This is a genomic window from Clostridium sp. AF02-29, assembly GCF_934835585.1.
Lineage (GTDB): Bacteria > Bacillota > Clostridia > Lachnospirales > Lachnospiraceae > Otoolea > Otoolea fessa.
The window spans coordinates 1-57671 of record NZ_CAKVZK010000007.1 but is presented as its reverse complement, the minus strand read 5'-3'; the positions used below and the strand labels follow the sequence as shown (position 1 = coordinate 57671).

Here is a 57671-nt window from a genome sequence, read left to right as displayed (position 1 = left end):
GCTCCCCGCACCATCTCCGCGCATCCGCCATCTGCCGTTTCGTCCTATACTGCCTTAACATTCTGTCATGAAACTCATTATATCCGATTCGAACCACGTTGTCTACTTACAGACCCAGAATATTGCAGAATTTGCCGGACGCATGGCGCGGTTTCTGCCACAGCAGCCGCCTAAACAAAAAAAATTATCAAAAAAGCGAAAAAAGTGGTTGACGAATCTGTTTCCTTACAGTATAATACAAATCGTTCAATTCATTGGGCTATCGCCAAATGGTAAGGCAACGGACTCTGACTCCGTCATTTTCAAGGTTCGAATCCTTGTAGCCCAGCTAAAAAGCATTTGTTTGCCAAAGACGGCATGACAAGTGCTTTTTTGTATTATGGAAACTCCCTCTGAAATGTTCCATAATACAACATTTTTCAACTCAATAAACCTCCATATGTTTGCGAGAAAACAAGAAAAGAACCCCCGCTCCGGTCATCCCTCACAGCCGGCGGCAGGGGTTCTTTTCTATTTCCAAATATTCTTAATAAATGTATAGATCAGCCAAATCAGAAGAATCGGTCCCGCCAGATGAATCAGGATGGTGAAAATACCTCCGACCAGTGCAAACAGCACAAATAAGATCGCGATAACCACCACGCTGAGAATTACCTTCCAGTACCATTTGTTCAAATCGATGTAATGGAAGTTCGGCGGCAGACCGCTGTCGTCCCGCTCCGAAAAACCGCCGTTGTAGGAGGACGCTGTGCGCCCGCTCCCGGCAGCGTCTCCCGAAGTGTACGAACCGCCCTGGCCGGTCTCCCCGGCGCCCTCGCTGCTGTCGATAATGGTTTTCGCAATCAGGCGTGGGCTGCCGATCTCCTCGATCACTTCTTCCTCCCTGCGCCCTTTCGCCGCCTCCTGGCGGATATACTGATCGTAATAGCTTATGTTGCTCTGGATGACTGAAGCCGAAACCTCGCCGTCCAGTGCCTCCCGAAGCTCCTGTAAAAACTCTGTCTTTCTCATCTTGTCTCCTTATTCTTCAAACCGTCCCGTTTCTCCCGTTTCACCCAGCCGAAAGAAACAAGCTTCCAGTTCCCGTCCCTTTCAACTGCCTCAGCGCACGCGCTCTTTCAAAAGTCCGCTCCGGTACGCTTTCAAGAGCTCTTTCAGATCCTCGATGCGGCCCGCCAGCTCCTTGCCCTCGTCGGTATCCGCCACTGTGATGCGCTTCTGCATTTTCTCCACAATATATACCTTCGGCGTCCGCTCGCGCTCCGGGTCAAATGGCTTGTGTTCCGCAAGCGCGAGATGGTGCGAATTGAAAATCAACGTATATCCGGCGATTCCCGTCCGCTCCTGGTAGGCTTTCGACAGCCCGCCGTCAATGATAAAGAGCTTGCCGCCAGCCCGGATCGGTGTCTCTCCACTCTTAATCTTCACCGGCATATGCCCGTTGATGATATGCGATCCCTTCGTCGGAAGTCCAAATTCCTTCAAAATCATATCGCAGGTCTCTTCTTCCTCACTGAGCTGGTAATACGGGTTCATCGTCTCTCTCATCACTTCTGGATCCTCGATGAAATAATGCTCAAAGCTGCGGTTTTTGTCCTTTCCAAATACCGGCGATTTCGCACCATTCCACAGATACCACATAAAATCGCGGCACGCCTCCTTCTCCGGCGCGTCCTCTGGAAGAAAATAGGCATTTTTAACCTGTGTGTCAATAAAATCCATCAATTCCTTGCCGCGGTACATCCTGCCACCCACCATCAGACCGTCAAATTCCCGATTCTCCGTCATCGGGATACAGCCGTGATAGAGCAGGTTGGAATTGCAGCATTTATACATGCTTCCGTTGGAATATAGGAAACGGACATGCTCATGCAGCCGCGCATTGTGGCGGAACGACAGCTCCAGCGTGTGAAGCAGCTCTTCCTCTTCGTCCGTCAGCCGCAGCGGATCCGCCGGATCCACCGTCGGGAAATTCATGTCGCGCATCGGATACTCTTTTCCATCGATCGTGACCGTGCCGCGGTCATAACGAATCGCTGACAGAAGTATCCGCTCTTCCATCCCGTACTCCGGATGGCGCTTGATGATCTGCCCCTCTTCCTTATACTGTAACACCGCGATCGCCTTGTGCATCTTCGCCGCCAGCTTCGGATCCACTGCGTCGTAAATATTTTTGTCAAGAATCTGCGGCAGAAAACAGGTACACGGATCGTCCCGGTACACGCGCTCCGCAAACATCGACAGCGGGCGCAGGTTAATTCCGTAGCCGTCCTCCAATACATCAAATCCATTGTAACCGAGCGCCATACGCAAAACATTGCAGATACACGCCCGGTTGCCCGTCGCCGCGCCCATCCACGAAATATCATGATTGCCCCACTGGATATCCACATCATGGAAATGCATCAGTTCCTCCAGAATGATATCCGGTCTCGGACCACGGTCAAATATATCGCCCAGGATATGAAGATTATCGATCGTCAGACTCCGAATCAGGCTGCAGATCACGACAATAAAGCTGTCCGCCACCCGGACGTCAATCAGGGTATTGATGAGTTCGCTGTAATACTCCGTCTTATTGTCATCGGTATTATCGACATATAAAAGCTCATCGATCACACCCGAAAATTCCTTCGGCATCTTTTTTCTCACCTTGGAACGGGTGTATTTCGACGAAACCTCCCGGCAGATCTGCACCAGACGGTACACCGCCGTCTTCTGCCAGTCCTCCGTGTATTCGTTCGCCTGTTTGATCTGATTGATCATTTTTTCCGGATAATAGATAAGGTTCGCCAGCCGTACCTCGTCCTCCTCCGAAATAATATGTCCAAATGTCTCGCGGATCTTCTCCCGGATAATACCCGACGAACTGCGGAGCAGATAAATAAACGCCTCATGCTCACCGTGCAGGTCACTGAAAAAATATTCCGTGCCCTTCGGAAGTCCACAGATTGCCTGTAAATTAATAATATCACTCGCCGCCGCCCGGATATTCGGATACTCCCGCGAAAGCAGCTTCAAATATGCTAAATCCCTCATGTTATCAGCTCCCAAACTGCGCTGTCTGCCCGGATATTGTCGTGACTCGTTATCGTCGCGCTCGCTTTGGGTAAACGGCACATTATCTACATTGCATTTGCCTTTTTGATAGATTTATAGTAGCATAGATTCAGATCAGGGTCAAAATATATTTTTACCCGTTTGTTCATGCAATCTGCTCATTTCTATTATTTGCATAATACATGAATAGCCGTTTAATTTACATAATATTTTATACAGCAGTGTAGTTTACATAACTCAATCACTGTAATTACATTCTTTTACAATATACATAAACACAGGAGGAATACTCATGACGCAACCACACACTCTCTACGTGTTTGGCACCGGAAACGCCACGATGACACGTTATTATAATACCTGCTTCGCCATCCGCTCCGGCGAGGAATATTTCATGACAGACGCCGGCGGCGGCAATGGCATCCTGCGGATTCTGGAAGAAATGCAGGTTCCATTAAACCGCATCCATCATCTCTTCGTGACACACGAACACACCGACCACATTCTCGGCGTGATCTGGATGATCCGGATGATTGGCACTGCCATCAAAAAGGGAAATTATGAGGGAATTTTTCATATTTACTGCCACGACGGGCTGATCGATACGATTCAGACCTTCTGCCGCCTGACACTCCAGAAGAAATTCTGCGACCTGATCGGCGATCCGATCCAGCTCATCCCGGTTTCTGACCGCGAAACCCGGCAGATTCTCGATATGAAAGTCACCTTCTTTGACATTCATTCGACCAAGGCGCGCCAGTTCGGCTTCCGCGCCGTGCTGCCGGACGGCAAGATCGTCTGCTGCCCGGGCGACGAACCGCTGAACCCGCTCTGCGAAGAATTTGCCAGTGGCGCCGACTGGCTCTTCCACGAAGCCTTCTGCCTCTACCGCGACCGGGAAATCTTCTCCCCTTATGAAAAACACCACAGCACCGTCAAAGATGCCTGCGAACTCGCCGAACGCCTCGGTGCGCGGCATTTGATTCTGTGGCACACTGAAGATAAGACTTATCCGGAACGCGCTGCTTTGTACCGCGCTGAAGGGGAAGCCTATTATCATGGGGATTTGCTGGTACCGGAGGATGGGAGTGTGATAGAGCTGTAGCTTCTGAATTTATATAGAAAGAACCGGCATTTCACATACTTTTTGTATGCAAAACACCGGTTCTAATTATTCATTTTTCTGTGCAAGCATCGCCACAATGTTCATAGCTGGAAGAACAATCGGCGTCATACCTGGCTGTGTAGTTAATGTTGAAACATAGCTGCGAAAATATGGAAACATGATTGCAATGGTATTACGTTCGATCAACATTTTATTTTCTTGTTCTGTTTCAAACACTGCCATACCTTTTACAAACACAGATAATTTTCCCTCTGGATCTGCTACACTTAATTCCAATGTGATTTTATATTCCACTTCGGAAAGCTGTTCAATATTATGTGCGACATTTACCCTCAGTTCTACGTTTTCTAATGAATCCTCGGTCCGTTTAAAGATTCCATCCGTAATCATAATATTTTTTAACACTAAGGGACTTTCATAATTTGTTGTAATCCTCATTGTTGTCTGACTCCTCCCCGTCCTATTACGCAATCATAAGTTCCTGAGGTACATACATACAACTTGTTTCAATCTTATAAGTATTTCCATCATTCCTATAAGAAACAGTACCCTGATACTGAGGAAGAAGGTCTCTCACATCCTGCTCTACGAGTTCTCTTATACCATCATCCGTTTTTAACATAGGTTTATCATATTTGTCACTCAGTTCCACACCGTATTGGTTACACAAAGCGTAAAACAGTTCTTTGTCAAACATTTAAATCACCTCATCTTCTCCATTATACAGTACTTCTATGTTTTTTATACATTCTTTCTTGGATACACAAATCTGTTTTTCATGATATGCAAGTCCCAATGCCCTTTGCAATTCTATCTGTCGTGCTAAATCAGAGCCTTTACGAAACGTACCATATGTTGCACACTCTTTGCTAAATGTATAGATAATCACTGAAATCTGATATTTTGCTTTGTAATAATCAAAATACACCGCTCTCTGTTTTTCTCGGTCAAAAATAGGGACTTTTCCCTCATCATTACTCTCAATCTCATTTTGCATCTTTAAAATTCGATCTATAAACCGATTATACTCCTTATGATTATCCAAATTTAAAATTTTTTCTTTGGATGTTCGAATCTGCGTTTGATAAACAATCGGAAAATTTCCAGCATTATATAGCTTTCCTGCCATGGTATCTGCCCACCATCTTGCAAGATCAAAATCTTCGAAAAGATAAACACCTTGACCTAACCAATGATCTGGTCTTTTATGTGTCTTATCCGGATCTAATCCATATTTTGCAATGCTATCTGCATATTTTGATATGGTTCCATGATAGCCCGTCATTTCTACATATTTTACATCCATATTAATTATCCTGTTGTATAATCTATTATTTACTATTCAAATCATAGCATAATTTATGATATGCTACAAGTTTTTCTTCTACCTCTTCCTCAAATGATAATACGTCATCGTTGCCGATGCCAGCAGCGTCTCCTTATCATCATAAATCTTGCATTCGCACACCGAAAATGCATAACCATTCTGTATTTCCTGCGCCCGGGCGATGATTTTGGATGTGTTTTTTCCAGCTTTCAGATAATGGATCGTGCCATCCACGGTCGGGACTGCGTAGTCGCGCCCGGTCATCGCTGCGGTGCCACCCACGGTATCCGCCAGTGAATACAGGACGCCGCCGTGCACGATACCTAAGATATTCATATGCCACGGTTTCAATACAATCTCTCCAACTGCATAGCCCGGGCGTGCCTCGGTGATCTCCATCTCGATTTTCTTCCGGAAATCATTGGCTGCATCCGTCTCCTGTCCGCGCTTGTCCCAGACTTCTGAGAATGAGCCGGACGGCTTTTTCTTTTCTTCCTTCTTTTCCATTTCATGTACCTCCTTGTGCATATGATTTACTCTCTTTTTTATCTCTCTGCGAATCATCTATTGTTTTCTTCTATTTTTTCTATCACTTTTCGCTCTTATATAATCTGTTTGTATAATCTGTTTGCCTAAATCAGCCCATCCTTTTTCCTCGCCTCAAACGCTTTTTCTCATATTTTTCCAAAGATGGACTCATACTTTCTCCCATCCTCTCATACAATCTTATCAGATTGCAAAAATGTTATTGTTCACGCATACGTGCCCAGTAACGGAATTTGCCGTGGCTTCGCATTTAAATACTATCGCACAGGAGGGATCTGTCTTGAAACGAAGTTCTGTTATCATTGCACTGGAAATCTGCGCCATTGCGGCGCTCTTTGTCAGCTGGTCCTTCCAGCGTCCGAACAGCCGTCAGGTCACGGTCGGGAATGCGTCGGAACATTTTATCCGCTGGGTGGATTTCGATGTAACCGCCGACGCCATGACACAGGCGTTCCGCTATGATGTTGATACCTGCCAGCAGGATCTCCACCTGAACTGGGTCGATCTGCTCGCCTACCTGGGGGCGCGCTACGGGGGCGATTTTTCACATTATCAGGCGTCCGATATGACGGAAGCTGCCGAACAGCTCCAAAATGGCGTTACAGTGGAAGAATTGACAAAAAATATGACCTCTTTTGCCTATTATCGTGAGGCTTACGGCGCGGTTCTGGATGGAATGGTCGGACTGTATGAAATTGAGATTCCGAAATCGGAAGCACCGGCTTTTGCACTGGCGGACGCGCAGATACAGGAAGGGGATCCGGCTGCCAATACTTCCTACGCAACGACACCACCAACAACAGCAGCAACAACTGGTACAGACACAATCGACTCAGCCAGTCAAGCTTCACCAGAAACTTCAGCCTCATCCAACACACAAACTTCTCTCAAACCCCCAGCCCCCACTCTCTCCGATCCCGACGCTGTCCCCTTGACTCCCTCCGGTGAGGAAAAAGTCTGGGTTACCAAATATGGTCTGAAAGCGTTTCTCCCACTGGCGAAAAACTTTCCCTACAGCCACTATGACGATTTCGGTGTCTCCCGCAGCTACGGTTACCGGAGACGGCATCTCGGGCATGATATGATGGGGCAGACGGGAACGCCTGTGATTGCTGTGGAATCCGGGCGCGTCGAGGCGCTCGGCTGGAACCAGTACGGCGGCTGGCGCATCGGCATCCGCAGCTTTGACGGGAAACGATACTACTATTATGCACATTTACGCAAAGACTACCCCTACCAGTCAAACCTGAAAGAGGGCAGCCTCGTCACCGCCGGAGACGTGATCGGTTATCTCGGACACACCGGCTACAGCAGCACTGAAAACACCAACAACATCGCTGAACCGCATCTGCATTTCGGATTGCAGCTCATTTTTGACGAATCCCAGAAAGAAGGAAACAACGAAATCTGGATTGACTGCTATGAACTGATCCGTTTTCTGGCGATAAACCGCTCCGAAACTGTCAAAAAAGATGGCACTAAGGAGTGGACGCGTGTTTATGAAATGAAAGACTCCAGTCTTGAGCAATTTTCCACCCAATGACAAAAACAGCCGAAAAAGGTGCGCCAAAACCACACTTTCTCCGGCTGTTTTCAGCAGAACTACCTTATACGATATAATCCGCCATTTTTATGTTCACTTATTATTTGATCACGCGCACGCGCATCATACCCTGAATAGCTTTCAGCTTCTCAATCGTCGCCGCGTCTGCCTTGGTCTCCAGATCAACCAGCGTATAAGCGTATTTATCACGGCTCTTGTTCGTCATGTTTGCGATGTTCATGTCAGTCGATGCCAGGATCGAGGAAATCTGTCCGATCATGTTCGGCACGTTCTTATGAAGAAGTGCAAGACGACCTACGGTTGTGCACACGCCCATATCGCAATTCGGGAAGTTGACGGAATTCTTGATATTACCATTGTCCAGGTAATCCATCAGCTCTTTGACTGCCATCACGGCACAGTTATCCTCGGATTCTTCTGTGGATGCGCCCAGATGTGGGGTTGCGATGATGTTCGGCATCTGCATTACTTTTGCATTCGGGAAATCGGTGATATAGCGTTTTACACGACCGGAAGCCAGCGCCTCTGCCATATCGTCGTCATTTACCAGAAGGTCACGCGCAAAGTTTAAGATAACCACGCCGTCCTTCATCTGTCCCAGGCTGTCTTTGTTGATCATCTGGCGGGTGCTGTCAAGCAGCGGTACATGAACGGTGATGTAATCGCATTCCTGATAGATCGTATCAACAGATGTGATGTGCTTTACGTCTCTGGAAAGCATCCACGCTGCCTTGACAGAAATGAACGGGTCATAGCCGTATACTTCCATGCCAAGCGCTGCAGCTGCGTTTGCAACCTCTGCGCCGATGGCGCCCAGTCCGATAACACCAAGCTTTTTGCCGCGGATCTCATGACCGGCAAATTTCTTTTTCGCCTTCTCCATATCTTTGGAGATATTTTCATTATCCTTCTGCTCTTTGCACCAGTCGATGCCGCCGACTACGTCTCTGGCTCCCAGCAGCATGCCAGCCAGCACCAGCTCTTTGACACCGTTTGCATTGGCGCCCGGTGTATTGAATACGACAACACCAGCCTCCGCACACTTGTCAAGCGGAATGTTGTTGACGCCCGCTCCGGCACGTGCAACGGCACGCAGTCCCTTCGGAAGTTCCAGATCATGCATGGCAGCACTGCGGACCAGAATGCCCTCTGCCTCCGCCAGGTTGTCAGTCATCTCATAATTTTCGGTCAGTAAACCGGTTCCCAGCTTGGAAATCGGATTCAGGCAATGGATTTTTCTCATTTTTTAACTCTCTTTTCTTTCAAAATTTCAAATCTTCCCATACGCGGGCTGTTTTTGTTTTAAAAAGTCCACTGCTGCAGCAGAAAGGAACGGATTCCCCCTCCCTTTCGCCGCAGCAATGGCATAAATTTTAAAATTGACTAATTTGTATGTTTTTTCTCAAATTCACGCATGAAAGCAACTAATTTCTCAACGCCCTCGATCGGCATTGCATTGTAGATGCTGGCACGCATACCACCGACGGTACGGTGACCTTTTAAGTTCACAAAACCTGCCTCTTTGGCTTCCTTGACAAACAGGGCATCCAGATCTGCATCGCCGGTGACGAACGGTACGTTCATCAGGGAACGATCCTTTTTCTCAACGGTACCCTTGAAGAGCTTGCTCTCATCGAGGAAATCGTAAAGGATCTTCGCCTTCTTCTCGTTGCGCTCCTTCATGGCACTTAAACCGCCCATTTTCTTGAGCCATTTAAATACCTTGCCGCACATATAGATGGTGTATGTAGGCGGTGTGTTGTACAGAGAGTCATTGTCTGCGTATGTTTTGTAGCGCAGCATGGTTGGTGTTCCCGGAAGAACATCCTCGGTGATCAGATCCTCGCGGATGATGACGATCGCCATACCAGCCGGACCTACGTTCTTCTGGACACCGCCCCAGAGAATACCAAACTTACTCACATCGATCGGCTCTGACAGGAAACAGGAGGAGATGTCTGCTACCAGTGTCTTGCCCTTGGTGTTCGGAAGCTCATGGTATACGGTTCCGTAAATAGTGTTATTTAAGCAGATATACACGTAATCTGCGTTCTCATCCACCGGAAGGTCCGAACAATCCGGGATGTAGGAAAAGTTCTTGTCAGCGCTGGATGCAATCGCGTTGGCAGTACCAAACATCTTTGCCTCCTGATATGCTTTCTTTGCCCACTGTCCGGTGATGATGTAATCCCCCACCTTATTTTTGAACAGGTTCATCGGAACCATGGCGAACTGCATATTGCCGCCGCCCTGTACGAATAATACTTTGTAATTGTCCGGAATCTGCATCAGTTCGCGCAGATCCTTCTCTGCCTCATCAATGATGGCCTGGAAATCCTTGGAGCGGTGGCTCATCTCCATGACGGACATACCGCTGCCCTGGTAATCCAGCATCTCTGCCGCTGCCTCTCTCAGTACCTCCTCCGGAAGCACTGCCGGACCTGCCGAAAAGTTATAGACTCTGCTCATAATAAATCTCCTCCTGTCTTACACAAAAATGTGATAATTGCCCCCATTTTACAACTATTCGATGCGTAAGTCAATCTCATCAAACGCTTCCTCGATCGGTTTTCCAGCCGGAACCATCGGGAATACCTTGTCATCGCTGCCGATCTGGCACTCGATCATAACCGGGATATTTAAGCTGATCGCCTCGCGCAGCACCGGCTCCACATCCTCTTTCTTCGTGATACGGTATGCTTTCGCGCCCATGCCCTCTGCCACCTTGACGAAATCCATCTGATCGTAAAGCTCCGTCTGGGAATAGCGTTTTCCATAGAACAGGGTCTGCCACTGGCGCACCATACCCAGAACATGGTTGTTAAATACAACCTCGATAACCGGAATGTTGTAGCGGGTTGCCGTCGCAATCTCGTTCATGTTCATACGGAAACAGCCGTCTCCGGCAATATTGATAACCGTCTTATCCTTGCAGCCCATCTTCGCACCAATCGCTGCGCCCAGACCGTAGCCCATCGTGCCCAGACCGCCGGAGGTCAGAAGCTGTCTCGGACGTTTGTATTTATAATACTGTGCCGCCCACATCTGATGCTGTCCGACATCGGTACAGATGATCGCATCGCCGCCGGTTACCTTGTAGATCTCTTCCATGATATACGGACCGGTCAGAACTTCCTTGTTGTAGCGGAGCGGGTACATATCTTTCAGACGCTCAATGTGGCTCAGCCACTCGTCATGGTTCATCGGATCCAGACGCGCGTTTAGCTTACGCAGAATAATCTTGACATCACCAATAATGCTCGCATCGGCCTGGATGTTTTTGTTGATCTCCGCCGGATCGATATCTATGTGTAAAATCTTTGCATTGGTTGCAAAATGGTTCGGATCGCCCACAACACGGTCACTGAAACGCGCGCCTACAACGATCAGCAGATCGCACTCTGCCACACCGAGGTTGGATGTCTTGGTTCCGTGCATACCGATCATACCGGTATAAAGGACATCGGTTCCGTCAAATGCACCTTTACCCATCAGGCTGTCTCCCACCGGCGCCTGAACTTTATGTGCAAATGCACTTAATTCATTGGCAGCATCTGACGCCACTGCACCGCCGCCGACGAAAATAAACGGTTTTCTCGCCGCCTTGATCATCTCGATCGCCTTTTCCATGTCTTCCTCACGGATCAGCTCTGTCTCGCGCTCGATCGGCTGCGGTTCCTTCGGCTCGTACTCGCAGGCCGCTGCCGTCACATCCTTGGTGATATCCACCAGAACCGGACCCGGACGGCCACTCTTAGCAATCACGAACGCACGACGGATCACATCTGCCAGCTTCGTGACATCCTTTACGATAAAATTATATTTCGTGATCGGCATGGTAACACCCAGAATGTCGATCTCCTGGAAGCTGTCTTTTCCAAGAAGCCCTGTCGTTACATTACAGGTGATGGCTACCATCGGAATGGAATCCAGGTTAGCCGTTGCAATACCCGTAACCAGGTTTGTAGCTCCCGGACCGGATGTCGCCATACACACACCGACCTTACCGGTTGCTCTCGCGTAGCCGTCTGCCGCGTGGGACGCTCCCTGTTCATGAGAGGTCAAAATATGGGTGATTTCATCCTTGTGTTTATAAAGTGCATCATAAATGTTGAGGATCGCGCCGCCCGGATAACCGAACACCGTGTCTACCCCCTGCTCTTTCAAGCATTCAATGACAATCTCTGCTCCTGTCAATGTCTTCATCTGTCTAACCTGCTTTCCTTCCTTAAACCATTTTAAATGCATATACTCCCGGGCTTTCATCAACCGCAAAAGCGGGGCTGAAAACTCCGAGAGTACATATCCCCGCAAAGCTTCCGAAAGCGTCTGTCGCGCTGTCAAGCTCTCCGTAGGGGCAGCCTGATAAATCGTCCCATCCACTGCCTTTTGGCATCAAGCAGTACTTTCCGTCTCAAAAGCACCTGTCTGAAGCCCGCAATGATTACTTCTGTGTCTTCGGAATCTCCAGGACTGCGCCCCGGTTTCCGCTCGTTACAAGCGCTGCGTAACGTGCCAGGTATCCGGTCGTAACCTTCGGTTCTCTCGGCTGCCATTTCTTTCTTCTCTCTGCCAGCTCCTCGTCGGATACGAGTACGTTCAGGGAGTTATTATTGATATCGATGGAAATAATATCGCCTTCCTCAACCAGCGCGATCGGTCCGCCGACTGCCGCCTCCGGAGAAACGTGTCCGATGGATGCACCTCTGGATGCGCCGGAGAAACGTCCATCTGTGATCAGAGCTACGCTGGAACCAAGTCCCATACCTGCGATGGCAGATGTCGGGTTCAGCATCTCACGCATGCCCGGACCGCCCTTCGGTCCCTCGTAACGGATGACAACAACATCGCCAGCCACGATCTTGCCGCCCTTGATCGCTGCAATCGCGTCTTCCTCACAGTCAAACACACGCGCCGGTCCCTGATGTACCAGCATCTCCGGTGCAACGGCAGAACGTTTTACAACGCCTGTATCCGGTGCCAGGTTTCCTTTCAGGATCGCGATACCGCCAGTCTGGCTGTACGGATTGTCGATCGGTCGGATAACCTCCGGATTCTTGTTGACACAGCCCTTGATATTCTCGCCAACGGTCTTGCCGGTTGCGGTCATGCAGTCCAGATTCAGAAGGTTCTTCTTGGACAGCTCATTCATAACCGCATACACGCCGCCTGCCTCGTTCAGATCCTCCATGTAGGTCGGACCTGCCGGCGCCAGATGGCACAGGTTCGGGGTGCGCTTGCTCATCTCATTGACCAGCTCCATGTTCAGGTCTACGCCTGCCTCATGTGCAATCGCCGGAAGATGCAGCATACTGTTGGTAGAACATCCGAGTGCCATATCCACGGTCAGTGCATTTAAAAATGCCTTTTCTGTCATAATATCTCTCGGACGGATGTTTTTCTCATACATCTCCATAACCTTCATACCAGCGTGTTTTGCCAGTTTGATTCGCTCGGAGTAAACTGCCGGGATCGTACCGTTGCCCTGAAGACCCATGCCGAGTACCTCTGTTAAGCAGTTCATGCTGTTAGCGGTGTACATACCGGAACAGGAACCGCAGGTCGGGCAGACCTTACATTCGAATTCTTTCACATCTTCTTCCGTCATGGTGCCTGCTGCGTAGGAACCAACTGCCTCGAACATGCTGGAAAGACTTCTCTTTTGTCCCTTTACATGACCGGCTAACATCGGACCGCCGCTGACAAATACAGTCGGTACATTGACGCGGGCTGCTGCCATCAGAAGTCCCGGTACGTTTTTATCACAGTTTGGAACCATAACCAGCGCATCGAACTGATGTGCCAGCGCCATACATTCGGTGGAATCTGCGATCAGATCACGGGTAACCAGGGAATATTTCATGCCGACATGACCCATAGCGATACCATCACAGACTGCGATCGCCGGAAATACAACCGGTGTTCCGCCAGCCATCGCTACACCCAGCTTCACGGCATTTACAATCTTGTCCAGGTTCATGTGTCCCGGAACAATCTCATTATAAGAACTTACGATACCGACGAGAGGTTTGTTCATCTCCTCTTCCGTCATACCGAGTGCATTAAACAAAGAACGGTGAGGTGCCTGCTGCATCCCTTTTCTTACTGCATCACTTTTCATCTTTTCGTCTCCTTCTATCTCTTTCGACGACCTCCGCCCCTGGTGACAGGGGCGGTTTTTACGTTTATCTTTGATTTTATCGCATTTATGGAATTTTTGCAATCTTTCTATCTAATTCTCTCACAGATCAGCCTGCCCATCTCAACGGTTCCAACCTGCTTGCAGCCATCCGCCATGATATCCACGGTACGGTAGCCCTCGGTCAGTACCTGCTGTACGGCATCCTCGATGGCTTTTGCTTCCTTATCCAGATCGAAAGAATAGCGGAGCATCATCGCTGCAGAAAGAATAGTTGCAATCGGGTTTGCGATGTCCTTGCCCGCGATGTCCGGTGCGGAACCGTGGCTCGGCTCGTAGAGACCAAATTTGCCCTCGTTTAAGCTGGCTGAAGACAGCATACCGATGGAGCCGGTAATCATGCTTGCCTCGTCAGAAAGGATATCGCCAAACATGTTCTCAGTCAGGATCACGTCGAACTGTCCCGGATTCATGACAAGCTGCATCGCGCAGTTATCAACCAGCATATGGGTCAGGGTAACTTCCGGATAATCTTTAGCAACTTCCTCGACTACCTTTCTCCACAGGCGGGAGGAATCCAGTACGTTTGCCTTATCGACACTAATAACGCTCTTGCGGCGCTTCATCGCGATATCGAATGCCTTGATTGCGATCCGGCGGATCTCATTTTCATTGTAGGTCAGGGTATCTACCGCGGTCGTCACGCCATCAATCTCCTTCGTGTAACGGTCGCCGAAGTACAGACCGCCGGTCAGCTCACGCATGATAACCATATCGAAGCCGTCGCCGATGATCTCTTTCTTTAACGGGCAGGCATCTGCCAGCTCTTTGTAGAGGTATGCCGGGCGGATATTCGCGAACAGTCCCAGACCTTTACGGATGGCAAGAAGACCGGCCTCCGGACGCAGGTTCGGAGCTACATCGTACCAGCGGGAATTTCCCACGTTGCCGCCGACTGCACCGAGCAGGACGGAATCACTCTTTTTCGCGGTCTCCAGTGCCTCATCGGTCAGCGGTACGCCGTACTCGTCGATGGAACAGCCGCCCATCAGGATTTTTGTATAATTAAATGTATGACTGTAGACAGCGCCCACCTTGTCCAGCACGCCGCATGCCTCTCTCACAATCTCCGGTCCGATTCCGTCACCCGGAATCACAGTAATATTGCAATTCATAATAAAATACCTCCCTTGTTTCAAACGGTTACTTTTTATCATATCGGATTCCGTCCTATTTTGCAATCTTCTGACGAAGAAAAACCGGTATTCCCCGTATAGTAATTTGGAATTTATTCTATAACCTGAGGTTATCTGCAAAACAAAGAATGTACCTTTTTGTGTCATAGGGAATTCCAAGGAATTTCCTGTTACACAAAAAAAGGACCGCCGCCCCCATCGGGAGCTGCGATCCTCTCACTCTCTTACCGTTCTTTTTTACACTTCCGGTTTCTCAACCTGAACGATTGCATCCTTACGCATCGGGATGCGGCAGTTCTTGTTGCTTCCGAACTCTACGATTACAGTGTCATCGGTCATATCGATAATCACGCCGTAGAAGCCGCTGGATGTCAGAACGCTGTCGCCTACTGCTACGGTTGCCATCAGTTCTGCCTGTTTTTTCTTTTCCTTGGACTGTGGACGGATTGCCATAAAATAGAAGATGGCAATGATAAATACAAGGTAAACGATCATTCCGCTTGTGCTGCTCATGTGGTATATTTCCTCCTTTAGTTCGATTCCCCCATCATGCCTGCAAGTTTCTTTGCTTTATACTCAGCATAACAGTGATGTTCGATCGCGTCGCGAATCTCTTCCATCATTTTATTATAAAAATACAAATTATGCAAGACGCATAATCTCATCCCCAGCATTTCCTTCGCCTTAAACAGGTGGCGGATATATGCGCGAGAGTAAGAACGGCATGCCGGGCAGCCGCAGCCTTCCTCGATCGGGCGCGGATCCAGCTCATATTTGCTGTTCAGGAGATTTAATTTGCCATGGTTCGTGTATACATGGCTGTGGCGTCCATTCCGGGACGGGTACACACAGTCAAAGAAATCAACGCCCCGGTCTACCGCTTCCAGGATGTTTGCCGGTGTGCCGACGCCCATAAGATAAGTTGGCTTGTCCTCCGGCAAGTGCGGAACGACTGCATCCAGAATCCGGTACATTTCCTCATGGCTCTCGCCAACTGCCAGACCGCCGACCGCATAGCCGTCGAGGTTCATTTTGCTGATTTCCTTCGCGTGTTCGATACGGATATCCTCATAAACCGCGCCCTGATTGATACCAAACAGGAGCTGTTCCCGGTTGACCGTATCCGGCAGTGCATTGAGGCGTGCCATCTCATCCTTGCAGCGCGCCAGCCAGCGCGTCGTGCGCTCCACTGATTTCTGTACATAGTCCCGATCGGCAAGACTCGGCGGGCACTCATCAAATGCCATCGCGATCGTCGAACCTAAGTTGGACTGAATCTGCATACTTTCCTCCGGTCCCATGAAAATCTTGTGACCATCGATGTGGGAGTTAAAATAAACGCCCTCTTCTTTAATCTTCCGCAGTCCCGCCAGGGAAAACACCTGAAATCCGCCGGAATCCGTGAGGATCGGGCGATCCCAGTTCATAAATTTGTGCAGACCGCCAAACTGTCGGATCAGCTTGTCGCCGGTACGGACATGGAGGTGGTAGGTATTGGAAAGTTCCACCTGCGTGCCGATCGTGCGGAGATCATCGGTCGAAACCGCGCCCTTGATCGCCGCCACCGTGCCGACATTCATGAAAACAGGCGTCTGGATGGTTCCGTGGACCGTTTTCATTTCCGCGCGTTTTGCGCGGCCATCTTTGTATAAAATCTTGTATTCCATCTTTTTTCCTATACTTTTTACTTCTCTGCCTTTGCCTTCTTGCCAGCCGGTTTGGCATTCTTCTCCATGCGCTTTTTATTCAGCACATACCAGACAGAGCCGGACAGGCATACGGACGAATACGTACCGCAGATCAGACCTACCATCAGCGGAAGAGCAAACTCACGGATGGAAGATACACCCAGGATGTAAAGAATCAGGACCATGACGAAGGTCGTCAGCGTCGTGTTGATGCTTCGCGTCAGGGTCTGGCTGATACTGGTGTTGACGATCGTCTCAGCGGACTCTTTATTGCCCAGAAGCTTCATATTCTCACGGATACGGTCGAAGATAACGATCGTCGCGTTGATTGAGTAACCGACAATCGTCAGCATGCAGGCGATGAACGTCGAACCAACCGACCAGCGCAGCATCGCATAGCAGGTCAGGACAACCAGCACATCGTGCATCAGGGCAAGAACCGCGCCCGCCGCGAACGTGATGTTGCTGAAACGGAACCAGATGTAGATCAACATGCAGATCGTCGCAATCGTAACCGCCACAATCGCATCGCGCTTCATCTCCTGGCTGACCGCACCGGAGATACTGTCGGCTGTGATCTTCTCTTTATCCACACCAAACTGATCCGCCAGCGCCTGGTTTAACTCTTCGCGCTCGTCCATGTTCAGGGTACGTGTCTTGATGATAACCTCGTTGCTTCCGGCTACCTTCTGGGTCTGTGTGCCAGCTTCGCCGGTAATCTTTTCTACCACCGGAACCACCTGGGAGGAAATATCTTCCAGAGACATATCCTCGTTAAAGGTAACGTTTGTAGAAGTACCGCCTCTGAACTCCATGCTGTAGTTGAGCGGCACACCCATCGAAGACTGATTGTGAACCATGCTGCCGACACCTGCCAGAATGATCACGAGCGACAGAGCAAAGTAAAGCTTGCGGAATTTCAGGAACGGACGCGTCTTCATATCCTTGCGGCATCCGTAGAACTTCGCATCCTCAAAGCCCATCTCATAGAAGCAGTTCAGGGCAAATTTGGTTACAAACAGCGCCGTGAACATAGAAAGCACGATACCGATTGCCAGCGTCGCCGCAAAACCCTTGACGGTACCGGAACCTCTCCAGAACAGAACCGCTGCCGCAATCAGGGTGGTTACGTTTCCGTCGATGATCGCGGAAAGTGCCTTGGCGAAACCTGCCTTGATCGCATTCTTGACGGATGTTCCCAGCCCGATCTCCTCTTTGATACGGGTGAAAATGATAACGTTCGCATCCACCGCCATACCAATCGACAGGATGATACCAGCCACGCCCGGAAGCGTCAGAGTCACCTCAAATGCAACTAACAGGATCAGGATCAGACCGACATACAGGCACAGAGCCAGAGATGCAGCCAGACCCGGAAGCAGATATACGGCAATCATAAATACAATGACAATGGCAAATCCGATCAGACCTGCCTTTAAGCTGGTGGAGATCGCCTCCTGACCCAGCTTCGCGCCAACTACGTTGGAACGCAGCTCTTCCAGCTCCAGGGACAGGGAACCGATACGGATCGTGGACGCAAGATTATTTGCCTCTTCATAATCCGCCATGCCGTCGATCTGGCACTGTCCGCCTGTGATCGCCTCACGGACGGTCGGAGCAGAAATAATCTGGTTATCATAAATGATATAAATTGGTTTTCCGACGCCATTCGTGGTCGCCTCAGCAAATGCCTGTTTACCTTCCTCGGTAAAGGTCAGGGAAACGATATACGCCTTGGAACCGGTCGCCTTATCCTCGGTCATGCCGGCTTTCGCGCTGGCAACCTGTTTACCATCGAGGATCTGATTTCCTTCAGAGTCCACGAAAATCAGGGAACCCGGTTTTCCTAACTCTTCCAGAATCGAGTTGGCATCCGATACACCCGGAATATCTACGTTGATACGGTTATTACCCTCCTGGTAAACCTCCGCCTCGGTACTGTAATTCTGTACACGCTGCTGGAGCTTGTAAATCGTATCCGCCATATCCTCGGAAGACGGATTTTCTTCTTTCGCCTGATAGGTAATGCTGACACCGCCAGCCAGGTCAAGACCCAGCTTGATCTGATTCATCGTCGAATAGCCGAAATAGCCGAATACGCCGATGGCAATCAGAAGGAGCAGCATCCCCAGGAAGCTTTTTCCTTTTTTGTTCTTCATTCCTCTCTCTCCTTGTTCTCTACTCGTCAGAGCCGTCTGCAAGAGCAGCTTTTATCATGATCGCGCACTCGATACGTTTTTTCTGCATCTCACACCCGATATCATACGCATCCGTGATGGAACCGTGGAAATTGTAGGAATTGGCCGCACAGCCGCCGCTGCAGTAAAATCTGGCAAAACAATCCCGACATTTGTCTTTCGCATAGACATTGCAGAGCTTGAACTCGTCGCGGACTGCCGTGTTGGTCACGCCCGTATCCACGTTGCCGAGCAGGAAATCTTCGTTTCCTACAAACTGATGGCACGGATAGAGGTCGCCCCACGGGGTAACTGCCAGATACTCAGTTCCTGAACCGCATCCGGACAGACGTTTTGCCACGCACGGTCCCTGTGTCAGATCAAGCATAAAGTGGAAGAACGTGAAGCCGCGTCCCTCTTTGTGTCTCTTGACATACTCTGCTGCCAGACGGTCATATTCCTCGAGAATCTGCGGAAGATCCGCCTCTTTGATCGCGTAGGGCTCTTCATCCGGTGCTACGACCGGCTCAACCGACATTTTCTTGAATCCAAGATCGGCAAAATGCAGAACATCTTTGCCAAAATCCAGGTTGTTGTGTGTGAAGGTACCACGCACGAAATAATCGCGGCCTCCGCGCTTCTCTGCAAATTTCTGGAACTTCGGCACGATCAGGTCGTAGCTTCCGGTTCCGTTGCGGAATGGGCGCATCTTGTCGTTGACCTCTTTTCGTCCATCCAGACTGAGCACGACGTTTGCCATCTCGCGGTTGCAGAATTCCATAATTTCATCGTTTAACAGAACACCGTTGGTGGTCAGTGTGAAACGGAATTTCTTGTTGTGCGCCTCTTCCTGGGAACGTCCGTACTCGACTAACTGTTTAACCACCTGCCAGTTCATCAGCGGCTCGCCGCCGAAGAAATCGACTTCCAGGTTCCGGCGGTTTCCAGAATTGGCAATCAGGAAATCCAGCGCTTTCTTGCCGACCTCAAAGGTCATCAGCGCTCTGCGTCCATGATACTCGCCCTCTTCTGCAAAGCAGTACTGACAGGCAAGGTTGCAGTCATGCGCGATATGCAGGCAGAGTGCCTTGACAACCGTCTGGCGCTTCTTGAAATCCATAACGAAGTTTTTGTAAATGTCAGCAGTAAAGAGTTCTTCCTGATCGATGAGCTCCTGAATGTCCTCAAACGCCTCTCTGATCTCTTCCTGGCTGTATTTCTCTTTTAATGCTGCCGCCGTCTCGTCTTTCAGGGACTGGGCAATCTGAAACGGCTTCTCGCTGTCCGGAATCCGCTCCGATAAAAAGGAAATCACATCGTACAGAAGCGGATCGACCGAATGGACGGAGCCACTGTTGACATCCAGTACGATATAATATCCATTATTTATATACTGATGAATCACTGTCTTTCTCCTTCTATAAGACATAGGCAGGCAGACAACCCGGAACATATGCAGTCCTCTCCTCGGACCGCGCTCCGTCTTGTCTGCCTCCCTGTGTCAACTCTGCGTTTTCTCAGACTCCAGCTCTCCCACTCATGAAAAGCTCTGATTTATCAGAAAACGCCTCATTTGTTTTGTACTGCCAATTAGCGGTTCTGGTTCTCGCAGCTCTGGTTACCTACAGTACAGGATGTCTTACATGCAGACTGGCAGGATGTCTGGCACTCGCCGCAGCCGCCTTTCTTCATGCTGTTCTTCAGTGTGCTTGCGCTCAGTGTCTTTACGTGTTTCATCTCTATGTCCTCCTTCATTTTTTTAGTATATAAAGTCCTATAGATTATATCATATGTTGCCCGCTTGTGCAAGCATTTCAATTTACCGTGTTTCTCACAGATTCCGGCTTTTTTGGAACTGTTCACGGGTAGGCACTTTTGGAACCGAAAGTGCCGTAAGAAAACGTGGTGACAGCAGGAATTTGCCGTATTGAGATGCGAAGCCACGGCAAATTCCGTTACTGGGCACGTATGCGTGAACAGTAACGCTTGTTTGTAACAGTGTTTCATTCTGCAGGCATATTTGTCCTTCTTTGCTCATATGAATAGAAAAAAAATGCACACAGGTATTTTATCATGGAAAAATCAGCTATCCAGATTCTGCTCCGTTCTTCCCTCTTCTCCTACGCGGCAACTGCTGTCTTTCTGCTTCTGCTCGCGTTTGGGATGTACCGTTTTCAGTGGGGTGAAAAGGAAATCACGCTAGGAGTGCGCGGCATCTACATTCTCGCCTGCTTCCTGGCGGGGCTTAGCGCCGGGAAGAAAGCAAAAAGGCGCCGGTTCCTCTGGGGATTCTGCGCCGGCGCCCTTTATTTTCTTATTTTTCTAGCTCTGTCTTTTGCGATCCGACATTCCCTCAAGGAGACTGCCTCATCCCTGCTGCTTTCCTTCGCCCTCTGCGCCGGAAGCGGCACCATCGGCGGTATGTTTAGCTAACGCCGCCTCCGACGGGCTTAACAGGTACAGATGAATCTTATCGATCCGGTTCTTATCCACACATTCAACGACGAGGCGGACGTTTTCCACCACAACCTCTTCTTTTTCCTGTGGAAGATGGTTCAAAAGTCCGATCACCAGTCCGCCGATGGAATCATATTCGTCTGACTGGAGCTCCAAATTCAGGCGTTCATCCAGATCGTCGAGTTTGACCGAACCGTCTACCATGTATTCCCGCGGGGCGATGCGCTGAATGGATTTTTCCTCGTCTCCATCGTACTCGTCCCGGATATCTCCGACAATCTCCTCCAGCATATCTTCCAGCGTGATAAGACCGACCGTCGAACCGTACTCGTCGAGCACGATCACGATGCTGATCGCTGCTTTCCGCATCTCGCGCATCAGCTCAGCAACCTTCTTAAACTCATATGTATAGAGAGGTTTCCGCAGATATTTCCGGACAGAAAAGCCCTCTTCCCCGCCTTTTAAGAAAATATCCTTGATGTTCAGAACACCGATGACATTGTCCGTCGTCTCCTCATAGACCGGGTAACGCGTGTATTTCTCACTGCGGAATACCTCCATCAGCTCGTCATACGTCGCATCCACGTCCACAAACGTCATGTTGACCTTCGGAAGCATGACATCGCGCGCCACGGCGTCCCCGAAATCAAACACATTGTTGATCATCTTCTTCTCTTCGGACTCGATGACGCCCTCTTCGTGGCTGACCTCCACGATCGTCCGCAGCTCATCCTCCGTGATGGACTCACCCTTTGCCTTCACATCCACGCGAAGCAGCTTCAACACTAAAAACGAGAGCTGGTTGACCACAAAAATGACCGGTGTCAGCACCGTCATGATATAATAAATGATTTTGGCGAACCGAAATGCAATCCGCTCAGCCTGTATCGTCGCCACCGTCTTCGGCGTGATCTCGCCGAATATCAGGATCAAAAGCGTCAGAACGCCCGTCGCAATCCCTACGATCTTGTTGCCCCAGATGTGGGTGGCAAGAACCGTCGCAAGAGAAGACGCATACAGGTTTACCACATTGTTGCCGATCAGAATCGCACTCAGCATTTTACTCGGATCCTCTATGATCTTTAATACATACTCTGCCTGCTTATCGCCATTCTCCGCCAGCGTCCGCACCCGGATCTTGTTGACCGTCGTCAGCGCCGTCTCCGCAGAAGAAAAGAAAGCCGACATCAAAAGCAGCAGTATCAAAATCAATAGCTGTATCCCATCACCAGAACTCAAAAAACTCAACTCCTATCTCCCCTTATAGGGGATTACTCTTTTTTAAGGTTGATTCTACCGTATTTCATAGGTTCTGTCAATAAAGACAGGCTTGCATTTCCATACTTCTGCCATCTCCGGGAGTTTGACAGTTGAATAATAGAAAAATACCTTGCAGGCCGCATAGAACCTGCTTTTTTTGTGTCAAAAAAATTCGGAGTCTTTTTATATTGCAAAAAGCTATATTAATAACGAAGGAAAAAGTACATCTGTTAATGTGCGTAAACTGGGAACACTTAAAGAACTCCTTATTAAACATGGACCTCATACTCTCTGCTCCACCATGCCTGATATCCCGTATTTCCGGTCACTATTTCCTTATCATTAAAGCATATTTCAGTCTCAGCCAGAATCTCAACAAAGCTTGGGCGTGACATATAAATCTTTATGTTATCCATTTGAAATATCATTTTAAGAACATTCGGACCACATTCTTCCATTGCACTTTATTTTACTTTACCCTATAATGTTTATAAAAACAATCCAATTCTTACAGTCATAAAAGATACGGAACGACTGCCCTGGCAGCCATATCCTATTTTTATATCATAAAGGAGATAAGCAAATGAAATTATCCCTCGGAATCGACATCGGCAGTTCCAGCACCAAGGCGGCGGCACTGGATGAACATGGCGCTCTGCTTGGTACGCTTCAGGTTCACGCGGATGACCCGCGCACCTCGGCTTACGGTGTTCTCGGGCGTTTCCTGGATCAGCAGGGCGCTTCGTTTGACGATGTTGAAAAAATCGTCCTGACCGGGCTCGGTTCGACGTATTTCCATGAAAATATCTTCGGCATCCCGACCATCCATGCCCTGGAGCTGGATGCCATCGGGCGCGGCGGCTTATACCTGTCCGGGCTTGACGAAGCGCTGGTGGTCAGCCTTGGAACCGGCTCTGCCTTTATCCGCGCTTCCAAGACAAACGGCTTCTGTCATCTGGGCGGAAGCGGTGTCGGCGGTGGGACACTTGCCGGCATGGCGGAGCGCTTTCTCGGCGTCACCGACATTTTTGCCCTCTCAGAGATGGCGCTGCGCGGCAATAAGGCCATGGCAGATCTCCGCATCGCCGACGTGCAGGAGGAAGATGTCCCGGGACTTGCCGCCGACTTAACCGCTGCCAATTTTGGGCGAATCAAAAGCGGCGCCTCGGATGCTGACCTGGCTGCCGCTCTTTTCAATATGATTTATGAAAATGTGGGTGTGATGGCGTCCCTGGCGCTCAGCCAGGACACCACCCGGAATGTCGTCCTGACCGGTTCTCTCGCCAGCCTTGCACCTGCTGCAAAGACCTTTGACATTTTCAATCAGATGCACGATGTCTTTGGAATCGACTATATCATTCCGCCTCATCCGTCTTTCGCCACGGCAGTCGGAGCGCTTTTATGTGATCCTCTGCCGGAGAACTAAGATCACGGACGGCTCCCAGCAGATCGAAAGCTGCGATCAGGGCGCTTCCTGCGAAGATAAAAAAGTCTCCCAGATTAAAGACGACCTTTTCCAGGTATTTACACCGGATGCTGAAATAATCTACCACATAACCGCGTTTGAGGCGGTCATATAAGTTGCTTAAACCACCCGCCGTGATGAGGGCAAAACCGATCCGATCGGCTTTTCTGCCTTCGTCCCGGCACAGTAACCATGTCAGAATGCCCGCTGCCGCCGAGGTAAAGACAACCGGCACCATGCGGACCAGTTCTTTCTTTTCTTTTTTTACCCCAAAACAGAAACCGTCGTTGTGATTGCGGTACAGGCGGATCTTTCCATGGCTTTTTTCCATGTCGCGCGGAAAATCTTCCGGTTTCTGGGCTTCTATGTTTTCCTTGCAGAAATAATCGATGCCGAACAGGGCAGCTATCATATACAGGTATTTTTTCATAAGGGCACCTCCTCATATAAATGTCATTATCTAACTTATATTTATTATAACAAGTTTTTCCGACAGAGTATAGGGAAGCTTTCGTATTTTACCGCATATCTTATCTTAAATTCTAAAAAATCTCTATGGAAAACGCTATGAATTGCTCTTCTCTTCCAGACAACCAAACCGCTGATTTTATCGAACGTTTTTTTCCTTTTACCTATAACCAGATTTTGGAAAATGATTCCGGCTGCTATGATTTTGTCAATCATGAGTATGTGATCTGGCACCGGTCTCTGGCGGAGGCGCTGCCGCTCTCAGTCCAGCAGTATGGCTATGACTCGATCCCGAATCTTTATACCATATTAGATACATCCAGCCTGGACAGCGCAGGAATTTCCCGGACCGCAGAACAGCCATTCCTGGGAAACAAGGGGCGCGGGACGCTGATTGGGATTGTGGATACGGGGATCGATTATACAAATCCCTTGTTACGCGATCCGGATGGAAGCACGCGCATCGCCGCCATCTGGGATCAGACGGTTTCGGGCGCGGGGCTTAGCACGCCGGATCCGATCGATGCGCTGCACTACGGAAGTGTCTACCAGCGTTCCCACATCAACGAGGCGCTGCGCTCGGAAGATCCGCATTCCATCGTCCCCACCTCGGATCCTCTCCGCCACGGCACGCAGATGGCGCTGGTCGCCGCCGGTTCCGAAGATGCCGATGCTTTTTTCTCCGGGGCGGCGCCGGAATCGGAACTGGTCGTTGTCCGCTTGAAACCAGCCAGAACCTATCTTCGCGATTTTTTTCTGATCCGCGAGGATGCCATCGCCTTTCAGGAGGACGACATCATGCTCGGAATCAAGTTTCTTCTTTATATTGCCAGGCAGGAAAAAAAGCCCCTTGTGATCCTGCTGGGTCTTGGCACCAATACCGGAAGCCACAGCGGCACTTCGCCGCTTGGTCTATATCTGAACAGCCTGTCGCGCGCCAGCGGGCAGATTCTGGTCGCCGCCGGAGGCAATGAAACCGGGCGCGGGCACCATTTTCGCAGTGTATTTCCTGCTTCCACCTCCTATGAGGATGTGGAACTGCGGGTCGGTCCCGGCGAACGGGGATTTACGCTGGAACTGTGGGCGCGTGAATCGGAGCTTTACAGTGTCGGATTTTTATCCCCCTCCGGCGACGAAACGGGACGCATCCGGCTCTCCGGCGACGAAGAACGCCGGATTCCCTTTCTTCTGGAAGGAACGACCATTCACCTCAACTATACCAGCTCCGAGCTGGCGACCGGAAGCGAACTGATCCTGATGCGCTTTGATGCCCCCGCCGCCGGAATCTGGAAAATCCGCGTCTACCACACGCTCTCGATTCAGGGTGAATACCATATGTGGCTGCCGGTGCACGGCTTTATCTCGGATGAAACCTTCTTTCTGCGCCCGGATCCGGACACAACCATCACCGATCCGGGCAATACAGCAGCCATCATCACCACCGCCGCCTACAGCCACCAGACGGGCGGGATCTATCTGCATTCCAGCCGCGGTTTTACCCGCACCAGAACTATCAAACCCGACCTTGCCGCCCCCGGCGTCCGGCTCCCGCTTCCCGATTATCAGGAGGTAACCGGAACCTCATTTGCCGCCGCCATGACCGCCGGAGCCGCCGCGATCCTGCTCTCCTGGTCTGCCTATACGCCATCAGCCCCGCGGATCAACACCTCGATTGCCAAGGCATTTCTGATCCGCGGGGCTGACCGCCGAAATTCCATCGAATATCCCAGCCGGGAGTGGGGGTATGGGACGTTAAACCTATATAACTCTTTTTTATCCATGAGAAGTTAATTAACTTCTGCTGTTTTCTCTTCACACACAAATTGCTTTTCCGGAGCCTTACATCGCTAACTTTCACCACATCCATGACACCGTTCACCGATCATGCTCCTGAAAAGCTATTACCCCCGCATCTCTATCCGCGGACCGCCATTCTTCTCCAGATACGGGCGCGTGATCACAACGGAGCCGATATTCGGATCTTTCGGGATCTCATACATGATATCCATCATAAAATCCTCTAAAATTGCACGCAGCGCACGGGCACCCGTATCTTTTTCCAGCGCCCGCTCGGCGATCCACTCCAGTGCATCGTCCTCAAACACCAGTTTGACCTCATCCAGCGCCAGCAGGCGCTCATACTGCTTGAGGATCGCATTTTTCGGTTCTTTCAGAATCCGCATCAGCAATTCCTTTGTCAGCCCCTGCAGACTCACAAGCACCGGCAGACGTCCGAGAAACTCTGGAATCATGCCAAAATTCCGCAGATCTTCCGTTGTCACCTGGCTCAAAATATCCGGATCATTGTCAAATTCATCCTTCAAATGGGAGTTGAAGCCCATCGTGGAACGCTTTTTCAGGCGCTCCTTGATGATATCATCCAATCCCGGAAACGCGCCGCCACAGATAAACAGGATGTTGTTCGTATCCACAGTCGCCATCGGCGTGAGCGCATTCTTCTGGTTTGAGCCGACCGGCACCTCTACCTGGCTGCCTTCCAGAAGTTTTAAAAGCTCCTGCTGTACCGACTCACCGCTGACATCGCGGCTCATCGTATTTTTCTTTTTCGCAATTTTATCGATCTCATCGATGAAAATGATGCCTTGCTCAGCTTTCTCCACATCATTTCCAGCCGCTGCCAGAAGCTTGGAGACTACGCTTTCTATATCATCTCCGATATATCCAGCTTCCGTGAGCGCCGTCGCATCCGCAATCGCCAGCGGCACATCCAAAAGCTTCGCCAGCGTCTTGACCAGGTACGTTTTTCCGCTTCCGGTCGGTCCCAGCATCAGGATGTTGGATTTCTCAATCTCCGGTTCGCCGCCCTGCATCTGCATTCCCTGTGCCGCCGCGTTTTCCGCCTTTTCTTCCGTATTTTCATTTGCCCGAAGCTCGTCCTGCTGCCGGAGAATCACGCGCTTATAATGGTTGTAGACTGCCACTGAAACTGCCCGTTTCGCCCGCTCCTGCCCAATCACATACGCATCCAGCTGCGCCTTGATCTGGTGCGGTGCCGGAACATCCTTCATCGTCAGAAATTTCTCCGCGTCTTTTGCCTTGCTCTTTTTCTTGATCTTATTTTTCTCTGGAATCTCTGTATTCGGCATCTGCATGCCCGCAAAATCATTGAGATTCATGTTCATAAACGGCATATTTTGAAGCTTGGAAAAGTCCATGCCCGACTTGGAAATCGAGTCAAATGCTTTCTGCATACACTCATGGCAGAAATTCATCCCACCCGGCATCGTGATCATCTCTCCCGCCTTGCTCTCCGGGCGGCGGCAGACGTAGCAGATTTTCTCGTAATCATCCGAATGATCTGTACTGGTTTTATTTGTATCTGTTTCGTTTATATTGGTTGTCGTATCTATATTCTGGTTATCACTCATATTTTTATATTTCCTCCAATCTGAAAGCACCTTTTCATTTTATCATAGCTTGTGAAAAACGTAAATCATAACAGCAGCCGTCATTTCGTTTTAAAAATAAAAAAATTTCCTATGAAACAAAAAGACAGATGAATCACCACCCTCTCTGATTACAAGAGGATCTACCGGCGGTTCACCTGCCTTCTTTTCTATATCTTCCTGATTTTATTCATTTCCGCTTCGCAACAGTTCCGTATCTTCACCGTTACGGGCAAATATCCATTCCAGCCCACTTCGCTGATGGGATATTTTCTATCTTCCCAGTTTTCTCTGCGGACTTGCCTGTGATTCACTCCGGCTCTCGTTCTGGCTATCCTGGCTCTGCGGCATATCGCTCTTGGAGCCCAGTGTAATCTGTACGTTTCTCTCGACATATTTGCCATTTTCCAGACTCTGTACCGTCATGGTAACGGTGGAACCTGCCTTATAGTAAGTCAGCAGTTTCTTGAGATCATCACCATTCTTTACCTTCTCACCGTCAAACTTGGTGATAATATCGCGCTCCCGCAGATCCGACCTGGATGCCGCGCCGCCCGCAACAATCTTGTATACATAGATACCTTCCGGCATGCCATACGCCTGCGCCATCTGGCTGTCGATATTCTGAAGCTGGATTCCCAGATAGCCCTGCTCATTCTCATCGACAGCTACCTTCGTCGTCTTCGTCATCAGGTCGCTGATAATATCCTTTGCCTGTGAAATCGGGATCGCATAGCCGATGCCCTCAACACTGGTGTCCGAATACTTCGCCGCATTGATACCGATAACTTCACCGTTCATATTTAAAAGTGCGCCGCCGCTGTTGCCTGGGTTGATCGCCGCATCAACCTGCAGAAGTGTCCGCTCTACGTCGTTGATGGTTAGCTTTTTATTTAAAGCGCTGACATAACCGACGGTAACCGACTGCCCCTGTCCCAGTGCGTTACCGATTGCCACAACACCCTGTCCCAGCTTCAGGGAATCAGAATCGCCCAGATCGGCTGCCTTAATCTGTTTTCTCGTTTCTTCCGGTATATCCGAAAGCTGTACGGCAATGACTGCCAGATCCGAATCGGAATCAGTACCTTTGACCGCTGCCTTAACGCTCTGGTTATCAATAAAGGTAACCGAAAGTTCCTCGGAATCTTCAACGACATGGTTATTGGTAATAATCAGAAGTTCCGTGTCATTCTGTCCGGCAATGATTCCGGAACCGCTGCTCGGCACCTCGTACTGCTGCTGACCAAACAGCCAGTTGTCCTGTGTATAAATCATCTTGTTGTTGATCGCTACAACGGACGGCATCGCTTTCTCTACAATCGAAGAAACATCGTTGCCAATGGAGGTCTGCGTTTTAGTGCCCGCATCTGCCTGTGTCTCCTGAGAAACCTGACCGATCGTTTCCTGTGCGGTCTCACCCGGAAGAAGTCGGTTTGAAAGTGCATTCACGCCGACCATGGTTCCGCCTGCCACACAGCCAAACAAAATGCCCGACATCACAAGTGCCGCAATTTTCTTACCAGTATTCTTAGAGCCATGTCCCCGGCCACACCGTTCTTCCGGAATATAGCTGCGTTCCGGCTGCTTCTCTGCATTCTCTTTCGGATCTGCTCCGGCTGCTGCCTCCGGTTCTCCATCGAGACTGCCCCGGTAACGGGAATCATGATAACCGCCATAATCGGAAGTTTCTTCTTTTTTAGCAGTATCGTTATTCTTTTCCTCATACGCGCTGTCCGAATAAGCGCCCTCCGTATAATCTACATCCTGATCGTGTCTCTCATTTCTTTCATTCTCGTCATACATATATTCATACCTCCTGTTCTCAGGAATCACAGCCGCGTACTGTCCATTTTGCGAACCTTCCCGCAGCGGATTGTTCATACTCTTATATTCTATCTCAGGCTTTCTGCCCTCTCTCTGTTTACATGAGATAGTCTATCAGTTATTTGTGATGTAATTGTGAAAATAAAATCATAAATCTGTGAAGCTTAAAAACATCTCTCGGTTTTCACTTGTCAGTCCTTCTCTCCTCTTGTATACTTAATGAAAGAAACGAATTTTACATTTTATATGAAAGGACTGTTACATCCATGATGAATACACAGGCAGTTGTCCATATCCGCAAAGGCGAGGCTCGTTCCCTGAAAGCCGGCGGTATGTGGATCTATGATAATGAAATTGAACGAATTGAGGGCGAATTTGAAAATGGCGATATCCTTCGTGTCGAAGATTTTGACGGTTATCCGCTCGGATGTGGTTTTATCAACACCCGCTCCAAGCTTACCGTGCGGATGCTTTCCCGCAAAAAGGATACTGTCATCGACGATGCTTTTATCGAAATGCGCGTCCGCAATGCCTGGGAATACCGCCGTCAGACAGTTGATACCAGCAGCTGCCGCCTGATTTTCGGCGAAGCAGATTTCCTTCCGGGCATCGTGATCGACAAATTTTCCGATGTGCTGGTCGTTGAATCCCTGGCGCTCGGTATCGACCGTCTGAAACCGCTGATTCTGGAAAAACTCGTCAAGGTGCTTGAGGAAGACGGCATTCATATCCGCGGTATTTACGAGCGTAGCGACGCTAAGGTCCGCTTACAGGAGGGCATGGAGCGCTATAAGGGCTTTATCGGGGAACCATTTGATACAAAAGTAGAGATCGTTGAAAATGGTGTCCGCTATCTGGTAGATGTCAAGGACGGGCAGAAAACTGGCTTTTTCCTCGACCAGAAATACAACCGTCTGGCAATCCAGCGTCTCTGCCCGGGCAAACGCGTTCTGGACTGTTTTACCCACACCGGCTCCTTTGCCTTAAATGCAGCCGTCTCCGGCGCCAAAGAGGTCATCGGCGTGGATGCGTCCGAACTTGCCGTCGCACAGGCGCGTGAAAATGCAGAGTTAAACGGTGTTTCCGGTACTACCACCTTTCAGTGCGCGGATGTCTTTGACCTGCTTCCGGAATTAGAGGCAAGAGGTGAGCAATTCGACGTCGTGATCCTCGATCCGCCTGCCTTCACAAAATCCCGCAGCTCGGTCAAAAATGCCATCAAGGGCTACCGCGAGATCAATATTCGCGGTCTGCGTCTGGTAAAGGACGGCGGCTACTTCGCCACCTGCTCCTGCTCCCATTTCATGACGCCGGAGCTCTTCACAAAGGCGATTCAGGAGGCAGCCCGCAGCGCCCACCGCCGCCTGCGCCAGATCGAATACCGCACCCAGGCAGCCGACCACCCGATTCTGTGGGCGGGGGATGAGACGTCCTATTATCTGAAGTTCTACATTTTCCAGGTTGTGGATGAAAAGTAAAATCACAGAATGTTTGTAAGACTATAACCAAGCAATATGAACTGCTATTATAAATCATGAATCTGCAAATCCTCTTAGAGCAATCTGAGGGGATTTGTTTCGTTTTATCATTGTCTGTTCTGATAAATTATGATATACTTCGTACATGGGAAAAACCAGAGAGCCAGGCGGCTTACCCTCTGTTATCGGAGGGTTGCTAGATTTCAGCAAAGCTTGTTTATCAAAGACTGGAACGAGGCACAAATCTAACCCTCCAGACGAAAGAAAGGAGGGCATTGCCAATGTATGTTACATACTCTGATTTGATTCAGATTGGAATATTCATTTGCGCCCTTGTTGGATTGTGTTATACAATTTTCAAGGGAAAACGAAAATAGCCGCCATTACTGCAATAATGACGGCTGTTAATAAAACAGTTGTTTAATTTATTCAGGTAAGCCGCTCCTCTGGCTTTTCCTTTTTTCTATCCCTAATATAACATATCTTTTCATCCAATGCAAGCGAAACCCCCTTTATAGAAATACGAACTCATAAGGGATTACCGCTGCAGCACCATACACCAAACCGGTGCCGACACCATCGAAAGCAGCGTCGTAAATACCACGCACTTCGTCGCAAAGACTTCATCCCCGCCATATTTCGCGGCAAGAATCGCCGTCGTGCTTGCTGCCGGCATCGCTGCCAGCACCACAGAAATCCCCATCACCAGCGTGTCAATATGGAACAGGAGGCAGCCGATCCACACAAGCGCCGGGATCAGGATCAGGCGCACAGCGGCATAGTAGCAGCTGAGCGGCGTGATCATCGTCTTCATATCTGCCTCCGCCAGAACGGTTCCGACGAAAATCATGGAGACTGCCGTGTTTGCCTTGTTTAAGCTATGTACCGTATCTCCCAGGAATCCTGGAATCTGCATCTGCAAAAGCATCAGCACAAAGCCGATGAATACGGAGACAATACACGGATGCGTGCATATCTTTTTAATCAGCGTCTTCCGATCCGGCGCCTTCGTAAAATACGTCATTCCCAGCGACCACATCGCAGTTCTCTGCGGAATCAGGTAAAAAGAGGCGTAGAAAAGCCCCATCGAGCCGAAGATGCCCTCCGCCACCGGATTTCCCAGAATCCCGGCATTGGACGCCATCGTCGCGTATTTGAGGACCTTCTTCTTTTCCTCTCCCACACCCGGGTACAGTACCATATTTAAGATATAACAAGCCACCTGAACCATACATGAGACGAGCAGCGCCTGTGCGCTGCTCTTTAAGATATCCATGCTCAGTTCTACTTCAAATGACTCGATGATACTGCAGGGAAGTGTCACAAAGATAACCAGATCCGCAATGACCCTTTTTCCCTCATCCGTGATAATTCCCTTCTTCTTTAAGAATGCCCCCAGAATCATCAGGGAAAATAACATTCCCTGCATCCGGTACAGACCATCTAAATTCAACGCATTTCCTCCGTTTCACACTCTCTCATCACTCAATGATGATTCCCGCATTCGTCTTACTTCCCGGTGCACTGCTTCCATTCGGGGAACCGCTGCCGGAAGGTTTTTCTCTGCCATTCTCCGTCTCGCCGGTGCCAGAATTTCCGCCCGGAAATGCCGGCGAAAAACCGCCAGACTCTGCCTCACTGCTCTCCCGCGCATTTTCCTTTGATGCATGCGTACCGTCCGGACGGCTTTCCTGCTCAGAAACGTCATTCTCCTGTGTTTCCGAAGCATTACCGGTCTCTTTCTCCGACTCGTCGCTGCCGCTCCCGGCTTCCTGGCTTTCGTCCGCGCCGCTCTCCTGCGTCGGATCCAGGATGGAAATTGTCGTCGCCTCGGTCGTCTTCGGCAATGCCTTCGTTTCTGCCTGTTTCGTGCCATGAACGCCTGTATCTGATACAATTTTCTGACTGATCGTCCGGACCGTCTCAGTCGGCGTGTATTCCTCATCGCCAAACAGGAAATGATGCAGCTCGATGACATTGCTCTCCAGCGTCTGTGGGATGACGCAGGCGCCCTTGCGTCCCATCTTCTTTTCCCTCAGCTCCGACGGGAAACCGGTCGTCTCGGTCAGATGGTAACGCGTAATATTTCGTCCTATCTTCAACAGATCATTGATCTCGATGCTGGTCGCCACCTGTGGAAATACCGTCTGCACAATATTGTTGATCGTCGCCCAATCTGCTTTTTTCATCTTCTCAAACGCGAGGGAAATAACCTTTCTCTGCCGTTCGGTACGGGCATAGTCCGTATCCATCAGACGGAGACGCCCATATGCAACCGCCTGCACACCGTCCAGATGGTTCATGCCCGCTGATTTAAGCTGGGTCGAAGCGACGCCGGTCGCCTTGACCGTCTCAGAAATGAACGCATTGATATAATAAAACTCTGATTTCGTGATCTCCACGTCAATGCCGCCCAGAATGTTGATCGCATCTGCAACGGCTTTCCAGTTAAAGGTCGCATAATCGTCAATATCGATATCCAGGTTCCTATTGAGCGCCTTGACAACCTGCTCCGGTCCGCCCTGCATATAAGCGGCGTTGATTTTGTTGTAGGTATTCTTGTCGCTGATATTTAAATATGAATCCCGGTACACCGAAACCAGACGTATCTCACCGGTTCCCTGATCGATGTTGCAGAGAATATTGACATCCGAGTTATTGCCCTTTCCGACCGATGAGTTACGGCTATCCACGCCGAAAACCGCGATCGTCCAGTAACCGCTCATCTGCTCCTGCTTCTCCTCCGAAATCTCGACGTTTTTGATCTCATCCGGGTTCCACGGAAGCCGCTGCATCAGATCCAGACGGCTGCTGATATACGAATATCCCGCAAAGCAGAGAATCCCGATCAGCATCACGCTCTCCAGAAGAATAAACCATATCTTCCGCTTCTTTTTCCGGCGCGCTTTCAATTTAACCGGGTCGGCGTAAATATCCGACCGGTTCATGGTCCGGGTTTTCTCCTGATTCCGGCTCTCCCGGCTGCTGCCAGGCTGCGTCTGTCCCCTCTTTGCCGCTTTCTGACCACTTCGGCTTCTATCTCCGCTCCGGTGGGATCCGTCCTCCCGGCGTTCCGTAAATGAATCCGTGATCAGTGTCAGACCATCGTCTTCCATCTCCGACGGTTTTGCCCGTCGGCTCCGGCGGTGTCCTGATCTATCTCTTTCTTCTTCATATCCCATGTGGTTTTCCTCATCAATACGCGTTTTTATTTATAAAGCCCTTAAAAACCGTCAAAAACATGATTTTAAAATCAAATCCCAGCGTCCAGTTCTCGATGTAATACAGATCATGCTCAATCCGCTTCGTGATCGAGGTATCGCCCCGGTAACCATTGACCTGTGCCCATCCGGTCATTCCCGGACGCACCTGGTGTTTGATCATATAACGCGGAATCTCTTCCTTGAATTTTTCAACGAAAAACGGGCGTTCCGGGCGCGGTCCAACCAGGCTCATATCGCCCTTCAGAACATTAAACAGCTGCGGAAGCTCGTCAATGCTCGTCTTCCGGATAAATCTTCCAATCGGAGTCACACGCGGGTCTCCCGGCGTCGTCCACTGGCTTTTCTCCTTTGCCGCCGACTGTACCGCCATCGAGCGGAACTTATACATCTTAAACGGCTTATTGTGAAGTCCCACCCGCTCCTGACAGAAAATGACCGGTCCCGGCGAAGTCGCCTTTATAAGAATCGCCGTCACCAGCATCACCGGTGAAAACAGGATGAGCGCCATCATGCCGCCGACCAGATCCATCGTCCGCTTCATCGTTGCGTTGAGCAGATTCGTGAGCGGCACATGGCGGATGTGGATCACCGGAAGTCCCTGCAGATCCTCCATAAACGGACGGGTCGGGATAAAGTTATAATAATCCGGGATAAATTTCGTATGCACACCCGATTTTTCACAGCCCGCCACGATTTTTTCCAGTTTTCCATACTCCTGGATGCTCAGGGTGATCGCGATCTCATCCAGCGTATTGAGCGCCAGAATCGTATCCAGATCGTCAATTTTGCCGATCACGCGCACTCCCTTATATTCTTTGCCCCACTCCTCATGGTCATCCAGAATACCGCGGATTTTATAGCCCCACTCCGGATTGACATTCACACGGTCAATAAATCCTTCCGCTGCCCGGCTGTAACCGACCAGAAGCAGATGCTTCTGGTTATATCCCTTCGACCGCATCGACCGGAGCGCTATCCGCAGGATATTCCGCATCAGAATCTCAGCAAAGAGATTGATGCCAAAAAACAAAAATACCATCGGACGGGAGAAGTTGTGGAAATACTCATTTTTACCGCCCAGGTAAAGAATCAGTGAGATCACCAAAAGACCGATGATGTTCGCCTTGAAAATATTGGCTAACTCCACCCGTCTTCCCTGAACCCGTTTGGGCGTATAAAGATGAAAAAATGCGTATAAAATCAAATAAAACGGTACAATAAGAACGCCAGCCGCCAGATAGACGACTGCCATTGCGCTCTTATTATGCCCTGTTACATTAAACCACGACGTTCCATTGACGATAAACCACGCAAGTGCGTAGGCGCATGCGATGACACATGCGTCCAGCACTACGTGGAAATGGTTCAGCCGTTTCTGGTTATCTTTTATCATAGTATATCACCTGAATTCGGATTAAGCTCCCGGTCCTGCCGGACCGCCGGGGCCTGCTGCATCGCTGTTTCCGGAATCCCCCGGTTCCTGAATCTCTGTGACCGGACTTTTCACACCGGAATTATCCGACGCACCCGGAGAAGTCTTTTCACTGGATGCCGATGTCTCTGCCGCCGTTGTGGTTGTAGATCCCGGTTTTGCAATGGAAGACTTCGTCTCCGATGTGCTGCCTGGTCCGGATAAAGAATCATCCGCCTCGGTTGTCCTATCCGTATGATTGTTCTTGCCGGGAGTCGTCGTTGTTCCTGGTCCCTTACTGCTGTTGCTCTTCGACTCTTCTTCCTCCCAGTCAATCCAGTCTTCATCCGGATCAAAGATCTCGTCCAATCCAATCGAGCTCTCGCTCTCGCCCTTCTTGGTCTCATCCCCGCTCTCGTCATCCGACTCGTCCGAAGCACTCGTCGATGACTTCTTAGCGGATGCTTCCGCCGCTGCCTTCGCGGCAATCCGGCTCGCCCGTTTCTTGATAAACGTCTGGGCGCTGACACCCTGATCGACCGGAACATGACCGATCAGCTTCGCATTCGTCGTAAGACCTGTTACCTGCGCGATATGGTTGCTATACTCCTTGACATTGGACGGAACCTGATAATCTTCCTCATCAAACAGGAACTTATGAAGCTCTTTTACGTTGTACTCCAGTGTCTGCGGGATAACGCAGTCGCCGATCTTTCCAACATCCTGCTCGCCTCTGGCTGCCGGGAATCCGGCGGTCTCACCGATATGGAACTTCGCGATATTGCGTGCCAGCGGAATCAAATCCGTAATATCAACATTGGTTGCAAGCTGCGGCATGATCGTCTGAATCAGACAGTTGAGTGTCGCCCAGTCTGCATTTTTTGCCTTATCAAAGGCTTTCTGAAGAATAATTCTCTGACGCTCGGTACGCGCATAGTCCGTATCTGAATAACGGATACGTCCGTATGCAACTGCCTGGATACCATCCAGATGTACATTGCCCGCATGGGTCAGCTGATGAGAACCGATACCAGTCTCCTTTACGGTCTCCGTGATGAAGGCATTGATCCAGGAGAACTCTGCATCGCTCAGCTCGACATCTACACCGCCCAGAATGTTGATGGCATCCGCAACCGCTTTCCAGTTGAACGTCGCATACTGGGTAATGTTAAGACCCAGGTTCTTATTCAGCGCCTTAACTGCCTGCTCCGGACCGCCCTGTGCGTAAGCGGCGTTGATCTTATTATAAGAGTTTTTATCGTTGATATTCAGATAACTGTCCCGGAATACCGATACAAGGCGGATCTCACCCGTCTCCAGATTGATATTGGCAATCATGTTGACATCCGCGTTCGTACCTTTTCCGACATTCATCTGCCCGTGCTGACTTCGCGAATCGACACCGAAGCACGCTACGGTCATGTAGCCCTTCATATCATCGATCTGTTCCTGGGACAGGTTGACGTTCTTAACCTGGTCCTCGTTGAAATCAATCTTCTGCATAGAACCGAAGGTTCTGTGATACATATACCAGAACGCACCGCCCAGAATCATCAATATAATCACGACAATCTCCGCCGCAATGATCATATGCTTTCTGTGACGCGCCGATTTACGGTAATGGCTGCCGCGGCGTCCCGAACTCTTTTTTCCACTTCCAGCGCTCTTAGGACCGCTGTAGCCGGAACGTACTGAACTGCTGCCCGCCTCACCTTTTCTCTGGCTATTTTCAACTGTACTGCTGACTCTTCTGCGGCTGGTGCCGGAAGCAGAACTGCCGCGCGAAGAATGCCCTGCCTGACTGGCACGGCTGCTTCTGCCCTCGCGGCGCGCCCTCATGCGCTCCAGCTCATCATCCTCATAATTCATAAGCTACCTCATCTTTCACTTGCTTGCTGCCGCTCAGACATTGTCTGATAAGCAGCCTTTCTCCGTGCTGCATCCGCTAAACCATGACCGTTCACACATCGCGCAAACTCTAAGTTACTGTCCACACATACGCGCCCAGTAACAACTCTAACCTTTTCCTCACGATTTATCAGATGCTGCTTTTTTCTCGATCTGTCTCACAGCAAATTCATAGACATAGAGAAATGTCCCGGCTAAAAGTTCCAGCTCTATCGCCAGATAATTTTTAAGCCGTTCCGGGCGGTACGCCACTTTTTTACACTTCTTTGCCGTCCGTATGCCTTCTTTCAGACCTTCCAGATAATCTTTTCCAAACCCGAGTTTCCTGAAAAATGAATATTTCACGAAAATCCCCGCTGCGATCGGAATCGCATTTATGATAAGCTGTAAGCACGGCATATTTTTATAATTCAGATACACATTGTTGCGTGCCGCCAGCTTAACCTTGAATGAATTGTACTTGGAACCGCTGGTTCCGCTTCCGACGTGCCATACCAGCGCCGCCGGGCAGTATATATTGTCATACCCCGCAATCCGGGCTCTATATCCCACATCAATATCTTCCAGATAGGCAAAATGCATCTCATCGAAATAGCCTATCTCCTCAAATACCTCTCTCCTGTAGATCGCTGCGCCCGCGCACGCCGAGAATACCCGGCTTGAACGGCGGTAATGCGTAAGATCCCGTCCCACGCCGCGCTGGTACGCCCAGCCAAGCAGGGAATACATATCGCCTGCATCATCCAGCCTGTCCGGATGGTACATCTGGATCATCCGGCTGCTGACGGAAAAGATGCGCTCCGACTGACCGATCGCACGCACCATCTCCGCCACGAAATACTCGTCCACCCGGACGTCATTATTTAAAAGCAGCACATACGGTGTGTCTGCCGCCTTGATTCCGACGTTGACTGCGCCGGAAAATCCCGTGTTTTCCGGCAGGAAAATCGTATCGATCTGATGTTCCTTCAGCCACTCCACGCTTCCGTCCGTCGAACCGTTGTCCACCACCAGCGTCCGGAAATTCGGATACGTCTGTGCATTCAGTGAACGGATGCATTCGTCCATAAACTTTAACCCATTATAATTGGGAATAATAATTGTCGTTGTAATCTCCATCCCGGGTTATACCTCCAGATGATACGGTTCTCCGATTTTCTCTTTTTTCAGATCCCTGAGGGCGAAATTGGACTTCCGCAGCGTCAGGTTCGGATTGTAATAAGGATCTCCATCTTTAAGGATCTCCGGCCAGCGCTCCGAGAAAATCTTGATCTCCCTGTTAAAACGTGCCACCTTCTCCGGCGTATCCTCCAGTCCTCTTGACTTCGACTCATAATGATACAGCAATGCGTACGGATTGTAAACCACTAAATGATTTGATGCCCGCACTTTCATGCAATAATCGATATCGTTAAATGCGACCGCCAGCTTCTCCGTAAAGCCGCCGACCTCATCAAAGAGCGCTTTCTTTGTCATCAGGCACGCCGCCGTCACAGCGCTGTAATCCTGTGTACTCATCGCACGGTGGAAATAGCTGTTTTCCGCCTTATGAAGCCCGATAAACGTATGCCCTGCGATGCCGCCGAAACCAATCACGACGCCCGCATGCTGGATCGTATCATCCTGATAGAGCAGTCTCGCGCCAACTGCGCCGACGTCCTCCCGCTGGCACAGTCCCAGCATCTCCTCGATGAAATTCTCCGCAATCAGCTCGGTATCATTATTTAAAAACAGCAGATATTCGCCCTTTGCGAAGGTCACGCCGAAGTTGTTGATCGCCGAATAATTAAACTCGCGCTCCCAGGTTACCACATGGACATTGGAAAATTCCTTCTGAATCTTTTCATAGTATTCAAAGGTTTCCTTCTCCGTGCTGTTGTTCTCTACAATGATAAACTCAACATTGCGGTACGTTGCCCGCGTCTCAATCGCCCGCAGGCATAGATCCAGATCCGTATGGTGATCCTTGTTCGGAATGATGATCGATACCAGCGGTTCCCCCTGAATTTTATATACAGAGTGATAAATGCCGTAGTCCACACCTTTTTCCACGCGCTCCGCCTCGATACCGACGCGTTTATAATGATCCATGATCGCGCGCGCACCCGCATCAAATGCGTACAGCTTGCTCTCCGGGTTGCTCGCTGTCGAATCCTTGTGGCAGCGCCAATGATACAGCACCTTCGGGATATGGCGGATCTCCTTCGCCTTCTCCGTACAACGGAAAATGAAGTCATAATCCTGTGCTCCGTCGTATTCCTGACGGAAGCCACCTACCTGCGCTGCCAGATCGTGGCTGACTACAAACAGATGGCAGATATAGTTGACGCTGCAGAGCAGATCGATATTGAAATCCGGCTTAAAATGCGGATCAAACAAAGCGCCGCCGTCCATATCCAGCTTATCCTCATCCGAATAGAAGCAGTCGCATCCCGGATGTTCCTGTAACAGTTTCGCACACTCATAGAGAGCATTCGGTGTCAGCTTATCGTCATGGTCTGCCAGCACGATATAATCGCCGGTCGCCATATCCATTGCTGCATTCGTATTGCCGGAAATGCCCTTATTTTCCCCTAAAATCACGTATTTAAAGCGGCTGTCCTTCTTCGCATACTGCTCCAGCACCCGCTCGCAGCTTTGTCCTGCCGGACTGCCGTCCGCCACGCAGACCTCCCAGTTTGCGTATGTCTGTTCCGCGATCGAATCCAGCATTTCCCGCAGAAATCGCTCCGGTGTCTTAAATGCCGGAATCACGATCGAGAATTTAACCGGCGCGTCAAACACCTTTTTCCTCTGCTCCTCCAGCTCCTCCGCCGTCGGCTTCGTCAGTGAATACCACTCGCCGTAATCGTAGTCATTGTCAATTCCCTGCAGTTTGTGCTTGGATTTTACCAGCAAGGCTTTCAGACCGTTTTCCTTCCAGAAATCCAGGCAGACCCGCACAGTCTCCATGTTCATCAAATCGCGGATCTTCTGCATCCGCTTGTGCGCCACACTGCTGCGCTTGCGGATCAGTTCTTCATTATATTTAATGCGGATTTTGCGTCCCTCGCCTTTTGCGATCAGATAATAATCTTTTCCGCGCTCATACGGGAACTGGATATCAAATCCAAGCTCTTTTTCTACCGTTCGCCCAAAATAAATCTGGCTGACGTCGTCGCGGCGGGTCGCCACATACTGAAACCGGATCGGCTGATGTGCCCCATCTTCAACCTGATAGGTGATCTCCGTCTCCGGCGTCTTTCCGATCGCCCAGCCATTGAGCTGAATCGAATTTTCACGAATCCGAACTACATCGACATTACATTTCATGCTGTTTGCCCCCAACTTTTTTTACCGGTGTATCAAAATTCAGCCGCTCTTCCTCCACTACCAGCGGACGCTTCATGACTCTCGAATTGATCGATAAAATATACTCCCCCACCAAACCGATGAAAAAGATCTGAACCGACCCTAAAAAACACATTCCAATCAGAACCGGCGCCATACCAGCCGGAAAATCATACCAGTGAAGCAGTTTCATCACCAGATATACAATCGCCACGATCATACTGATCGCCGCGCAGATACTTCCAAAGATCGTCGCCAGGCGCAGACCGACCTTCGTATAGGAGGTCACACTGAGCATCGCGGCATCGTAGAGCCGGTAAAAATTGTTGTGTGTCTTGCCTGCGCGGCGCTGCGGCTGGATATATGGAATCTCCTTACGCTTATAACCAAGCTCCGCCACGATTCCGCGCAAAAACGGCGTCGGATCGTCAAGCTCCCGCAGAATCTCAATAAAATCGCGGTCATACAGACCCGAACCGGTAAAATGCTCAATCTGCTCGACATCGGAGAGTTTCTTTATCATCTTGTAATAGCAGCTCCTCAGCGCATACATGATCGGGTTTTCCTTGCTTCCCGTCTTGATGCCGATGACAATCTTGTAGCCATTTTCCCACTCATGGACATATTTCGGGATCATATCGACCGGATCCTGAAAATCCGCCACCATGCTGATCACGCAGTCGCCGGTACACTGTAACATTCCATAATACGGGGAATTGAACTGTCCAAAGTTTTTGGCATTAAAAATTGCCTTGATCCGTGGATTCTCGCTGCAGATCTTGCGAAGAATCGGGCGCGTCTGGTCCGTCGAATCATTGTCGATAAAGACAAGCTCATAGTCATATTCCGGCAGATCGCGCTCCAGCGTCTCCACAACCGCCTCGCTGATCGGACCTACATTCTCTTCCTCGTTGTAGCAGGGAATTAATATACTGATTTTTTTCATACTTTTCTGATTCCTATTAATTTGCTTTTTGTTTGAACTCTTCTGTTTCGTTCCACCAAATTTCGAACACAAAAAAAAGAGAAAGCCGCTTCGGCTATACTGCCTTTATTTTAAACGTCTTTCTCTCTTTTGACAACCTACAATTTTCTTAACGATTTTTGGCTGCTTCGCTATTTACTTGGCATAAACTGATAAAATATGTCCAAATATTTACCATTCTCTCCCGTCACTCTGCACAGAGGGCAGAAAAATCATTTCTGAAAAGCTAAAATTCTCTTCATTCCTTCTTCAAAATATACCTGTGGCTTCCAGCCAACCACCCGCTCCATCTTGCGGATATCCGGGATCAGATTGACGATTCCCTCTGCATTCGGCGGGCGGACGCCAAATTCCATGCTGCCCTGCCTGCCGCACAGCTCATAGACCGTCTCGACAAACCCGCGCAGCGGTCCTGTCTCATCCATCGGACCGCCCAGATTGTAGACACATCCGTGATCCGTGAGATTTCCCGCATATTCTGCCAGATCCGCCAGGGCGCGCCCTGCATCGTCAATATACATGAAGTTCCAGAGCTGCGTGCAGGCGGTCATCGTCATCTTCTCCCCTGCCCGGAAGACCCGGACACAGGAGGAAAGAAGCGACCACGGGTGATCGCCTGGTCCATACGTGCTGAAAATCCGGGCATGCCCATAATCCAGTCCCAGTTCCCGGCAGAGCACTTCCGCCTGCTGCCGGACTGCCAGTTTCGCACGTCCATACGGGGAGGTCGGCTCGCAGACCGTCTCCTCGTCTGTCAGCTCGCTCTTGACGCCATACTCCGCCTGCGAACCTGTAAAGAGAAACCGCCGGCACCCGAGGTCTTTCGCCACGCGGACGGCATTCAGCGCGTCCTGCACGCTCTCCTCCTGGACTGACTCATTTTTCCGTGAATCACTCCCTGCACCGCGCCAGCCCATATGGAGAAACACATCGCATCCGCCCGGAATCCGTTCCGGCAGTTTCGAGAGATTCCCCAGATCCTCCTCCAAAATCGTGAGTCCCTGCGGAAATTTTCCATTTTCCCGCAGCAGATCCGCTTTCGTCGAATGTTCCCGCAGTACGGCGTATACCTGATGTCCGCGATGTAACAGCTCGCGCACCGCCCCCAGACCTACAAAGCTGGTGGCACCTGTGACAACTATCTTCATTCTATCGTTTCCTTTACTATTTTTTTATACGCGGAATCAGCATGATACGGTCCATCTCCTCGTCCGGCAGGAATGGGGACAGATCCTCCAGCGGCGGCGATACAAGCGTTCCGTCCGGCAGTCTCTTCGCCGCGGACTTTGGCTCAAAGTTCTGATCCAGCGTTACAAATACCTCGCAGATCACCGGGCCGTCCATCGCCAGCGTTTCTTCTACCTTCTCGCCCAGCTCCTTGTTTCCATGAATGGCTACATATGGGAATCCATACGCCCACGCCAGCTTTTCCATGCTCGGGAATCCAAGATCGCCGCTGTCCACGCCGATACCGATGAGCGGCTCGCCGAAGAAATTCTTCTGGGTCTGGCGGATGGAATGGTAACCGCCGTTATTGATAATGAAAATCTTGATCGGCATCCGGTGGCTGACAACTGTCTCAAGCTCCTGTAAATTCATCTGAATACTGCCGTCTCCGGTGATCAGGATAATATCCTGGCTGTGATCTGCCACGCACGCGCCGATCGATGCCGGAAGTCCGTAGCCCATCGAAGCGATGCCGGAGTTCGAGATAAATCTCTGTCCCTTTTTCACAATATTTGCGTGTCCACACACAACATTTGCAGATCCATTCCCCACAACCACGATCTGGTTCTCATTTAAACGGCGGCTCATCTCATACGCAAATGCATATACGTTTGCCTCTGTCTCCGTGCCGCCGTTCATGTGCTTCGGCAGAACCACCGGATAATCATGCTTCCAGCCCTGGCAGATACGCAGCCACTCTGCCTGCGCGTCCTTGTACTCCTGCGTCATCGAAGCCGCGCCGTCCGCTTTTCCTTCCTCCGAAAGAACCTCGTCCATCACGGTCAGAAGATCCTTCACATCCGCGTGAACCGGCATATCCACATGCAGGGTCGGCTTTTTCAGCTCTTCGGCATCAATATCATTCACAATCACATACGCCTCGCGCGCCCAGGTAGTAAAACGGTAACCGACCTGACGGAAACTCAGACGGCTTCCGAGCGACAGCACCAGATCGCTGTTCTGGATCGCGAAGTTGCCCGGGCGATCGCCGACGTTGCCGCCTTTTCCGATGTACAGCGGGTGTTCGTCATAGATACAGTCGATGCTGTCCGCGCCGGTCACAACCGGGATTCCCAGCTTTTCAACCACGCGCATGAAAACATCGTGCGCCGCGCCGATACGGATACCATTTCCGGCATTGATCACCGGACGTTTGGAGGTGCGGACTTTCTCGATGATCGCACGCGCCGTCTCCTTCGTCACACGTGCCGGAAGTTTTGCACGAAATTCACCTTTTCCGGCGGTATCCTCCGGGATCTCGGACGCGCTCTCTGCCGCCCAGCCAGTTCCGCCTGCCTCATAATCCTCCGGATCAAAGCCGATCAGATCGTCTGTCTCGATCATTGCCGCCTGCACATTCAGCGGAATATCCAGCCAGGTAGGACCCGGACGACCGTTGTAAGCCAGATACAGGGCTTTTTCCACACAGAAGCGGATACGCATCGGATCGATCACCATCTCACAGTATTTTGTCATATTGGCAACCGATTTGGTGATATCATACTCCTGATCGCCCATCGCGCGCAGGTGAAGTCCCGTGCTGCGCGCCGTCGTGTCATAACGCACCTGTCCGGAAATGACAAACATCGGGATTGAATCCAGAAATCCGCCCGCAACGCCGTTCATCGCATTGATGCCGCCAGGTCCCGTCGTCACGCACACTGCCGCAATCTTGTTGTGGATGCGGGCATACGCCTCCGCTGCCATCGCACATGCCTGCTCATGATGATTGTAGAGGCAGTGAAGTCCTTCCTGATGCCCCAGCGCGTCATCCAGATGCATTGCGCCGCCGCCCGTGATCATAAACACATCCGTGATGCCGGATGCGAGAAGCTTTTCTGCTATATAATTAGAAAGTTTCTGTTTCATTTTGATTTCCTCCTGAATACCTTGTCAAGTGGTCATACTACATCATAAGAACGTATTCTCACCCGTCCACTCACGAACCCGCGCTATCGCGCTCTACCGCCCTGCTTCGCATGGCTGTTCGTTCGTTAATGGCGCAAGAAAAGAATATGTCTGCTTCGCAGCCGCATTCGTTTCTTCTGCGCTCATTATATCACACATATTTCTCTTTTCATAGCCAGCACGGCGTTTTCCCTTCTTCTGAAACGTTCTTTTGTTACTGTTCACGCATACGTGCCCAGTAACGGAATTTGCCGTGGCTTCGCATTTAAATACGGCAAATTCCTGCTGCCACCACGTTTTCTTACGGCACTTTCGGTTCCAAAAGTGCCTACCCGTGAACAGTAACTTACATTTTTCTTATGTTGTCTTGTGTTTTTCCTATTTCTTTTCTATAATAAAGGTCGGCATCCGGTTCACATCGGTATGCCTGAATCGTTACGGTTCAGTTTACTTTATGTAACTGCATTTTTATCATACAGAGGAACGTCTTATGAATCGATTAGCACAGAAAAAAAAGGTCTGCGCGCTGATTCCGGCGCGGCTTAATTCGGTTCGCTTTCCGGGAAAGGCATTGAAACAGATTGATGGGATTCCAATGGTTGTGCGGGTTCTCGCGGCGGCGCGGGACAGCGGTGTATTTGATGCCGTTTACGCTGCGACCGACAGCCCTGAGATTGCTGCTGTTTGCCAGACATATGGATTTGAGGCGGTTTTCGCCTCCCATTCCCATCAGAATCCGACCTCCCGCATTCAGGAGGCGGTGACGATTCTGGAAGATTCCAAGTCTACTTCTTCGCGGAAATTTGATTTTTATGCGATGATCGGCGGGGATGAACCGCTTCTGACACCAGAGATTCTGCAAAATTTTATGGAGCAGGCGCTTACTGTTATTACCTCAAAAGAACATGTACAACGTCCATTTCTCATCAATGCCATGGCAGATATCCCGAACGATGCCGAGACAGCCGATCCATCCAACATAAAAGTGGTCTGCCGACCGGACGGCACAGGGCTTTACATTTCCCGTGCGCCAATTCCATTCCGCAAGGGGACGCTTGACAAACCTTCCCGGAAATTTGTGAGTATCGGGCTTTATACGCGGGAATCGCTCGATTTCTTCTGCCAGAGCAGACCGGGCATTCTGGAACAGATCGAGGGCGTGGATTTGCTACGTTTCCTCGAATATGGGAAAACGATCCTATTTCTTCCCATCTGCGGATATACGCTTTCCGTAGACACCCCCGCCGACCTTGAAACAGTACAGGCGATTTTACACAGGAGGACTAGCACCCTATGAATAAGAAAACATACCGCGGCGTGATCTTCGACCTCGACGGCACGCTGCTCGATACATCCGAAGGCGTCTTTGCGAGCGTGCGCCACACGGTAGAAGCACTTGGAAAACCTGCCCTCGACGAGGCGACACTCCGCACCTTTATCGGACCGCCCGTCAAGCTGTCGCTCATCCGCCTCTATGGACTGGACGAGGACGCCGCGAACCACGCAACCGAGATTTTCCGCACCCAGTACAAGGATCACGACCTGCTGAAAGCCGAGCCATACGCCGGTATCAAAGACCTGATCCGCGCACTCCGCGCACAGGGCTGCAAGATCGGGGTTGCCACCCTGAAACGTGAAGATTATGCGCTGACTCTGCTGGAACATTACCATTTCACAGAACTCTGTGACTCCATCTGCGGCAGCGATTTTGCCAGCAAAATGACGAAGGCTGACGTTCTGCACAAGTGCTTAAAAGCTTTGGAGTTGTCTCCATCCGAGGCAGTTCTTATCGGTGATACCTCTTCCGACGGAAAAGGTGCCAAAGAGGCAGCTGTCGATTTTATGGCAGTCACCTACGGCTTCGGACCAGATACCGCGGAGGCATGGCAGGAATATGCGCCGGTTTATACAGCAAAGGATACGCATGATATCGGGGCGTTTCTGGGAGTCAATTTTTAAAATTACAAACATAACAAGGGGACAAACATCATGAAACAAGTCAAATTACTCGACTGCACTCTCCGCGACGGCGGCTACGTCAACGACTGGGAGTTCGGTCACGACAATATTGTTACTATTTTTGAACGTCTGATCAGCGCGGGCGTGGACATTCTGGAAGTTGGTTTTCTGGATGACCGCCGCACCTTCGACCGCAACCGCACGATCATGCCGACAACCCAGTGTGCCGATCAGATTTTCGGCAAGCTGGACAAGGGAAATACGATGATCGTCGCCATGATCGACTACGGAACCTGCGATATTTCTAATTTAAGCCCGTGTTCTGAGTCCTACATCGACGGCATCCGCGTCATTTTCAAAAAACATGTGATGCATGAGGCGATCCAGTTCTGCCACGAAGTCAAAAAACTGGGCTACAAAGTGTTTGCACAGGCGGTTTCGATCACCAGCTACTCCGACCGTGAGCTTCTGGATCTGGTTGACCTTGTCAACGATCTGGAACCGTATGCGATGTCCCTTGTAGACACCTACGGTCTACTGCATCAGGATAACCTGCTTCACTATTTCCAGCTCTTAAACTACAACTTAAAACCATCGATCGCGATCGGCTACCACTCCCACAATAACTTCCAGCTCGCATACTCGAACAGCATGGAAGTCTTACGCGAACCGGCAGACCGCACCGTTTTAGTTGATGCCACCCTGTACGGCATGGGAAAAAGCGCCGGAAATCTTCCGATCGAACTCATTTCCATGTACATGAACACCGTATTCGGACGCAATTTCAATGTCAGTCAGATGCTTGAGGCGATCGACATCAGCATCATGCCGTTCTTCCGCAAGAGCCCATGGGGATATAACCTGTTCTTCTATATTTCCGCCTCCAACAACTGCCATCCGAACTACGTCCGCTTCCTGATGGATAAGCACACCCTGTCGCTTAAATCCATCAATACAATTCTGGATGCGATTGAGCCAGAAAAAAAACTGCTCTACGACAAAGATTACATTGAAACACTGTACCGCAGGTATCAGAGCACAGAATGCAATGACGAAGCCGATATTCAGGCATTGAGTGCTTCCTGGAGCGATCGCCCGCTTCTGCTGCTCGGTCCGGGAAAGAATCTGGAACTGGAAAAGGAGGCAATTCTCTCCTATATTAAGGCGCACAATCCGATCACAATCTCCGTCAATTTTATCCCGGAGGGAATTCCAATCGATTATGCGTTCTTAAGCAATTCCAGGCGGTATGTCCAGCTCAACAACCGCCTGCTCGAGCACGCCGACGCCCAGGGACGCCCGGTGCGCGTCATCGCGACCTCAAACGTGACGAATGTCAAAGATACACATTTTGATTACACCTTAAACTATAATTCCCTGATCGACCAGAATGCAGAGATCATCGATAATTCCTTTGTCATGCTGCTGAACGTCCTGACCAAAACAAGCGTCCACCACGCCGCCTGCGCGGGATTCGACGGATATACGGTCGATGGAGACAACTACTATAATTCCGCGATGGACTACCGGATCGCGCGGGAAAAATCACAGAGTATTAACCAGTATGTGATAGATACGCTGGAGAGGCTGGCAGGAACGCTGACGCTGGAGTTCCTGACGGATTCGAAATACGTAAAATAAAAAAGAATGTGCCCTTTTTCCACATCTCTCCACCCTTTCCAGCAACGCACACTATCTTTTTACGCATAATCCCCGTATAATAAGCCCCGTAATGCAGCGATGGATTTTCGCATTTTCAAAAAGGAGAGATTATACCATGCGTAAGCAAACTAAAACTTTAGCTGTTTTATCCGCTGCGGCTTTGTTCGCGGCTGCTGCACCTATAATGACAAATACGGGAACTTACAGAGTTCTGGCGGCTCAGAGCGGCTGGACAGAGGAAGATGGTCGTCTTTATTACTACGATGAGGACGGCTATAAAGAGACAAACACATGGAAAAAGCGGAATGGCGACTGGTTTTATCTCGATGAGGAAGGCGAGATTGCTACCAATCAGAGAGTCGATGACTATTTCGTCAACGATGAGGGGCACATGGCAAAGAACCAATGGGTTTCGGCTGAAAATGAGATCAGCTACGACAGTCCGGATTCTCCGGACGGCGGCTCCTGGCTCTATTTTGGCAAGGACGGCAAGATTGTAACTGCCAAATGGATGAGCATCAACGGAAAAACCTACTATTTCGACGAGGACGGACTGATGCAGACCGGGCTTCTGGAGCTGGACGGACAGACCTACTACCTCGGCGAGGAGGATGACGGCGCCAGAAAAACCGGATGGATTCTGCTGGAAACCATCACGAAAGACACCGACGATGAAGATATCTGGTGCTATTTTGACACCGAAGGACGCTTGATCGTAAACCAGATGGACCGCAAAATCGACAATGGCTACTACACCTTCATCGACGGCCAGATGCAGACAGGCTGGATCAATGTCGCGGAAGCTGGCTTTGTAAGCTCCAGCACACCTTCAAACGAAGCAGCAACAGCGGACAACTCTGCCACAGACACTGTCAGCTTAAACGATTTCCGCTACTACGATCCGGAAAATGGCGGACGCCGGGCAAGCGGCTGGTACACCATTGAAGGGGCACCGGGCATCAGCGAAGAAGAAGAGCCATTTTCCTTCTTCTTTAAAAACGGAACCGCTTACTTTGCCGAGAAGGATCTTGCTATTTTCACCATCAATTCCGAGCGCTACTGCTTCAACGAGCGCGGTGAAATGCAGACCGGGCTTCAGAGCCTGAAACAGGCGGATGGCAGCTTCGCCTCCTACTACTTCGGCGACGACGGCGTGATGCGTACCGGCAAGCAGACTATTTACAATGATGATTTAGAAGAAAACCAGATCTGGTATTTCCAGACCAAAGGTTCCCTCAAAGGACAGGGCTACCATGGAGAGCGCGATAACCAGGTTTATGTAAACGGTCTTTTAAAGAAGGCGGATCCGGAGCTCCGCTATGAGCCGGTTTCCACCGGTGAAAAACGCTACCTGGTAAACACCAGCGGCACCATCCAGAAAGCAACCTCTTCTTCCTCTTCCGCTTCCCGTCCGGAACTCGGAAAAGGGTTCAAGGATATCAAAGACAGCAATGATACTGTCTGGACAGTTGACACATCTGGAATCATCCAGTAGAATATAATATTGCATCCGTTCAAATACCGCAGGACACTTTTGTGACACCGCGGTATTTTTTCTGAAAGATGTCTTTTTTTATCGTCTTGAAATTTTTTTTGGAAATTTTTAATTTTTTTTCTAAAAACCAGTTATAATGTTCTCAATTAAAACGTATTATAATAAGGGGAATATTTTCATTTTTCTCCCAATGACTCAACTCTTACTTCTACGGAGGCAACTCTATGCGTGGTTTAAATGTTTATTGCTGTCCAACCTGTGGACATTATGGATTCTTTCAGCTCGTTGCCAATGCGGTATGTCCGCATTGCTCAATTGCCATGACTCCTCTTCCCATTCCGTATCAGGATTTCATGGACTTAGACTATCCACAGCGGCAGATCCTGATTTCCAGACACATGATTAATGCGGCGATCCCTTTGGATTCTAAAGCCAAACCGGCGAACAAGGCTAAGGCACCAGGGCAGACAAAGCCATCCGGCCGGAGCAAATCACTGGATGATGCAAAATCGTCGGATCAAAATGCAGCACCCGATAACACCAAATTGATGACCGATCCTTCTGCAGCACCGGGTAAAACAAAATCGTCTTCCACTTCCTCGAAGATCCATCCGGATATTTCAAAAGATTCCGACAAGGAAACGCTCTATCAGGAAGTATTGGCTCTAAGAGAGAAAAACGAGCAGCTGGAGCAGACTGTCTCCTGGATGCATGATTTAATCTGGGAATTGACGCGCCGACTACATATTACACAGAGTAGATAAAAAATGCCGCATGATTCATTCTGGTTTGATAACATACCTTCTGAATCATGCGGCTTTCATATTCGATCTACTATTTAATTTTTGATTTGATTTTTCACCTGCTCCATCTGGTATAAATGAGCCTCTTCTTTTCCATCTTATCCAGGCTCTCCGCTTATCCCGCCTTCTCCGTCTTACAGAGTATGTAGTGGTCAATCATCCGGTTTAAGCTTTGATTCATCTGATCCAGAGTTTTAAATAACTCCCTCAGCTCACGCTTTAATTCTTCATTTTCCTGCTCTAAAACGATCAATTTTTTAGCTTCATCCATAAACTCTCCTCCTTTTGACTGCCTGTTCTTCCATTCAGATGACCACACTGCATAACGCAGCTCTGCCAGGCGATCATATCGTTTTTTCTTTTCATATTATTTATAAACCGATTTTAAGAAAAATAAAAGAGTCTATCGATCGCAAATTTCGACACGGAACATCGCTCCGTTACTGTTCACGCATATGTGCCCAGTAACTCGCTCACACATTACTTTTAATTCTAAATCGACAAAATCCAGGCAGATTCGGCTTTTCCGCCGAATCTGCCCGGATTTGCTGTCTATTTAATCCGTTCTGTCTATTTGAGCTATTCTGCCTGTTCTGCTTTCTCTCTTGTGAGTGCAAGCCCAATCGCCAGCATCGCCCACATAATCGGTGTCGCGATCGGGAGGTTGATATTAACAACTGCCTGTGCTCCATAGCAGAGCACCGCCAGAACAGGCGCCAGGATCCAGGCGCACTCTTTCCATTTTTTGCACATCTGCACGCAGGTGCCGCCCAGAAACGCAAGATAAGATACAAGCGCAAGCGGTCCCATTGTAACAAGGTACTGAAAATATTCGTTGTGGGCGCTCTCATAGAAAACTCCATACCGATCCAGCGCATCCTGCCTGAAATCCCAAGTCAGAATTCCATATGTGTCGGGTCCAAAACCAAACAACTGATGCAGGAACGGCAGCTCGCGATAGGACTGCCAGCCAATTCTCCAGCAATATCCCCGGTTCGTTCCCCAGTCATCATCAAAAACAAGATACTGGGACAACGCGCTGTACCGTTCCGCATGTCCTCCCAGATTTGCATCATAGAGGACAAATGCCACTGCCAGGCATCCAAGAATCAAAACGGCACACCAGCCACGCCAAATCCATCGTCCCGGTTTGCTCTCTGGATTCGTCTGTTCCATCTTCCGTTTCCAAACACAGAGAACCCCCGCCAGAATCCAGAATAAAACGACGACTCCCTCCAGATAACGATAGCGCACCAACACGCCAAACACACCGCCCAGACCGATGACCTGATCAGCATATACTTTATTGACCGTATCTACTACCTTGATCACGGTCATAAACGTAGCCGCCAGAATACCATAATCTGCGATGCCCCGCCATGTCGTAAATAAAAACAGCGGCATCACCGCAAACAGCATTCCAAGTGATAAATATGCATTATCACTCTGTCCGGTAATCAATGCAAAAAAGGCCAGCGCCGAAACCAGATAATACCAGATACGGCGTCCCACTTTTCTCTCACTTACAAAACAGCCGCATGCAACCGCCATCGTAAGCGCCACAAACGCCGTATACGTGTTGATATTTCCCAATGTAGATACAAACAGGTTTCCCTGTTCATTGCTCACGCCCTTTTTCCATCCCAATAAATCCATCTGGAAATAATCTGTGATTCCAAACAGACAGACCAGAACGGACGATGCCAGAAACACATCCAGGTACCATTTTCTCATCCGACCATACTTGCTGATCACAATCGTTCCCAGCACATACAGCGTAATCAAAAAAAATCCGCTGAATCGTCCCTCATTGCCCCAGAACGACTCATACACATAGTCCGACAGCACCGTCGATATCAATGCCAGTCCCCAGAAAACTGCCAGCGCCTTATAGGCAAATGGCTGCTTTTTTAATTCAGACGGTCGAAACGCGCAAAAAAAGCGCCGCACATGCGTCCCGCCAAACCGCTTTAAGTCCATGCACGCAAATACTATCGCTGCGATCAGGCATGACGCCAGCATCGCAACCGTGCTGAGCCAGTAAAACTGATATTTCGATACCAGAATATCATAATAATAATTATGGAAATATAGCGGAAATGCCCCAAACACCACACACAGATACACCGACACAATCCATGAAAAAACCTTTCGGACTTTTCCTTCCCATGCCTGCTCTGCCAAAATGGATGCAGCCGGAGCTCCCTGCTCTCTTGCAATCTCTGTCTGTTCCATCACATTCTTCTCCTTTTCTTATTCGTAAAACCAGAGAAACGGCTTGTATCAGTATAGCATTTCGTTTTGTGGATAGCAAGGAAGGAAATCTTAAATTTCCCCTATTATCTCTCCTATTTTTGCAACTTGCGATACTTTTCCATATCCGAAGTATAATGACTTGGTAATGCAGTTAGGATTTCGAGAAAAATATTTCAAAAAGTAAAAAGGAGAGTGCATTAATTATGAGAAAGCAGACTAAATTAGTTGCAGTACTTTCTGCAGCAGCTTTACTCGCTATGGGTGCTTCCATGACTTCTTTCGCAGCTGGTTGGGAGAAAGATGACGCTGGTGTTTGGCACTACTATGATAGCGACGACAATCAGGTAACTGACGAGTGGAAAAAAGATGGTGGCAAGTGGTTCTACCTCAACGAAGATGGCGATATGGAAACAGACGCTTGGGTAGACGATGACTACTATGTAGGCGAAGATGGTGCTATGCTGGTTAACAAGTGGATCAAAGTAGCTGATGATGATGACAGCAGTGATCCGGATGATGACGGTGAGAACTGGTACTACTTCAACAATAAAGGTAAGAAAGTAACCGATGATAAGAAGAAGATCAACGGTAAAACTTACTACTTCAACACCGACGGTGAGATGAGATACGGTTGGTTCGAAGATAACGGCGACTGGTACTATCTGGGAACTGAGGATGAAGGCTGGAGAACAGATGCTAAGTGGCTGTGGTTAGAAGAGCCGAATGAGGATGACGAGGATAACGATTCCATGCCGTCTCATGATGATTGCTCCCTGTGCGATAGCGAAGGCTGGTACTACTTCCAGAACGACGGTAAAGCATACAGAGACAACAGCAAGAAGAAAAAAATCAACGGTAAATATTACTACTTCAACGAGCATGGTCAGATGCTGTATGAGTGGATTAACACCAAAGAGACGACCGCTACAGGCTCTACAACAGACTTTATTCTGGATGGTTCCGATTCCAGACCAAACGCTACCGCAAGCGATATGATCTACGCTAACGAAGTAGAAGATGGTTCCAGAGCAGCAGGCTGGTACGAGATCGACGGTGCTGAGGATCTTGGCAACGACAACGATACCGACTGGTACTTCTTCAAGAAGGGCGAAGCTAAGAAGGCAGGCGCTGAGGATGCTCAGACTGACTCCACAGGTACAACCCAGTACAGAAAGAAAATCAAAATCAATGGTAAGTACTTCTGCTTCGATCAGGATGGTAAGATGCAGACAGGTCTTCAGAGAATCGCTGGTCATACCTACTACTTCGATGACAATGGCTATATGAAGACCGGTAAGACAACTGCTGATGATGACAATGATGATACATTCACATTCTACTTCAGCACAAAGAACAACGATACTGGTAAGGGCTATGACGGAATCAAAGATGGTTATCTGTACGCAGATGGTCAGAGACTTGAGGCTGATGATGACTACGCTGTATACAAATACAACAATCTCCTGTATGTAGTTAACAAGACTGGTAAGATCCAGAAATCCACTTCTAAGAAGTACGAACTGGATGGCGGCGAAGGTTATGTAACTGTAACCAAGAGCGGTACTGTTAACAAGTACTTTGTTGATGATGAGAAGACTACAACTGCAACAACATTTCCGACTGATGTAATCAGAACTGGTGGTTTTGATGCAAATGGTCAGAGCACAACTGATGGTTTCGTTTGGGAGCCGTAATTGAGCTGAACTTGAGGCATTGAGCTGATAGCTTGATATAAAGAGGACTCCGACATCTCAGAGAAATCTGGGATGGCGGAGTCCTTTTTGCATAGAAACGATGTTACCATATTTACTCAGACATTATACTTCGAATATGAAAAAGTATCGGGAGATGGGAAATACCTCTGTAAATACTGGAGAAGCAAAGGAAAACTCATTTATATCTTGAATTTCCTTTTTAATTATGTTATATTTTATTCAAATCATTTTGACTTAAATTAATTTGAATAAAATTTAAACCAGGGAGGTGCTTGACATGTTTATCGGAAGAAGAAAAGAATTGGATGCCATGCAATCACTTTATGATAAAGATGGCTTCGGCATGATGGTTATTTATGGGCGTAGACGCATTGGAAAATCTACTTTGATTAACGAATTTATCAAAAATAAAAACGCCATTTTTTATACAGCAACAAAAGTTGGACAAAATAGAAACCTCGAATTATTTGCTAAACAGGTTATCTCTGTGTTAGATCCTGATTTCGAGAGTGCCTCTTTTCCATCCACAGAAGATATTTTCAATTTTATTACAAAGAAATTGCCAGATAAAAAGATTGTTCTGGTAATTGATGAACTTCCTTATTGGGCTGAAAAAGATGATTCACTTCTTTCTATTTTACAAAAATATATTGATACAGAATGGCAAAATAAAAATCTTTTTATCATTTTATGTGGTTCTGCATTGAGCTTTATGGAAAAAAAAGTCCTTAGTGAAAAAAGTCCCCTATTTGGACGCAGGGATTCTCAGATCAAATTGGAAGCTTTTAATTATAAAGATTCTGCGCTTTTTGTGCCGGACTATTCGTTTGAAGAGAAGGCAATCTGCTATGGAATTACTGGTGGTGTAGCCAAGTATCTTTCGATGATTGATAAAACCAAAACATTGGATGAAAATATTAAACACCTTTTTTTTCATACAGACGGTTATCTATATGATGAAACAAGAAACCTTTTAACGCAGGAATTTATGGATATTGCATTGGTTAATAATATTATTGAGCAAATTGCTTCTGGTCAAAATACTATTAATCTGATTTCTGAAAAAGTCAAGGAAAAAGCTTCAACTGTTTTATATTCGATTGATAAATTGATGGAAGTTGGATTGATTGAAAAGAAAAACTGCATTACCGAAGAAAAAAACAAGAAAAAAACGCAATATATCCTAAAAGACCATATGTTTAAATTTTGGTATGAATTTATTCCGAAAGCAACCAGTGTCATTGAAATGGGGCATGGAGATATCTATTATGAAAAAGCAGTTAAACCTAATTTGCATTCTTATATGGGAAGCGTTTTTGAAGAGATGTGCCGATACTATACACTGGAACAGGGTATTTGTGGAAAATTCGATAATTTTATTACAAGAGTTGGCTCCTGGTGGGGAAATGAAACGCTGGAATCAAAAGATGGTAAAAAATATCAGCAATCTACAGATATTGATATTGTAGCTGTCTCTGATATTGATAAAACAGCGGTTGTAGGTGAATGCAAATTTAAAAACGAACCTATTGGTAAAGAAATTTACGATACCTTGTTAAGAAGGAGCAAGCTTATTTCTGGTAAATACAGAATTTCAAAATATCTTTTATTTTCATTGAGCGGATATACGTCATGGTTTGATGAGTTGAACGACGGAAATTTACGGATGTTTACATTGGCAGAACTTTATGAATAAAAATTGAAGGTTGCTTGTCGCTACAAGAAAAGGACTCTGTTGCTCTAAGAAAAAAGGGATGTAACAGAAAATCGTGCCTCTGTATGCTGCTTTTTGTATATAAAATACTTTTTACAAAGATAACCAGAAATTTTATGTATTCTTCACAAAAGGAACACATCTTTGCGTTACACTAAAGCCATCAATTTTAAGGAGGCAATCGAGTATGACAGCTAATACAAAAACGACCTGGAGTGTCTGGGGAATCCTTTTTGGCATGGCGATTGTGCTGGGAATCGGAGTGGCATTTTTAGCATTTACTTTAACCAGAGATCCACAGATTCTGGCATTTTTATATGATAAAATCACAGTTCCGCAGAGCCTGCACTTCATTACCAATTTTAAATGGCTTTTTAACCTGCTGGTTGTCTGCGTAACAGCAATTCCGGCCGCAGCCGTACTTTATGTAAGCGAGCGGGGATTCAGCCGCTGCGTGCAGCCAAAAGAAAAATAAAGACAGATAAACAAGAAGTGATGTATGCTCTAAGTGACTTCTTAATCATGATATTTGTCATGGTTAGTGAAGAAATCACTTAGAGCATTTTTGTTTCAGGACGAACTTTAGATTGAGATCGCGGAACTGGAAAAGGCTGTTACCGGCTACGAGTAGAGCCAGAAATCAGCAGAGAAATTTATAGCCTTGATTGACAAGTATGAGAATTTTGACACGCTGACAAACACCATCCACAAGCAGCCAGTCGGGAGAATATGACATTCCCGATGACCTGCCCAATCGCCGGACAGGTAATGGTCGCGGTTCTTATCCGGCAGCGGCTCGCCCATTGCCAGCAATACTACGACCTGCTCCAGCAGCTCGATCTTCAAGCCACGCTTTATGGCTCGTTTGTAGTCTTTTTTGAAACTGGTCGTG

Annotated in this window: 45 protein-coding genes, 1 tRNA gene and 1 pseudogene; 15 read left to right on the top strand and 32 right to left on the bottom strand. The window is 49.0% G+C overall.

Annotated features, from left to right (window positions below; translation table 11 throughout):
* Positions 1 to 255 precede the first annotated feature (255 nt).
* Positions 256 to 328 (top strand) — tRNA-Gln (locus PUQ60_RS03300).
* Between the two features lie 182 nt (positions 329 to 510).
* On the opposite strand, the gene PUQ60_RS03295 is transcribed toward PUQ60_RS03300, so the two are convergent.
* Positions 511 to 1011 (bottom strand): DUF1700 domain-containing protein, encoded by a 501-nt coding sequence (locus PUQ60_RS03295; RefSeq protein ID WP_118469419.1) that lies wholly within the window; start codon positions 1009 to 1011, stop codon positions 511 to 513.
* Positions 1012 to 1101: 90 nt separating this feature from the next.
* Positions 1102 to 3039 (bottom strand): fructose-1,6-bisphosphatase, encoded by a 1938-nt coding sequence (locus tag PUQ60_RS03290; protein WP_273380570.1) that lies wholly within the window; start codon positions 3037 to 3039, stop codon positions 1102 to 1104.
* 313 nt (positions 3040 to 3352) lie between these two features.
* Here PUQ60_RS03290 and PUQ60_RS03285 point away from each other — a divergent pair, with 313 nt between their 5' ends.
* Positions 3353 to 4165 carry an MBL fold metallo-hydrolase gene (locus tag PUQ60_RS03285; protein WP_273380572.1) on the top strand — a complete coding sequence of 271 codons (813 nt, stop codon included), beginning with the start codon at positions 3353 to 3355 and terminating at the stop codon, positions 4163 to 4165.
* Between the two features lie 66 nt (positions 4166 to 4231).
* Here the strand turns inward: PUQ60_RS03285 and PUQ60_RS03280 are convergent, their stop codons facing one another.
* The 4 genes from PUQ60_RS03280 to PUQ60_RS03265 all read right to left on the bottom strand — a co-directional run bounded on the left by PUQ60_RS03280 (position 4232) and on the right by PUQ60_RS03265 (position 6020).
* Entirely contained in the window at positions 4232 to 4624 is a 393-nt protein-coding gene (locus tag PUQ60_RS03280) for a protein-export chaperone SecB (protein ID WP_273380574.1), read from the bottom strand.
* A gap of 25 nt (positions 4625 to 4649) precedes the next feature.
* Positions 4650 to 4883 (bottom strand): hypothetical protein, encoded by a 234-nt coding sequence (locus PUQ60_RS03275; protein ID WP_273400726.1) that lies wholly within the window; start codon positions 4881 to 4883, stop codon positions 4650 to 4652.
* Complete coding sequence (locus PUQ60_RS03270) at positions 4884 to 5492, bottom strand: hypothetical protein (protein WP_273379578.1); 609 nt, start codon at positions 5490 to 5492, stop codon at positions 4884 to 4886.
* 78 nt (positions 5493 to 5570) lie between these two features.
* On the bottom strand, positions 5571 to 6020 hold the full coding sequence (locus tag PUQ60_RS03265; RefSeq protein WP_182427970.1) for a PaaI family thioesterase: 450 nt from the start codon (positions 6018 to 6020) through the stop codon (positions 5571 to 5573).
* Between the two features lie 319 nt (positions 6021 to 6339).
* Here PUQ60_RS03265 and PUQ60_RS03260 point away from each other — a divergent pair, with 319 nt between their 5' ends.
* Entirely contained in the window at positions 6340 to 7602 is a 1263-nt protein-coding gene (locus PUQ60_RS03260; RefSeq protein ID WP_273379581.1) for a M23 family metallopeptidase, read from the top strand.
* A 100-nt stretch (positions 7603 to 7702) separates the two neighbouring features.
* On the opposite strand, the gene PUQ60_RS03255 is transcribed toward PUQ60_RS03260, so the two are convergent.
* The 10 genes from PUQ60_RS03255 to scfA form a co-directional block, all read right to left on the bottom strand.
* Positions 7703 to 8866 carry a phosphoglycerate dehydrogenase gene (locus PUQ60_RS03255; RefSeq protein ID WP_273379583.1) on the bottom strand — a complete coding sequence of 388 codons (1164 nt, stop codon included), beginning with the start codon at positions 8864 to 8866 and terminating at the stop codon, positions 7703 to 7705.
* A gap of 140 nt (positions 8867 to 9006) precedes the next feature.
* Complete coding sequence (gene serC, locus PUQ60_RS03250) at positions 9007 to 10092, bottom strand: 3-phosphoserine/phosphohydroxythreonine transaminase (RefSeq protein WP_273379585.1); 1086 nt, start codon at positions 10090 to 10092, stop codon at positions 9007 to 9009.
* 54 nt (positions 10093 to 10146) lie between these two features.
* Positions 10147 to 11829, bottom strand: a complete 1683-nt coding sequence (gene ilvB / locus PUQ60_RS03245) for a biosynthetic-type acetolactate synthase large subunit (RefSeq protein WP_273379587.1) — start codon at positions 11827 to 11829, stop codon at positions 10147 to 10149.
* A gap of 238 nt (positions 11830 to 12067) precedes the next feature.
* Positions 12068 to 13744 carry a dihydroxy-acid dehydratase gene (gene ilvD, locus PUQ60_RS03240; protein WP_273379589.1) on the bottom strand — a complete coding sequence of 559 codons (1677 nt, stop codon included), beginning with the start codon at positions 13742 to 13744 and terminating at the stop codon, positions 12068 to 12070.
* Between the two features lie 107 nt (positions 13745 to 13851).
* On the bottom strand, positions 13852 to 14937 hold the full coding sequence (gene leuB, locus PUQ60_RS03235) for a 3-isopropylmalate dehydrogenase (RefSeq protein WP_273379590.1): 1086 nt from the start codon (positions 14935 to 14937) through the stop codon (positions 13852 to 13854).
* Positions 14938 to 15195: 258 nt separating this feature from the next.
* Positions 15196 to 15471, bottom strand: coding sequence for a preprotein translocase subunit YajC (yajC, locus tag PUQ60_RS03230; protein WP_022359870.1), 276 nt, complete (start codon positions 15469 to 15471; stop codon positions 15196 to 15198).
* A 17-nt stretch (positions 15472 to 15488) separates the two neighbouring features.
* The gene (gene tgt / locus PUQ60_RS03225) at positions 15489 to 16625 is read right to left on the bottom strand and encodes a tRNA guanosine(34) transglycosylase Tgt (RefSeq protein ID WP_118524726.1); all 1137 of its coding nucleotides are present in this window, start codon (positions 16623 to 16625) and stop codon (positions 15489 to 15491) included.
* Positions 16626 to 16642: 17 nt separating this feature from the next.
* The gene (secD, locus tag PUQ60_RS03220; protein ID WP_273379596.1) at positions 16643 to 18805 is read right to left on the bottom strand and encodes a protein translocase subunit SecD; all 2163 of its coding nucleotides are present in this window, start codon (positions 18803 to 18805) and stop codon (positions 16643 to 16645) included.
* A 19-nt stretch (positions 18806 to 18824) separates the two neighbouring features.
* Entirely contained in the window at positions 18825 to 20228 is a 1404-nt protein-coding gene (gene scfB, locus PUQ60_RS03215; RefSeq protein WP_273379597.1) for a thioether cross-link-forming SCIFF peptide maturase, read from the bottom strand.
* 185 nt (positions 20229 to 20413) lie between these two features.
* Positions 20414 to 20560: a six-cysteine ranthipeptide SCIFF gene (scfA, locus tag PUQ60_RS03210; RefSeq protein ID WP_022359867.1), complete on the bottom strand. Its 147-nt coding sequence runs from the start codon at positions 20558 to 20560 to the stop codon at positions 20414 to 20416.
* A 336-nt stretch (positions 20561 to 20896) separates the two neighbouring features.
* Here scfA and PUQ60_RS03205 point away from each other — a divergent pair, with 336 nt between their 5' ends.
* Positions 20897 to 21256, top strand: a complete 360-nt coding sequence (locus PUQ60_RS03205) for a TIGR04086 family membrane protein (protein WP_270234783.1) — start codon at positions 20897 to 20899, stop codon at positions 21254 to 21256.
* On the opposite strand, the gene PUQ60_RS03200 is transcribed toward PUQ60_RS03205, so the two are convergent.
* Complete coding sequence (locus PUQ60_RS03200) at positions 21191 to 22519, bottom strand: hemolysin family protein (RefSeq protein ID WP_273379599.1); 1329 nt, start codon at positions 22517 to 22519, stop codon at positions 21191 to 21193. The genes PUQ60_RS03205 and PUQ60_RS03200 overlap by 66 nt on opposite strands.
* Before the next feature lie 604 nt (positions 22520 to 23123).
* Between PUQ60_RS03200 and PUQ60_RS03195 the strand changes: the two genes are divergently transcribed.
* Entirely contained in the window at positions 23124 to 23966 is an 843-nt protein-coding gene (locus PUQ60_RS03195; RefSeq protein ID WP_273379601.1) for a BadF/BadG/BcrA/BcrD ATPase family protein, read from the top strand.
* On the opposite strand, the gene PUQ60_RS03190 is transcribed toward PUQ60_RS03195, so the two are convergent.
* The gene (locus tag PUQ60_RS03190; RefSeq protein ID WP_118523802.1) at positions 23896 to 24435 is read right to left on the bottom strand and encodes a signal peptidase II; all 540 of its coding nucleotides are present in this window, start codon (positions 24433 to 24435) and stop codon (positions 23896 to 23898) included. The genes PUQ60_RS03195 and PUQ60_RS03190 overlap by 71 nt on opposite strands.
* Positions 24436 to 24572: 137 nt before the next feature.
* Between PUQ60_RS03190 and PUQ60_RS03185 the strand changes: the two genes are divergently transcribed.
* The gene (locus PUQ60_RS03185; RefSeq protein ID WP_273379603.1) at positions 24573 to 26264 is read left to right on the top strand and encodes a S8 family peptidase; all 1692 of its coding nucleotides are present in this window, start codon (positions 24573 to 24575) and stop codon (positions 26262 to 26264) included.
* Positions 26265 to 26374: 110 nt separating this feature from the next.
* Here the strand turns inward: PUQ60_RS03185 and clpX are convergent, their stop codons facing one another.
* Together clpX and PUQ60_RS03175 are read right to left on the bottom strand one after the other, a co-directional pair.
* Positions 26375 to 27862 (bottom strand): ATP-dependent Clp protease ATP-binding subunit ClpX, encoded by a 1488-nt coding sequence (gene clpX / locus PUQ60_RS03180; RefSeq protein WP_118293407.1) that lies wholly within the window; start codon positions 27860 to 27862, stop codon positions 26375 to 26377.
* Positions 27863 to 28153: 291 nt separating this feature from the next.
* Entirely contained in the window at positions 28154 to 29683 is a 1530-nt protein-coding gene (locus PUQ60_RS03175; protein ID WP_273379605.1) for a trypsin-like peptidase domain-containing protein, read from the bottom strand.
* A 290-nt stretch (positions 29684 to 29973) separates the two neighbouring features.
* Between PUQ60_RS03175 and PUQ60_RS03170 the strand changes: the two genes are divergently transcribed.
* Positions 29974 to 31182 (top strand): class I SAM-dependent rRNA methyltransferase, encoded by a 1209-nt coding sequence (locus tag PUQ60_RS03170; RefSeq protein WP_118472962.1) that lies wholly within the window; start codon positions 29974 to 29976, stop codon positions 31180 to 31182.
* A 538-nt stretch (positions 31183 to 31720) separates the two neighbouring features.
* On the opposite strand, the gene PUQ60_RS03165 is transcribed toward PUQ60_RS03170, so the two are convergent.
* The 9 genes from PUQ60_RS03165 to PUQ60_RS03125 all read right to left on the bottom strand — a co-directional run bounded on the left by PUQ60_RS03165 (position 31721) and on the right by PUQ60_RS03125 (position 45136).
* The gene (locus PUQ60_RS03165) at positions 31721 to 32635 is read right to left on the bottom strand and encodes an AEC family transporter (protein ID WP_182429162.1); all 915 of its coding nucleotides are present in this window, start codon (positions 32633 to 32635) and stop codon (positions 31721 to 31723) included.
* A 28-nt stretch (positions 32636 to 32663) separates the two neighbouring features.
* Positions 32664 to 34364 carry an LCP family protein gene (locus PUQ60_RS03160; RefSeq protein ID WP_273379607.1) on the bottom strand — a complete coding sequence of 567 codons (1701 nt, stop codon included), beginning with the start codon at positions 34362 to 34364 and terminating at the stop codon, positions 32664 to 32666.
* 13 nt (positions 34365 to 34377) lie between these two features.
* Positions 34378 to 35799, bottom strand: coding sequence for an undecaprenyl-phosphate glucose phosphotransferase (locus tag PUQ60_RS03155; protein WP_118651998.1), 1422 nt, complete (start codon positions 35797 to 35799; stop codon positions 34378 to 34380).
* A gap of 21 nt (positions 35800 to 35820) precedes the next feature.
* Positions 35821 to 37686 (bottom strand): LCP family protein, encoded by a 1866-nt coding sequence (locus PUQ60_RS03150; RefSeq protein WP_273379608.1) that lies wholly within the window; start codon positions 37684 to 37686, stop codon positions 35821 to 35823.
* A 159-nt stretch (positions 37687 to 37845) separates the two neighbouring features.
* The gene (locus PUQ60_RS03145; protein ID WP_022359149.1) at positions 37846 to 38844 is read right to left on the bottom strand and encodes a glycosyltransferase family 2 protein; all 999 of its coding nucleotides are present in this window, start codon (positions 38842 to 38844) and stop codon (positions 37846 to 37848) included.
* A gap of 6 nt (positions 38845 to 38850) precedes the next feature.
* Positions 38851 to 41037, bottom strand: a complete 2187-nt coding sequence (locus PUQ60_RS03140; RefSeq protein WP_107001456.1) for a glycosyltransferase family 2 protein — start codon at positions 41035 to 41037, stop codon at positions 38851 to 38853.
* Entirely contained in the window at positions 41027 to 42001 is a 975-nt protein-coding gene (locus PUQ60_RS03135; RefSeq protein ID WP_107001455.1) for a glycosyltransferase family 2 protein, read from the bottom strand. The genes PUQ60_RS03140 and PUQ60_RS03135 overlap by 11 nt, the downstream gene beginning before the upstream one ends.
* A gap of 251 nt (positions 42002 to 42252) precedes the next feature.
* Positions 42253 to 43188: an NAD(P)-dependent oxidoreductase gene (locus PUQ60_RS03130; protein WP_117796036.1), complete on the bottom strand. Its 936-nt coding sequence runs from the start codon at positions 43186 to 43188 to the stop codon at positions 42253 to 42255.
* A 16-nt stretch (positions 43189 to 43204) separates the two neighbouring features.
* A complete protein-coding gene (locus PUQ60_RS03125) occupies positions 43205 to 45136 on the bottom strand; it encodes a thiamine pyrophosphate-binding protein (RefSeq protein ID WP_118626917.1) in 1932 nt (643 codons plus the stop codon).
* Between the two features lie 529 nt (positions 45137 to 45665).
* On the opposite strand from PUQ60_RS03125, the gene PUQ60_RS03120 reads away from it, so the two are divergent.
* From PUQ60_RS03120 to PUQ60_RS03100, 5 genes are all read left to right on the top strand, one after another.
* A complete protein-coding gene (locus PUQ60_RS03120) occupies positions 45666 to 46472 on the top strand; it encodes a 3-deoxy-manno-octulosonate cytidylyltransferase (protein WP_273401168.1) in 807 nt (268 codons plus the stop codon).
* Positions 46469 to 47134: an HAD hydrolase-like protein gene (locus PUQ60_RS03115; RefSeq protein ID WP_022359155.1), complete on the top strand. Its 666-nt coding sequence runs from the start codon at positions 46469 to 46471 to the stop codon at positions 47132 to 47134. Before PUQ60_RS03120 ends, PUQ60_RS03115 begins: the two co-directional genes overlap by 4 nt.
* 30 nt (positions 47135 to 47164) lie before the next feature.
* Positions 47165 to 48775: an aldolase catalytic domain-containing protein gene (locus tag PUQ60_RS03110; RefSeq protein ID WP_022359156.1), complete on the top strand. Its 1611-nt coding sequence runs from the start codon at positions 47165 to 47167 to the stop codon at positions 48773 to 48775.
* Positions 48776 to 48911: 136 nt separating this feature from the next.
* Positions 48912 to 50291, top strand: coding sequence for a cell wall-binding protein (locus tag PUQ60_RS03105; RefSeq protein ID WP_273401171.1), 1380 nt, complete (start codon positions 48912 to 48914; stop codon positions 50289 to 50291).
* A gap of 224 nt (positions 50292 to 50515) precedes the next feature.
* Entirely contained in the window at positions 50516 to 51055 is a 540-nt protein-coding gene (locus PUQ60_RS03100; RefSeq protein WP_273401174.1) for a hypothetical protein, read from the top strand.
* Positions 51056 to 51209: 154 nt separating this feature from the next.
* Here the strand turns inward: PUQ60_RS03100 and PUQ60_RS03095 are convergent, their stop codons facing one another.
* Both PUQ60_RS03095 and PUQ60_RS03090 read right to left on the bottom strand, forming a co-directional pair.
* Positions 51210 to 51365 carry a hypothetical protein gene (locus PUQ60_RS03095; RefSeq protein WP_022359159.1) on the bottom strand — a complete coding sequence of 52 codons (156 nt, stop codon included), beginning with the start codon at positions 51363 to 51365 and terminating at the stop codon, positions 51210 to 51212.
* A 308-nt stretch (positions 51366 to 51673) separates the two neighbouring features.
* Positions 51674 to 53329: an O-antigen ligase family protein gene (locus PUQ60_RS03090; RefSeq protein ID WP_118749750.1), complete on the bottom strand. Its 1656-nt coding sequence runs from the start codon at positions 53327 to 53329 to the stop codon at positions 51674 to 51676.
* Positions 53330 to 53553: 224 nt separating this feature from the next.
* Here PUQ60_RS03090 and PUQ60_RS03085 point away from each other — a divergent pair, with 224 nt between their 5' ends.
* The 3 genes from PUQ60_RS03085 (at position 53554) to PUQ60_RS03075 (ending at position 57254) form a co-directional block, all read left to right on the top strand.
* Positions 53554 to 55044, top strand: coding sequence for a glucan-binding protein (locus PUQ60_RS03085; protein ID WP_273392506.1), 1491 nt, complete (start codon positions 53554 to 53556; stop codon positions 55042 to 55044).
* Between the two features lie 298 nt (positions 55045 to 55342).
* Positions 55343 to 56761, top strand: a complete 1419-nt coding sequence (locus tag PUQ60_RS03080; protein WP_273392509.1) for an ATP-binding protein — start codon at positions 55343 to 55345, stop codon at positions 56759 to 56761.
* Positions 56762 to 56966: 205 nt separating this feature from the next.
* Positions 56967 to 57254 (top strand): hypothetical protein, encoded by a 288-nt coding sequence (locus PUQ60_RS03075; protein WP_273392511.1) that lies wholly within the window; start codon positions 56967 to 56969, stop codon positions 57252 to 57254.
* 231 nt (positions 57255 to 57485) lie between these two features.
* Here the strand turns inward: PUQ60_RS03075 and PUQ60_RS11445 are convergent.
* Positions 57486 to 57671 (bottom strand): annotated as a pseudogene (locus PUQ60_RS11445) (type II toxin-antitoxin system YafQ family toxin); the annotation flags it as partial.

What these genes read in the sequence shown, in the direction of transcription:
- PUQ60_RS03295 (WP_118469419.1), bottom strand. Translation starts at nt 1,011, where the DNA reads ATGAGAAAGACAGAGTTTTTACAGGAGCTTCGGGAGGCACTGGACGGC.
- PUQ60_RS03290 (WP_273380570.1), bottom strand. Translation starts at nt 3,039, where the DNA reads ATGAGGGATTTAGCATATTTGAAGCTGCTTTCGCGGGAGTATCCGAAT.
- PUQ60_RS03285 (WP_273380572.1), top strand. Translation starts at nt 3,353, where the DNA reads ATGACGCAACCACACACTCTCTACGTGTTTGGCACCGGAAACGCCACG.
- PUQ60_RS03280 (WP_273380574.1), bottom strand. Translation starts at nt 4,624, where the DNA reads ATGAGGATTACAACAAATTATGAAAGTCCCTTAGTGTTAAAAAATATT.
- PUQ60_RS03275 (WP_273400726.1), bottom strand. Translation starts at nt 4,883, where the DNA reads ATGTTTGACAAAGAACTGTTTTACGCTTTGTGTAACCAATACGGTGTG.
- PUQ60_RS03270 (WP_273379578.1), bottom strand. Translation starts at nt 5,492, where the DNA reads ATGGATGTAAAATATGTAGAAATGACGGGCTATCATGGAACCATATCA.
- PUQ60_RS03265 (WP_182427970.1), bottom strand. Translation starts at nt 6,020, where the DNA reads ATGGAAAAGAAGGAAGAAAAGAAAAAGCCGTCCGGCTCATTCTCAGAA.
- PUQ60_RS03255 (WP_273379583.1), bottom strand. Translation starts at nt 8,866, where the DNA reads ATGAGAAAAATCCATTGCCTGAATCCGATTTCCAAGCTGGGAACCGGT.
- serC (WP_273379585.1), bottom strand. Translation starts at nt 10,092, where the DNA reads ATGAGCAGAGTCTATAACTTTTCGGCAGGTCCGGCAGTGCTTCCGGAG.
- ilvB (WP_273379587.1), bottom strand. Translation starts at nt 11,829, where the DNA reads ATGAAGACATTGACAGGAGCAGAGATTGTCATTGAATGCTTGAAAGAG.
- ilvD (WP_273379589.1), bottom strand. Translation starts at nt 13,744, where the DNA reads ATGAAAAGTGATGCAGTAAGAAAAGGGATGCAGCAGGCACCTCACCGT.
- leuB (WP_273379590.1), bottom strand. Translation starts at nt 14,937, where the DNA reads ATGAATTGCAATATTACTGTGATTCCGGGTGACGGAATCGGACCGGAG.
- yajC (WP_022359870.1), bottom strand. Translation starts at nt 15,471, where the DNA reads ATGAGCAGCACAAGCGGAATGATCGTTTACCTTGTATTTATCATTGCC.
- tgt (WP_118524726.1), bottom strand. Translation starts at nt 16,625, where the DNA reads ATGGAATACAAGATTTTATACAAAGATGGCCGCGCAAAACGCGCGGAA.
- secD (WP_273379596.1), bottom strand. Translation starts at nt 18,805, where the DNA reads ATGAAGAACAAAAAAGGAAAAAGCTTCCTGGGGATGCTGCTCCTTCTG.
- scfA (WP_022359867.1), bottom strand. Translation starts at nt 20,560, where the DNA reads ATGAAACACGTAAAGACACTGAGCGCAAGCACACTGAAGAACAGCATG.
- PUQ60_RS03205 (WP_270234783.1), top strand. Translation starts at nt 20,897, where the DNA reads ATGGAAAAATCAGCTATCCAGATTCTGCTCCGTTCTTCCCTCTTCTCC.
- PUQ60_RS03195 (WP_273379601.1), top strand. Translation starts at nt 23,124, where the DNA reads ATGAAATTATCCCTCGGAATCGACATCGGCAGTTCCAGCACCAAGGCG.
- PUQ60_RS03190 (WP_118523802.1), bottom strand. Translation starts at nt 24,435, where the DNA reads ATGAAAAAATACCTGTATATGATAGCTGCCCTGTTCGGCATCGATTAT.
- PUQ60_RS03185 (WP_273379603.1), top strand. Translation starts at nt 24,573, where the DNA reads ATGAATTGCTCTTCTCTTCCAGACAACCAAACCGCTGATTTTATCGAA.
- clpX (WP_118293407.1), bottom strand. Translation starts at nt 27,862, where the DNA reads ATGAGTGATAACCAGAATATAGATACGACAACCAATATAAACGAAACA.
- PUQ60_RS03175 (WP_273379605.1), bottom strand. Translation starts at nt 29,683, where the DNA reads ATGTATGACGAGAATGAAAGAAATGAGAGACACGATCAGGATGTAGAT.
- PUQ60_RS03170 (WP_118472962.1), top strand. Translation starts at nt 29,974, where the DNA reads ATGAATACACAGGCAGTTGTCCATATCCGCAAAGGCGAGGCTCGTTCC.
- PUQ60_RS03160 (WP_273379607.1), bottom strand. Translation starts at nt 34,364, where the DNA reads ATGGGATATGAAGAAGAAAGAGATAGATCAGGACACCGCCGGAGCCGA.
- PUQ60_RS03155 (WP_118651998.1), bottom strand. Translation starts at nt 35,799, where the DNA reads ATGATAAAAGATAACCAGAAACGGCTGAACCATTTCCACGTAGTGCTG.
- PUQ60_RS03150 (WP_273379608.1), bottom strand. Translation starts at nt 37,686, where the DNA reads ATGAATTATGAGGATGATGAGCTGGAGCGCATGAGGGCGCGCCGCGAG.
- PUQ60_RS03145 (WP_022359149.1), bottom strand. Translation starts at nt 38,844, where the DNA reads ATGGAGATTACAACGACAATTATTATTCCCAATTATAATGGGTTAAAG.
- PUQ60_RS03140 (WP_107001456.1), bottom strand. Translation starts at nt 41,037, where the DNA reads ATGAAATGTAATGTCGATGTAGTTCGGATTCGTGAAAATTCGATTCAG.
- PUQ60_RS03135 (WP_107001455.1), bottom strand. Translation starts at nt 42,001, where the DNA reads ATGAAAAAAATCAGTATATTAATTCCCTGCTACAACGAGGAAGAGAAT.
- PUQ60_RS03130 (WP_117796036.1), bottom strand. Translation starts at nt 43,188, where the DNA reads ATGAAGATAGTTGTCACAGGTGCCACCAGCTTTGTAGGTCTGGGGGCG.
- PUQ60_RS03125 (WP_118626917.1), bottom strand. Translation starts at nt 45,136, where the DNA reads ATGAAACAGAAACTTTCTAATTATATAGCAGAAAAGCTTCTCGCATCC.
- PUQ60_RS03120 (WP_273401168.1), top strand. Translation starts at nt 45,666, where the DNA reads ATGAATCGATTAGCACAGAAAAAAAAGGTCTGCGCGCTGATTCCGGCG.
- PUQ60_RS03115 (WP_022359155.1), top strand. Translation starts at nt 46,469, where the DNA reads ATGAATAAGAAAACATACCGCGGCGTGATCTTCGACCTCGACGGCACG.
- PUQ60_RS03110 (WP_022359156.1), top strand. Translation starts at nt 47,165, where the DNA reads ATGAAACAAGTCAAATTACTCGACTGCACTCTCCGCGACGGCGGCTAC.
- PUQ60_RS03105 (WP_273401171.1), top strand. Translation starts at nt 48,912, where the DNA reads ATGCGTAAGCAAACTAAAACTTTAGCTGTTTTATCCGCTGCGGCTTTG.
- PUQ60_RS03100 (WP_273401174.1), top strand. Translation starts at nt 50,516, where the DNA reads ATGCGTGGTTTAAATGTTTATTGCTGTCCAACCTGTGGACATTATGGA.
- PUQ60_RS03095 (WP_022359159.1), bottom strand. Translation starts at nt 51,365, where the DNA reads ATGGATGAAGCTAAAAAATTGATCGTTTTAGAGCAGGAAAATGAAGAA.
- PUQ60_RS03090 (WP_118749750.1), bottom strand. Translation starts at nt 53,329, where the DNA reads ATGGAACAGACAGAGATTGCAAGAGAGCAGGGAGCTCCGGCTGCATCC.
- PUQ60_RS03085 (WP_273392506.1), top strand. Translation starts at nt 53,554, where the DNA reads ATGAGAAAGCAGACTAAATTAGTTGCAGTACTTTCTGCAGCAGCTTTA.
- PUQ60_RS03080 (WP_273392509.1), top strand. Translation starts at nt 55,343, where the DNA reads ATGTTTATCGGAAGAAGAAAAGAATTGGATGCCATGCAATCACTTTAT.
- PUQ60_RS03075 (WP_273392511.1), top strand. Translation starts at nt 56,967, where the DNA reads ATGACAGCTAATACAAAAACGACCTGGAGTGTCTGGGGAATCCTTTTT.